General features: G+C 35.5%; 59 protein-coding genes, 1 pseudogene and 1 riboswitch (1 of these 61 running past the window's edge). Of the genes and pseudogenes, 23 read left to right on the top strand and 37 right to left on the bottom strand.

Going from position 1 to position 57,671, the window contains the following annotated elements; all coding sequences use genetic code 11:
• A protein-coding gene (locus ACQKOF_RS03830; protein ID WP_427553871.1) for a polysaccharide deacetylase family protein crosses the window boundary here: on the bottom strand, positions 1-202 show its 5' end (the start). The gene continues 536 nt to the left of window position 1, outside the view; 202 of the gene's 738 nt are visible here — the first part of the coding sequence; the start codon lies at positions 200-202; its stop codon lies off the left edge, out of view.
• A 302-nt stretch (positions 203-504) separates the two neighbouring features.
• Between ACQKOF_RS03830 and ACQKOF_RS03825 the strand changes: the two genes are divergently transcribed.
• The 3 genes from ACQKOF_RS03825 to ACQKOF_RS03815 all read left to right on the top strand — a co-directional run bounded on the left by ACQKOF_RS03825 (position 505) and on the right by ACQKOF_RS03815 (position 2,099).
• Positions 505-627: a hypothetical protein gene (locus tag ACQKOF_RS03825; protein WP_256469487.1), complete on the top strand. Its 123-nt coding sequence runs from the start codon at positions 505-507 to the stop codon at positions 625-627.
• A 217-nt stretch (positions 628-844) separates the two neighbouring features.
• Positions 845-1,147: a YunC family protein gene (locus tag ACQKOF_RS03820; RefSeq protein WP_049663111.1), complete on the top strand. Its 303-nt coding sequence runs from the start codon at positions 845-847 to the stop codon at positions 1,145-1,147.
• Positions 1,148-1,451: 304 nt separating this feature from the next.
• Positions 1,452-2,099, top strand: a complete 648-nt coding sequence (locus ACQKOF_RS03815) for an SIMPL domain-containing protein (protein ID WP_427553869.1) — start codon at positions 1,452-1,454, stop codon at positions 2,097-2,099.
• Positions 2,100-2,361: 262 nt separating this feature from the next.
• On the opposite strand, the gene ACQKOF_RS03810 is transcribed toward ACQKOF_RS03815, so the two are convergent.
• From ACQKOF_RS03810 to ACQKOF_RS03790, 5 genes are all read right to left on the bottom strand, one after another.
• Positions 2,362-3,024 carry a uridine kinase family protein gene (locus ACQKOF_RS03810; RefSeq protein WP_427553867.1) on the bottom strand — a complete coding sequence of 221 codons (663 nt, stop codon included), beginning with the start codon at positions 3,022-3,024 and terminating at the stop codon, positions 2,362-2,364.
• 68 nt (positions 3,025-3,092) lie between these two features.
• Positions 3,093-3,635, bottom strand: coding sequence for a histidine phosphatase family protein (locus ACQKOF_RS03805; RefSeq protein WP_427553865.1), 543 nt, complete (start codon positions 3,633-3,635; stop codon positions 3,093-3,095).
• A 96-nt stretch (positions 3,636-3,731) separates the two neighbouring features.
• On the bottom strand, positions 3,732-4,604 hold the full coding sequence (locus tag ACQKOF_RS03800) for a DUF4097 family beta strand repeat-containing protein (protein WP_427553863.1): 873 nt from the start codon (positions 4,602-4,604) through the stop codon (positions 3,732-3,734).
• Positions 4,605-4,626: 22 nt separating this feature from the next.
• Complete coding sequence (locus ACQKOF_RS03795; RefSeq protein ID WP_427553861.1) at positions 4,627-5,325, bottom strand: ABC transporter permease; 699 nt, start codon at positions 5,323-5,325, stop codon at positions 4,627-4,629.
• A complete protein-coding gene (locus ACQKOF_RS03790) occupies positions 5,318-6,241 on the bottom strand; it encodes an ABC transporter ATP-binding protein (protein WP_427553859.1) in 924 nt (307 codons plus the stop codon). The genes ACQKOF_RS03795 and ACQKOF_RS03790 overlap by 8 nt, the downstream gene beginning before the upstream one ends.
• 157 nt (positions 6,242-6,398) lie before the next feature.
• Between ACQKOF_RS03790 and ACQKOF_RS03785 the strand changes: the two genes are divergently transcribed.
• On the top strand, positions 6,399-7,124 hold the full coding sequence (locus tag ACQKOF_RS03785) for a response regulator transcription factor (protein ID WP_427553857.1): 726 nt from the start codon (positions 6,399-6,401) through the stop codon (positions 7,122-7,124).
• Positions 7,115-8,230, top strand: a complete 1,116-nt coding sequence (locus ACQKOF_RS03780) for a sensor histidine kinase (protein ID WP_427553855.1) — start codon at positions 7,115-7,117, stop codon at positions 8,228-8,230. Before ACQKOF_RS03785 ends, ACQKOF_RS03780 begins: the two co-directional genes overlap by 10 nt.
• A gap of 252 nt (positions 8,231-8,482) precedes the next feature.
• On the opposite strand, the gene ACQKOF_RS03775 is transcribed toward ACQKOF_RS03780, so the two are convergent.
• Positions 8,483-9,394: a DMT family transporter gene (locus tag ACQKOF_RS03775; RefSeq protein ID WP_427553853.1), complete on the bottom strand. Its 912-nt coding sequence runs from the start codon at positions 9,392-9,394 to the stop codon at positions 8,483-8,485.
• Positions 9,395-9,511: 117 nt separating this feature from the next.
• Here ACQKOF_RS03775 and ACQKOF_RS03770 point away from each other — a divergent pair, with 117 nt between their 5' ends.
• Positions 9,512-10,849, top strand: a complete 1,338-nt coding sequence (locus ACQKOF_RS03770; RefSeq protein WP_427553851.1) for a PLP-dependent aminotransferase family protein — start codon at positions 9,512-9,514, stop codon at positions 10,847-10,849.
• 80 nt (positions 10,850-10,929) lie between these two features.
• Positions 10,930-11,175 (top strand): group-specific protein, encoded by a 246-nt coding sequence (locus tag ACQKOF_RS03765; protein WP_427553849.1) that lies wholly within the window; start codon positions 10,930-10,932, stop codon positions 11,173-11,175.
• Positions 11,176-11,220: 45 nt separating this feature from the next.
• Here the strand turns inward: ACQKOF_RS03765 and ACQKOF_RS03760 are convergent, their stop codons facing one another.
• The 10 genes from ACQKOF_RS03760 to ACQKOF_RS03715 form a co-directional block, all read right to left on the bottom strand.
• The gene (locus tag ACQKOF_RS03760; RefSeq protein WP_082172635.1) at positions 11,221-11,379 is read right to left on the bottom strand and encodes a DUF1540 domain-containing protein; all 159 of its coding nucleotides are present in this window, start codon (positions 11,377-11,379) and stop codon (positions 11,221-11,223) included.
• A 171-nt stretch (positions 11,380-11,550) separates the two neighbouring features.
• Entirely contained in the window at positions 11,551-12,813 is a 1,263-nt protein-coding gene (locus tag ACQKOF_RS03755) for an erythromycin esterase family protein (RefSeq protein WP_427553847.1), read from the bottom strand.
• A gap of 203 nt (positions 12,814-13,016) precedes the next feature.
• A complete protein-coding gene (locus ACQKOF_RS03750) occupies positions 13,017-13,751 on the bottom strand; it encodes an ABC transporter permease (protein ID WP_427553845.1) in 735 nt (244 codons plus the stop codon).
• Positions 13,751-14,461 carry an ABC transporter permease gene (locus ACQKOF_RS03745; RefSeq protein WP_427553843.1) on the bottom strand — a complete coding sequence of 237 codons (711 nt, stop codon included), beginning with the start codon at positions 14,459-14,461 and terminating at the stop codon, positions 13,751-13,753. The genes ACQKOF_RS03750 and ACQKOF_RS03745 overlap by 1 nt, the downstream gene beginning before the upstream one ends.
• Positions 14,458-15,369 carry an ABC transporter ATP-binding protein gene (locus ACQKOF_RS03740; RefSeq protein ID WP_427553841.1) on the bottom strand — a complete coding sequence of 304 codons (912 nt, stop codon included), beginning with the start codon at positions 15,367-15,369 and terminating at the stop codon, positions 14,458-14,460. The genes ACQKOF_RS03745 and ACQKOF_RS03740 overlap by 4 nt, the downstream gene beginning before the upstream one ends.
• A 268-nt stretch (positions 15,370-15,637) precedes the next feature.
• Positions 15,638-16,990 carry a HAMP domain-containing sensor histidine kinase gene (locus ACQKOF_RS03735; protein ID WP_427553839.1) on the bottom strand — a complete coding sequence of 451 codons (1,353 nt, stop codon included), beginning with the start codon at positions 16,988-16,990 and terminating at the stop codon, positions 15,638-15,640.
• Positions 16,987-17,655: a response regulator transcription factor gene (locus ACQKOF_RS03730; protein WP_427553837.1), complete on the bottom strand. Its 669-nt coding sequence runs from the start codon at positions 17,653-17,655 to the stop codon at positions 16,987-16,989. Before ACQKOF_RS03730 ends, ACQKOF_RS03735 begins: the two co-directional genes overlap by 4 nt.
• 277 nt (positions 17,656-17,932) lie before the next feature.
• Entirely contained in the window at positions 17,933-18,379 is a 447-nt protein-coding gene (locus ACQKOF_RS03725; RefSeq protein ID WP_427553835.1) for a VOC family protein, read from the bottom strand.
• A gap of 94 nt (positions 18,380-18,473) precedes the next feature.
• Positions 18,474-18,758, bottom strand: a complete 285-nt coding sequence (locus tag ACQKOF_RS03720; RefSeq protein ID WP_427553833.1) for a GNAT family N-acetyltransferase — start codon at positions 18,756-18,758, stop codon at positions 18,474-18,476.
• Between the two features lie 425 nt (positions 18,759-19,183).
• Positions 19,184-19,459 (bottom strand): hypothetical protein, encoded by a 276-nt coding sequence (locus ACQKOF_RS03715; RefSeq protein ID WP_427553831.1) that lies wholly within the window; start codon positions 19,457-19,459, stop codon positions 19,184-19,186.
• Positions 19,460-19,686: 227 nt separating this feature from the next.
• On the opposite strand from ACQKOF_RS03715, the gene ACQKOF_RS03710 reads away from it, so the two are divergent.
• On the top strand, positions 19,687-20,532 hold the full coding sequence (locus tag ACQKOF_RS03710) for an aldo/keto reductase (RefSeq protein ID WP_427553829.1): 846 nt from the start codon (positions 19,687-19,689) through the stop codon (positions 20,530-20,532).
• An 83-nt stretch (positions 20,533-20,615) separates the two neighbouring features.
• Here the strand turns inward: ACQKOF_RS03710 and ACQKOF_RS03705 are convergent, their stop codons facing one another.
• Positions 20,616-20,999 (bottom strand): winged helix-turn-helix transcriptional regulator, encoded by a 384-nt coding sequence (locus tag ACQKOF_RS03705; protein ID WP_427553827.1) that lies wholly within the window; start codon positions 20,997-20,999, stop codon positions 20,616-20,618.
• Between the two features lie 110 nt (positions 21,000-21,109).
• Between ACQKOF_RS03705 and ACQKOF_RS03700 the strand changes: the two genes are divergently transcribed.
• A complete protein-coding gene (locus ACQKOF_RS03700; RefSeq protein WP_427553825.1) occupies positions 21,110-22,294 on the top strand; it encodes an MFS transporter in 1,185 nt (394 codons plus the stop codon).
• Between the two features lie 63 nt (positions 22,295-22,357).
• On the opposite strand, the gene ACQKOF_RS03695 is transcribed toward ACQKOF_RS03700, so the two are convergent.
• Positions 22,358-22,909 (bottom strand): SMI1/KNR4 family protein, encoded by a 552-nt coding sequence (locus tag ACQKOF_RS03695; protein ID WP_427553824.1) that lies wholly within the window; start codon positions 22,907-22,909, stop codon positions 22,358-22,360.
• Between the two features lie 156 nt (positions 22,910-23,065).
• On the opposite strand from ACQKOF_RS03695, the gene ACQKOF_RS03690 reads away from it, so the two are divergent.
• The 3 genes and pseudogenes from ACQKOF_RS03690 to ACQKOF_RS03680 all read left to right on the top strand — a co-directional run.
• The gene (locus ACQKOF_RS03690; protein WP_427553822.1) at positions 23,066-23,476 is read left to right on the top strand and encodes a hypothetical protein; all 411 of its coding nucleotides are present in this window, start codon (positions 23,066-23,068) and stop codon (positions 23,474-23,476) included.
• A 147-nt stretch (positions 23,477-23,623) separates the two neighbouring features.
• Positions 23,624-23,728: riboswitch (SAM riboswitch) on the top strand.
• 100 nt (positions 23,729-23,828) lie between these two features.
• Entirely contained in the window at positions 23,829-24,566 is a 738-nt protein-coding gene (locus tag ACQKOF_RS03685; RefSeq protein ID WP_427554154.1) for a cyclase family protein, read from the top strand.
• 166 nt (positions 24,567-24,732) lie between these two features.
• Positions 24,733-26,292, top strand: a pseudogene (locus ACQKOF_RS03680) (IS1182 family transposase); the annotation flags it as partial.
• A 119-nt stretch (positions 26,293-26,411) separates the two neighbouring features.
• On the opposite strand, the gene ACQKOF_RS03675 reads toward ACQKOF_RS03680, so the two are convergent.
• Together ACQKOF_RS03675 and ACQKOF_RS03670 are read right to left on the bottom strand one after the other, a co-directional pair.
• The gene (locus ACQKOF_RS03675; RefSeq protein ID WP_427553820.1) at positions 26,412-27,008 is read right to left on the bottom strand and encodes a DedA family protein; all 597 of its coding nucleotides are present in this window, start codon (positions 27,006-27,008) and stop codon (positions 26,412-26,414) included.
• Positions 27,009-27,203: 195 nt separating this feature from the next.
• Positions 27,204-27,977 carry a Cof-type HAD-IIB family hydrolase gene (locus tag ACQKOF_RS03670; protein WP_427553818.1) on the bottom strand — a complete coding sequence of 258 codons (774 nt, stop codon included), beginning with the start codon at positions 27,975-27,977 and terminating at the stop codon, positions 27,204-27,206.
• Between the two features lie 640 nt (positions 27,978-28,617).
• Here ACQKOF_RS03670 and ACQKOF_RS03665 point away from each other — a divergent pair.
• The 3 genes from ACQKOF_RS03665 (at position 28,618) to ACQKOF_RS03655 (ending at position 31,296) form a co-directional block, all read left to right on the top strand.
• Entirely contained in the window at positions 28,618-29,313 is a 696-nt protein-coding gene (locus ACQKOF_RS03665) for a DUF2225 domain-containing protein (protein WP_427553816.1), read from the top strand.
• Between the two features lie 23 nt (positions 29,314-29,336).
• Positions 29,337-29,690 carry a hypothetical protein gene (locus tag ACQKOF_RS03660; RefSeq protein ID WP_427553814.1) on the top strand — a complete coding sequence of 118 codons (354 nt, stop codon included), beginning with the start codon at positions 29,337-29,339 and terminating at the stop codon, positions 29,688-29,690.
• 181 nt (positions 29,691-29,871) lie between these two features.
• Positions 29,872-31,296: an erythromycin esterase family protein gene (locus ACQKOF_RS03655; protein WP_427553812.1), complete on the top strand. Its 1,425-nt coding sequence runs from the start codon at positions 29,872-29,874 to the stop codon at positions 31,294-31,296.
• Positions 31,297-31,348: 52 nt separating this feature from the next.
• Here the strand turns inward: ACQKOF_RS03655 and ACQKOF_RS03650 are convergent, their stop codons facing one another.
• Genes ACQKOF_RS03650 through ACQKOF_RS03640 form a run of 3 tightly spaced genes read right to left on the bottom strand, consistent with a single transcriptional unit; the run spans position 31,349 to position 34,558 of the window.
• Complete coding sequence (locus tag ACQKOF_RS03650; protein WP_427553810.1) at positions 31,349-32,524, bottom strand: DUF4272 domain-containing protein; 1,176 nt, start codon at positions 32,522-32,524, stop codon at positions 31,349-31,351.
• An 18-nt stretch (positions 32,525-32,542) separates the two neighbouring features.
• Positions 32,543-33,817 carry an SMI1/KNR4 family protein gene (locus tag ACQKOF_RS03645; protein ID WP_427553808.1) on the bottom strand — a complete coding sequence of 425 codons (1,275 nt, stop codon included), beginning with the start codon at positions 33,815-33,817 and terminating at the stop codon, positions 32,543-32,545.
• Positions 33,818-33,832: 15 nt separating this feature from the next.
• Entirely contained in the window at positions 33,833-34,558 is a 726-nt protein-coding gene (locus ACQKOF_RS03640) for a hypothetical protein (RefSeq protein WP_427553806.1), read from the bottom strand.
• A 273-nt stretch (positions 34,559-34,831) separates the two neighbouring features.
• On the opposite strand from ACQKOF_RS03640, the gene ACQKOF_RS03635 reads away from it, so the two are divergent.
• Both ACQKOF_RS03635 and ACQKOF_RS03630 read left to right on the top strand, forming a co-directional pair.
• On the top strand, positions 34,832-35,473 hold the full coding sequence (locus ACQKOF_RS03635; protein WP_427553804.1) for a TetR/AcrR family transcriptional regulator: 642 nt from the start codon (positions 34,832-34,834) through the stop codon (positions 35,471-35,473).
• Between the two features lie 126 nt (positions 35,474-35,599).
• Complete coding sequence (locus tag ACQKOF_RS03630; RefSeq protein WP_427553802.1) at positions 35,600-37,009, top strand: alpha/beta hydrolase family protein; 1,410 nt, start codon at positions 35,600-35,602, stop codon at positions 37,007-37,009.
• A 38-nt stretch (positions 37,010-37,047) separates the two neighbouring features.
• Here the strand turns inward: ACQKOF_RS03630 and ACQKOF_RS03625 are convergent, their stop codons facing one another.
• Positions 37,048-37,878, bottom strand: coding sequence for a MerR family transcriptional regulator (locus tag ACQKOF_RS03625; protein ID WP_427553800.1), 831 nt, complete (start codon positions 37,876-37,878; stop codon positions 37,048-37,050).
• A gap of 217 nt (positions 37,879-38,095) precedes the next feature.
• Here ACQKOF_RS03625 and ACQKOF_RS03620 point away from each other — a divergent pair, with 217 nt between their 5' ends.
• Both ACQKOF_RS03620 and ACQKOF_RS03615 read left to right on the top strand, forming a co-directional pair.
• The gene (locus ACQKOF_RS03620; protein ID WP_427553798.1) at positions 38,096-38,563 is read left to right on the top strand and encodes an N-acetyltransferase family protein; all 468 of its coding nucleotides are present in this window, start codon (positions 38,096-38,098) and stop codon (positions 38,561-38,563) included.
• Positions 38,550-39,905, top strand: coding sequence for an MATE family efflux transporter (locus ACQKOF_RS03615; RefSeq protein ID WP_427553796.1), 1,356 nt, complete (start codon positions 38,550-38,552; stop codon positions 39,903-39,905). Before ACQKOF_RS03620 ends, ACQKOF_RS03615 begins: the two co-directional genes overlap by 14 nt.
• Before the next feature lie 327 nt (positions 39,906-40,232).
• Here the strand turns inward: ACQKOF_RS03615 and ACQKOF_RS03610 are convergent, their stop codons facing one another.
• The 6 genes from ACQKOF_RS03610 to ACQKOF_RS03585 all read right to left on the bottom strand — a co-directional run bounded on the left by ACQKOF_RS03610 (position 40,233) and on the right by ACQKOF_RS03585 (position 47,138).
• Positions 40,233-41,450 carry an MDR family MFS transporter gene (locus ACQKOF_RS03610; protein WP_427553794.1) on the bottom strand — a complete coding sequence of 406 codons (1,218 nt, stop codon included), beginning with the start codon at positions 41,448-41,450 and terminating at the stop codon, positions 40,233-40,235.
• A gap of 24 nt (positions 41,451-41,474) precedes the next feature.
• Positions 41,475-42,143, bottom strand: a complete 669-nt coding sequence (locus tag ACQKOF_RS03605) for a GntR family transcriptional regulator (RefSeq protein ID WP_427553792.1) — start codon at positions 42,141-42,143, stop codon at positions 41,475-41,477.
• Positions 42,144-42,323: 180 nt separating this feature from the next.
• Positions 42,324-42,863: a GNAT family N-acetyltransferase gene (locus tag ACQKOF_RS03600; RefSeq protein ID WP_427553790.1), complete on the bottom strand. Its 540-nt coding sequence runs from the start codon at positions 42,861-42,863 to the stop codon at positions 42,324-42,326.
• A 124-nt stretch (positions 42,864-42,987) separates the two neighbouring features.
• Positions 42,988-43,251 carry a CD3324 family protein gene (locus ACQKOF_RS03595; RefSeq protein ID WP_427553788.1) on the bottom strand — a complete coding sequence of 88 codons (264 nt, stop codon included), beginning with the start codon at positions 43,249-43,251 and terminating at the stop codon, positions 42,988-42,990.
• 301 nt (positions 43,252-43,552) lie between these two features.
• Positions 43,553-44,596: an AI-2E family transporter gene (locus tag ACQKOF_RS03590; protein WP_427553786.1), complete on the bottom strand. Its 1,044-nt coding sequence runs from the start codon at positions 44,594-44,596 to the stop codon at positions 43,553-43,555.
• A gap of 1,141 nt (positions 44,597-45,737) precedes the next feature.
• The gene (locus ACQKOF_RS03585) at positions 45,738-47,138 is read right to left on the bottom strand and encodes an amino acid permease (protein ID WP_427553784.1); all 1,401 of its coding nucleotides are present in this window, start codon (positions 47,136-47,138) and stop codon (positions 45,738-45,740) included.
• 446 nt (positions 47,139-47,584) lie between these two features.
• On the opposite strand from ACQKOF_RS03585, the gene ACQKOF_RS03580 reads away from it, so the two are divergent.
• On the top strand, positions 47,585-48,541 hold the full coding sequence (locus tag ACQKOF_RS03580; protein ID WP_427553782.1) for a MerR family transcriptional regulator: 957 nt from the start codon (positions 47,585-47,587) through the stop codon (positions 48,539-48,541).
• Between the two features lie 46 nt (positions 48,542-48,587).
• Here ACQKOF_RS03580 and ACQKOF_RS03575 read toward each other — a convergent pair whose 3' ends face one another.
• Positions 48,588-50,021, bottom strand: a complete 1,434-nt coding sequence (locus ACQKOF_RS03575) for an alpha/beta hydrolase family protein (RefSeq protein ID WP_427553780.1) — start codon at positions 50,019-50,021, stop codon at positions 48,588-48,590.
• Between the two features lie 257 nt (positions 50,022-50,278).
• Here ACQKOF_RS03575 and ACQKOF_RS03570 point away from each other — a divergent pair, with 257 nt between their 5' ends.
• Both ACQKOF_RS03570 and ACQKOF_RS03565 read left to right on the top strand, forming a co-directional pair.
• Positions 50,279-51,031: an IclR family transcriptional regulator gene (locus ACQKOF_RS03570; RefSeq protein ID WP_427553778.1), complete on the top strand. Its 753-nt coding sequence runs from the start codon at positions 50,279-50,281 to the stop codon at positions 51,029-51,031.
• Between the two features lie 142 nt (positions 51,032-51,173).
• Positions 51,174-52,109, top strand: coding sequence for an aldo/keto reductase (locus ACQKOF_RS03565; RefSeq protein WP_427553776.1), 936 nt, complete (start codon positions 51,174-51,176; stop codon positions 52,107-52,109).
• Positions 52,110-52,164: 55 nt separating this feature from the next.
• Here ACQKOF_RS03565 and ACQKOF_RS03560 read toward each other — a convergent pair whose 3' ends face one another.
• The 3 genes from ACQKOF_RS03560 to ACQKOF_RS03550 form a co-directional block, all read right to left on the bottom strand.
• Positions 52,165-52,773, bottom strand: a complete 609-nt coding sequence (locus ACQKOF_RS03560; RefSeq protein ID WP_427553774.1) for a flavin reductase family protein — start codon at positions 52,771-52,773, stop codon at positions 52,165-52,167.
• A 14-nt stretch (positions 52,774-52,787) separates the two neighbouring features.
• Positions 52,788-53,726 (bottom strand): ring-cleaving dioxygenase, encoded by a 939-nt coding sequence (locus ACQKOF_RS03555; protein WP_427553772.1) that lies wholly within the window; start codon positions 53,724-53,726, stop codon positions 52,788-52,790.
• A 275-nt stretch (positions 53,727-54,001) separates the two neighbouring features.
• Positions 54,002-54,595 (bottom strand): NADPH-dependent FMN reductase, encoded by a 594-nt coding sequence (locus ACQKOF_RS03550; protein ID WP_427553770.1) that lies wholly within the window; start codon positions 54,593-54,595, stop codon positions 54,002-54,004.
• Between the two features lie 355 nt (positions 54,596-54,950).
• Between ACQKOF_RS03550 and ACQKOF_RS03545 the strand changes: the two genes are divergently transcribed.
• A complete protein-coding gene (locus ACQKOF_RS03545) occupies positions 54,951-56,426 on the top strand; it encodes a serine hydrolase domain-containing protein (RefSeq protein WP_427554152.1) in 1,476 nt (491 codons plus the stop codon).
• Between the two features lie 74 nt (positions 56,427-56,500).
• Here ACQKOF_RS03545 and ACQKOF_RS03540 read toward each other — a convergent pair whose 3' ends face one another.
• A complete protein-coding gene (locus ACQKOF_RS03540; RefSeq protein ID WP_427553768.1) occupies positions 56,501-57,064 on the bottom strand; it encodes a cupin domain-containing protein in 564 nt (187 codons plus the stop codon).
• Positions 57,065-57,217: 153 nt separating this feature from the next.
• A complete protein-coding gene (locus tag ACQKOF_RS03535; RefSeq protein WP_427553766.1) occupies positions 57,218-57,439 on the bottom strand; it encodes a helix-turn-helix domain-containing protein in 222 nt (73 codons plus the stop codon).
• Positions 57,440-57,671: the final 232 nt, after the last annotated feature.

The following is a 57,671-nucleotide window of genomic DNA, read 5'->3' as shown; positions in this document are numbered from 1 at the left end:
AAATAGCTGCCGTATATTTTGGATGAGGTCCATCGTCAAAGGTTAGAGCAATTATTTTGTCTTTTGTGTTAATGTCCCACACAACTTCCCCTGTCTCCTCATAATAAGGTCGACCTTTATCCGCATAAGTTGTTAGCTCTGTAAAAAATACCGATACGATTAAAAAACAAAGGGATAAAACCAATACATATTTACGTGTCATAAGCATCACCTCCCAAGTTCAAATTCACATAACTCCGTCAACTTACTATTTACGAATTACAATGAATTATACTTGTATAGGTTTGGCTGTTTTCTCTTCTTAACTATGTCAAAATCTATATGCATAAAAATTCAATAAATTTCCTATTATATTTTGAACAAAATGTGAAAACAATCACATAGTACTTTATTTTTCCACTGATTGATGTAAAATAAAAAACATAACTGATATATAACAACAAGATAAAAATTAATTATTTAGACAGTTGTTATAGCACAAAACAACAAAGGGGCTTTTTCATTATGTGGATAATTACAGTTTTTGAACAAAATACTTATCGTATGTTCGAGTATAAAACTAAAAACGAGGCAACGGTTGCATTAAAAAATTTCAAGCAAACAGCTATGCTTTCTTATACAAAATAATTTTAAAGGATCAACCTTATAAAACGGGTTGATTCTTTTATTTTGTTGGAAATTATTGTATCAATAAAATTTCAGCAATTATATCTGTACGAAAGCGTAGTGCTAACAAAGAATACATATATACCGTTCGTTTTAGGTAACAAATAATTTTTTGTGAAAATGTCGAACACCTTTTTATCTATCGCCATATGTATATAGAGAAAAGGAGTGATTTCGGATGGTGATAATTGAGCCTATTATGATTAAAGGCCATTTTTTCACTGCAGTAGTTGTTCAATTGCCAAAAACAACACTGCTGACAATTTCAAATGATACGGGCTACATTATGTGTGGGGCTTTAGATGTTGGTCTATTAAATGATCGTTTAGCAGACCGGAAGATTATTGCTGGCCGAGCAGTTGGTGTGAAAACAATTGATGAGCTATTGACGGCTCCATTAGAATCCGTGACATATGAAGCGCATCAACTTGGTATTACTGAAGGAATGTCTGGCGTAGAAGCGTTATTAAAAATGGTATAACAGATATTTTTGTGCATAAATAAAGCGTCAAGGCAATCAATTATGCCTCGGCATAATTGCGTCCGGAATCGGCTTTGTGCTTGCACAAAGAACTCCTTTCCGATTCCGTGACATCCGCCGGAGGCTTTAACTTCTTTCAGCGGATGTTTGGACACCCGACTTAAAATTGCATTCATCCCACCGCCTATAGAGGTGGGAGATTTCTGCTGAAAGAAGTTAAACTAGACGCTTTTTCTTCATTATAAAACTCATATTAAACGACTTTCATCTTGCATAGTATGAGCCTTTCGAAAGGTGGTATTCTATGTATTATACAAATGTCGGTCAGCAAACTTCTCACGTACCACGTGTTATAGTTGTGACTGGAACCGGAAAAGTAATGGCTAAAGCAGGCTATGTCCAGCTTCAAGTAGAGGTCAGTACACAAGGGAAAAATGTACAAGATGCACAGCAAGAAAATGCGATGATTATGAATCGTGTCATACAATCCATTTTAGCTCTTCATATCCCAAAAGAACATATCCAAACGGCAAGCTACAATATTGCACCTCATTCTGAATTTGAGAACAGTAAACAAGTTTTTAAAGGCTATGAAGTGACAAATGCCATTACCGTTAAAGTAACTGATACAAATCAGGTTGGTGCAGTCATTGATACAGCTGTGCAAAATGGTGCAAATCGCATTCCCTCTATACATTTTAACATTGAAAATACGGATGCATACTACCAGCAGGCACTCAGCCTAGCTCTTAAAAATGCCCAAATGAAAGCCAAAACAATTGCCGAGACGATGCATTTGCCTATCCAGCCCCAGCCAATCGAAATCATTGAGGAACATGAAATTGAACCAGCCCTGTATAGATCCATGACGACAGTTGATTCCACCATTTCTACACCTATTGAACAAAGTCTATTGACTATTAATGCGACTGTCCGAGTGAAGTTTCAATAATCAATTATGCCTCGGCATAATTGCGTCCGGAGGCTTTGGGCCAACAGATGTTTTATTGCGCGAAAGCGAAGCGTCAGCGGCAGATGTTTTTTGTGCGAAAGCGCAGTGCTAACGTAGCGGCAGCAACAAGATGTTGGTCACTCAGTCGTTGCCACAGGACGTGGCGTTTTTAGACTGAGTTCCTCTATTTCAGCGGATGTTTGGACACCCGCTGAAAGAAGTTAAATGAGCCTTCTGCCTCATACCATGAAGGCTCTTAAAGTTATTGAAGCTTGTAGTTAAATTCAAATGTATTTTTTTCTAGACATATTACTTCATCAAAGGTTTTAAAAATGATATCAAAATGCTGACTATACGAATGCATAAACAATTCATATTGAATTCTACGTTCTTCATGCGACTGCATTAAATAATTGATATCAGTTCCCCTTTCAAGTACATCACGGCCCGACCTTCTCTTTAATTCCGTCTCACCATCTGTATAAAAATAAATTTTTAAATCAAATAACTTAGGATTAATAAATGCTACACTCATTCCCTCAACTATGGTTACTTTAGTTTTTGAAGAAATTAACGCACTTTTCATATAATGCGTATCAATTGTCAATAAATCCAGACCTTCTCTAACCATCTGAATATCTCTTTCCAAAGAAGGTAAATGATGTGCCGCTGGATGGCAAGCGGTCATTTTAAAATGATGCTGTGCGTTTCGAAAAGTATAGTTGATAATTGTATGCTTGCGTATATCCGAACTAACAATATACGGGTCTGTATTAATATAATTCACTTCACTTTGGTTTAAACAGTTAATAAGCTTATTGGCAAACGTTGTTTTTCCTGCTGCACCATGTCCTGAAATACCAATGACGATTGGTTTATCTTCCTTGTTGGCCCAAGTAATGATCTCTTGCAATAACCTGTCCATCTCTCTCCCCCCACTACCGCTTCCTTTTATCACAAAATATATTTACACAAAATTCCATTTAATTTTAATCATTCCCATATACGTTCTAGAGTCACTTCATGATCCTTAATACTTAGCTGAAAAACATCTGGATTATTTAGACGTGTCCAAAATTGAAAGTCAACATCGCTATTATAATTTTTCAAAAGTAAGGTAATTATATTTCCATGACTAACGATAATTGTATGTTCGGACTCACTTTTGAAAGTTTCCTCAACGACGTTAACGATACGTTCCATCGCTTCGTTACTTGACTCTCCACTATCAAATTTCAAATCCAAATCAGTAAAAGTCGCTTGAAGCTTATTATACCAATCTGGTAAATCTCTAGTGCTTAAAATGCGTTCTGAAAGGCGTTCATCAATTTCAACATTTATATTTTCCCTCTTACTTAGCGGTTCTATAGTTTGAATTGCTCGTAAAAAGGGACTAGCAATAATTCGATCAATTTTTTTGTCAGTGAAAAACTCGGCTAAAACTTCAGCCTGGTGAAAGCCCTGTTCTGTTAAAGAAGCATCCAGCGACTGTCCCTTAGCTTCGCAATGTCTTATTACATAGATATGTTTAGCCATTTCTAACCTCCTAGAGGAAATATGGAGAACCGATATCATTGTTATTAACTACAATATCTGCATTTTGTTGTAGTTCATGTTCTTTGGTCTCTGCATTTATTTTACAGTTATTATTCCGCCTTTGCTAATTAATTCCAACTTGTTTGACGCATCACCAATCTTACCTTTCTTTAATTGATCCGTATGTTCTTCCTTCTGGTAACCTTCTAAATTAACGCTTATGTCAGATGATTCACTGTTCGCTATAAGCTCTAATGATTTTGGTGCCTCTTTGTATGATAGTGTAATATCTCCTGAAGTAGTTTCTACAAATAGTGCTTTTCCTTCGATGATTTCTTTCATTAAGACTTCACCGCTAGTCGAAGTAATTTTCGTTTTCGGACTGTTGACTCTAGTAATATAGCTATCACCGTTTGTAGCGGTTATTGTTAATTCATTTAGAGAACTGTCTACGATACTCAATTCACCATCTTTTGATGTAATTGTACCTTTATCAGCCGATAATCCTTTAATGATTTTAGCGCCAGAATCCGTTGAAATCAAAAGTTCTTCCGTTTCAATGTTGTTAATTTTGATATCACCATAACTATTTTTTAATGCAATCTTACTCACTGCATTTTTAGGGATAGAAATGTGAATAGTTTCTTTTTTTCCAAAGCTAAAGTTTTTCATAAGTCCTTCTCCATTGTCTTGTTGAAATACCTTTACTTTATTTCCGTCTTTCTTAATTTCAACAGGATTGCTTTGCTGCTTTTGTTGTTGCTTACCTTCAAATTCAATTGTTAGTTTATCAGATTCTGTATTTTCTAATGCTATATTCCAGGACTCTATGTTTAGTTCTAGTTCTTCAATTTGCTTAACATCAAAGGACTGCTCTTCATTGATACTCTTTTCTCCATTTATTTTAAGGGTGAAGAATATTCCTCCTACTGCAATAGCGAATATTAAGGCTATGATTGCTTTTTTCACTTTACATCCTCATTTCTCATTTTTAGGTTAAATCTATTTTGTCGACTTTATAATAGGACAGATAGCCGATAATAAGTCCTAATAGACACATTGTTATTGGGACAATGATAAATTGAAATAAACTAGCAGATGTACTCCCATTTGAAACCGTTGCATTAATCAAAAATCCAATTAAGACAGCTGACGTTATTGTCGAAGCTGTTGATTTTTTTCGCATACCAAAGTACAAAGGTATTAAACTTACCCCAGCCATCATAAAAGCATTGATAAAGGTAGAAGGTATTGTAGCTACTATCTCCTGTATCTCAACAGGTGTTTCAAACAAGTTCATCATTGGGTTAAAAAAATAAACAGCGATATTCATTATAAAGGTCGCAATGATAATGCTAAAGAAACAAAATCCGAAAACTAAAGACAGCTTAGCAAAAATAATTTTTTTCCTTTTTAATGGATACGTAAATAATAATTGAACCGTCTTATTTTTGTATTCGTCAATAACTAAACGAGATAGAATTACACTCGCAAAAATGATAAAAACAATGCGAATTAAAATATTTGTTAAAGACATAAAATCTGTATAATCTAGAAACATCTTTTCATCTCCAGAACCGACTGCCATAAGTGCAACTGCCGCAAAAATTCCAATAATACAAATGATTAAGCCTTTAAAATAGCTAGACATACTATTCTTTTTCCATTCAAGTCTTAATAGTTTAAGCAATTTGATTCCCTCCATTAATAAGATTTAAGAAATACTCTTCTAAATGCTGTTGCTGTTTTTCAATACCATTGACAGCAATGTTATTGAATATAAGTTCTTTATTAATTTGAGATTGGGAAATGTCATGTTCAAAAATCCGAATACAATGCTGATCGACAATTTCATATTTTTGAATTCCTAACTTGTTCTCTAGCACATGAATCGCTTTTTTCACATCGTCTATTTGTATCTCCAGATATTCCATGTTCTCTTTTCGAATATCGTCCATCCTTACCTCTTTCAATAATTCCCCATGATGAAGGATCCCAATTGTATCTGCTATTGATTCAATTTCTGACACGATATGACTGGATATTAATATAGTGATTCCAAGCTTCTCCTTTAGATATAGCAAGAGCTCTCGAATATCTTTAATACCGATTGGATCAAGACCATTAATGGGCTCATCTAAAATAAGAATTTCCGGTTTAGCAACAATAGCACGTGCGATACCTAATCTTTGCTTCATCCCTAGAGAAAATTCATGTATTTTTTTATGTTCAACACCATTAAGACCTACTATCTCTAATGCCTCTTCGGTAGCTCCTTTTTCATAAACCCCAATATACTCACAGTGAAGTTCTAAATTCTCCTTCGCTGTTAGCCTGTCGTAAAATTCCGGGTATTCGATAATACTGCCTATTTTGCTCAAGTATTGATAGGAAGTAGTAGAAATAGATTGATTCAATATTTTAATTTCACCTGAAGTTGGTTTTACTAAATTTAAAATCATCTTCATAATCGTTGTTTTTCCTGCCCCATTCGGACCTAGAAACCCATAAATCTCTCCCTTCTTAACGTTCATATTGACGTTCGAGACGGTTTCGACTCCTTTAAAGCTCTTACTTAATTGATGTATTTGAATAACGGTTTCCATGTTGTGTGCCCCTTACCATTTTGAATTCGTTACATTAAGCTTAATAAGTGAAAGTAAAATCAAAGTAAAATCGATGGAAAATGACAGTAATTTTTTCAAGAGAGTAAGGATATAAAGATCAGAAGCTGTTATGATGAAATTGAAATGAGGGATAAAAATGGAAACTGTTGAAAAAATCCTAATCGTAGATGATGAAATCGGTATATTAAAATTACTAGAAATTACCTTAAGAAAAGAAAACTTTATAAATATTGATACTTCTTCAACGGGCAAAGGTACACTACAGCTTGTAAAAGAAAATCATTACGATATTATTTTGCTCGATATAATGCTACCAGATATAAGCGGTTTTGAACTTTGCACAGAAATACGCAAGTATACAAATACACCCATTATTTTTGTCAGTGCTCGCTCTACTGATTTTGATAAATTAACGGGATTGGGTATTGGCGGAGATGATTATATTACAAAGCCTTTTAATCCTTTAGAGGTCGTTGCTCGAATAAAGGTTATCCTTCGACGTCAAAAAATGAATGAAAGTTCTCAGCAACAACAGAGTACAAAATTTGATTTCGGTTACTTTGCTCTTAATCCTGAATCTGCTACATTAACCGTTAACAATCAGCTCGTCGAATGTACAGCTAAAGAGCTAGAGCTACTGCACTTCTTTTGTAAAAATCCAAATCGTATTTTTACAACTTCACAGCTCTATGAATTCGTATGGGGAAATGATGTATATGGCGAGGAAAAAACCGTCACGATTCATATTTCAAAGCTGCGGAAAAAGCTCGGGGATGATACGCGTAAACCTAAAATAATTGTGAATTTAAGGGGCATTGGGTATAAATTCATTCCACCGAAAGAGGATTCTCTATGCGAATAAACACTCGATTTACGTTACACCTTGCACTGGGGATTATTCTGTGGATGCTTTTGAGTGGTATGTGTATTGTTATCGGACTCGAAGGTATTCTTCCACTCTTTAAAAAATCTGTTAGTGAAGCTTATCAGAGTCTACTAGTCGCATGGATTTTCGGATTCAGCACTATTGTTTGTATCGCTGTATTTGGTTGGTATTTCGGGGGTCCTCTTGGTTTTATAATGTCTTGGATCCATCAGCTATCACAGGAAAACTATACACAGCCTGTTGGACTATCTAAAATCTATACACGCAAAGGAAAGCTCCGTATGCGTTATATGCTATATCAAGAGGTACTTCAACACCTACAATCCTTATCAGGAAAATTAAAAGCTGCTGAAACAGAACGTGAAAAGGTTGAACAAGCAAAACAAGAATGGATTGCCGGTATATCACATGATTTAAAAACGCCATTAACGTATATTACAGGCTACTCTACACTACTATTAAACGATCAATACAATTGGTCTAAGGAGGAAGCTCGTTCCTTTATTGAAGAGATTGCTGATAAAGGCAAGCATATGGAGGAACTTATTCAAGATTTAAGTCTCGTCATTCAGTTTAATAATACAGACGGTCAGTTACCCTTACATAAAACCAATCAGGATATTGTGGATTTTACAAAAAGAATTGTTGCTAATCTAAGCAACAATCCACAGGCCCATGACTATATATTGCATTTTCAAACTGATACAACTGTTATAAACATTGACTTTGATACGAAATTCATGCAACGCATATTACAAAACATTCTTATGAATTCCATAATCCACAATCCACCTAACACAAATATTTATACACAGATTTTTGATAGGGTAGAGCATGTAGAAATTCACATTGTGGATAATGGTGTAGGTATGTCTCAACACATAATGGAGAATATATTCCAACAATATTATCGTGGAACTACTACAGAATCTTCTTCTGAAGGTACTGGACTGGGCATGGCGATCGTCTATAAACTCGTTCAAGCTCATAACGGCACTATCACAGTACAGAGTGAACCTTCTGATGGGACTACGTTTAGTATTACATTACCTAAAAATAGAAATCTACCTCTTAGAAGCTAACATCTAAGAGGTGATTTTTTTATACTAAAAACTCCAAATGACCAAACTTTTTCCCCTTGCCTAGTCGCTTTTGAAAGCCTGTTTATTTGACAACAAAAGCGCACAAAGAATAATAAATATTCCTATGAAAAGTAGCTTAAATCCGCATTCATCTCACCACCTATAGAGATGGGAGACTTCTGTACCTGTCGCTACGCTTTCGGTACAAAAGACATTTGCTGAAAGAAGTTAAAAGTAAAAGGATATATTTACTCATTGTGCTCCCCTCCTATGCCCAAAATAATTGGTTCCTATCACGCCAATAATAATGACTAGCCCACCAATCAAATGATAGAAATGAAATATTTCCTGTAAAAAAATTACACCCGAAAGTATTGTAATAAGCGTAGCAAAATTACTAAAAACACTCATTTTGGAAGCTTCCAATATCGACAAAGTATAATTTGACAAGAAAGAAGTAACGAGGGATGATAGAATGCCTAAATATAAAATGGCCATAACAAAATCAACATGTACAAACGGTCTAAAAAATTGAAGAAGCGTACCATTTATTAAGTGATTTCCAATTGCTACTCCATTAAAAATGACAAAACCACATAATGTCATCACATATGTTAATGTCAGTAATGAATATTGTTTTGTAAGCTTTCTTGCTAAAACGTTATATAGCGAAGCCGCGCAAGCTGACAGTAATATAAATCCACTACCGATTAAATTTCCTGAGCTAGCACTTCCATTGTTCATAAAAAGCATATAGATAACACCAAATACTGATAAACTAATGAAAATAAGTTGTTCACGTGTAGCTTTTTCCTTTAAAAGTACACTTGCAAGCACTAATGTAAAAATAGGAATTGTCGCTTGAATAATGCCAGCCTCTGTCGAGGAAATTCTTGCGAGCCCAAGCACCTGAAAAGTAAAAAATGCTATCGGATATAATAGGGCCAAAGGTAGAATTTTGGCTATATCTCGTTTATTAATTTTTAACTTATTTTGTGTAATGACTATACAAAAGACAATACCAATAAGTGCGATAGTAAATCGATGTGCAAGTGTATCAATAGGGCTTGCCACTGTCAATGTAACTTTAACAAACATAAATGAAAGCCCAATGACAAAAGCATAAATAATTGCTGCCAAATACGCCTTTCTTTTTACTGTCATATGATGTGTACTCCTTCTCTTCATTCCGGCCGGTAAAGCTATAGTAATAAAAAGTAAAGACTCGCACGATATAAAAAATACACATCTGTACCGATACAGATGCGTAGGAGGATGTATATGCTTAAATATGAATTTATCTATTCCAAACTATTGAACCAAATACAAACAGGTGCCCTACAGTCTGGTGCAAAGCTCCCCTCTATTCGTAATTTATCACAAGAATTTTCTTGTAGTAAAAGCACCATTTTGACCGCCTTAAGGAAACTGGAAGATCAGCATCTTATCTATGCTCTATCCAAAAGTGGTTACTATGTTGTTGACAATCAACTCCCAGATAAGCCACAAGAGTACAATTGTATAGATTTTGCGACATCATCACCTAGTTGGCATGCATTCCCCTACAAGGATTTTCAGCATTGTATTAATAAAGCTATTGAGACATATCAAGCAGACTTATTTCGATATGGCACAGCAAAAGGATTACCCTCGCTAATTATAGAAGCAAAAAAATTGTTAGAATCGTATCAAATATTCACAAAGGAAGATAATATCTTTATCACTTCTGGTGTACAGCAGTCTCTCTTCTTGTTAAGTGTTATGCCATTTCCTAATAATCGGACAACAATTCTAGTAGAACAACCTAGCTACCATCTATACATGGATTATTTAAAAACATATCAAATACCAGTAATGGGCATTAAAAGAACATTAAAAGGCATAGATTTAGAAGAGTTAGAAATTATTTTTAAGAAGCATGACATTAAGTTTTTTTATACAATGCCACGCCTGCACAATCCTCTAGGTACTTCCTTTAGTAAAAAAGAGAAGGATGGTATTCGAAAGCTTGCCTATAAATATAATGTTTATATCGTTGAAGATGATTATTTAGCGGATTTCGATCAAAATACAAAAAATGATCCAATATTTACAGATGATACTGAGGAGCATGTTATATATTTAAAAAGCTTCTCTAAAATTATGTTTCCAGGCTTACGTATTGGACTTGCTATATTACCAAATGCATTCATTGATAGTTTTCAGAAACATAAAAATACCACAGATATTGATAGTTCCATGATTTCACAAGCTGCGCTAGAGCTATATTTAAAAAGTGGTATGTTTGAACGCTACCAAAAGAAAGTGGGCGAATCCTATACAATACGTGCCAATATACTTCAACAATCCATTAAAACTTATTTGCCAAAATATCCAGCATCTACAGAAAGTTGCATGCATAGTCATATCGTATTGCCAAGGGAGGTCAATACAAATATGCTTATAAAGCATTTAGCACAGCAGGACATTTATTTAGATACAATTGATCGTAATTATTTAAATGGTTTTTACCGAGAACGAATTATAAAACTAAATGTTTCGAATGTTGCTGACCAAAAAATTGATGTCGGTATAAAGGGAATTGCTCACGCCCTTAGCAATCCTAATAACTACTTTTAAATAGGACAGGATTCATTCATGAAAATTTGGTGCTAGACATATAGTTAGACATCATCATTTGGTTCAATAAGGAGGATTATATGCATTCGGAAAAAATGAGACTAAGAAAGATTCAACATTTTGCTCATGAAATTACTGATAAAATGAATAAAGGTGAAGAACTTACTCACTTAGAAACATTGATTCCTGTTATTGATAATTTATCTCGTGCCATTGGCGATTTAACAGATTCCTATGGAAAGTATTCATTAGATTATGTAGAGGAAAAAGTGAAAAATGCTCATGCGCTTTTATTTAGCAAGGTAAAAGTCGATGTCTATTTATAAAGATATGGGAAATGGGTAACCATTAATTGGTTACCCTCAAAAAATTTAATGTGTTTCAGGATTAAAAGTTTTGCAATCTGTTTCTTCACTATTAGATGCCTGTTGTCCCTTTTGACTTACAACATAGATTTTTTCTGCACCACATCTGTTTCCAGAGTTCCAAAATGTACAGTTATTGACTTCACAAAGAATTTCTTGTGCCATTGTTTCCACACCTCCTCTTTTTTTATCATTAACAAAATTGAAGTATTCAATACAGAAGGTGTAATGAAACAGAAGTATATGGATGTTTACTGGCTTCTGGTAAAGAAACTCATCCATAATTCCAAAAAATGCTATTACCTACATGAAGGTAATAGCATTTTTTTTCGCGCATTATTCAATAACTTTTGTCGGTGTTGCATCTTGAACAATTATCATGCCATCATATGCCTCAGGAGGTGTCATTTTAATTGTATAAAGCATCTGTGTGAACTTGTACCAAAAGCTAAAATCATCTCCGATATTGCCCATTCTTTGTTCTTTTGCTACGATGTCAGCTAACTTCTGAGATTCATTAGCCTTTTTAAAGTCAACATAGAAAATATTGTCCTTGACCTCACTAAATGCGTCTACTAAAACATTATGATGCTCAATCGTATAATTTTTTCTTTCTCCAGACCCATTTTGTGCCTGAAACGTATTGTTAACAAAGTCAGTCCCAATAGCAAAGTATGCATCCTTATACACTTCGTCTAAATATTGGCCCATAGATTTATATCCTGCTACATTTGCAGAAGTTTTCTCTATATGCCCATTATGAGCAGACATTAGTACTTTATCATGACCTTGAGACGCCTCAAAATCAACAATCCATTGTAAGTTGTTCGCTAAATATTCATCACGAAGACTCATATAATTACTATCATTTAAAAATAATTGCGTCCGCTGCTTCATGATTTGTGCATATTGAGTAGCAAATATATAAGCTTCTTTCGAGGATTGCTTTTCATAAGAATCTTTATTTATTTGCAAATCCTTTATGATTGCATCTATATTTTTATCAAGCTCCTCTAGCTGACTAGTTGATAAATCTCTCATTGTGTTATTCGTCACATCTTTTAGCTGTGCCTTATATTTCTTAGCACCCTCGCTATTGACCACTTCGTAATAATCTAGTAACCCTTTTTTACTATAATCATAGCGTTGCATATCGTTACCGTAAAAATAAATTTTATCTTTCTCATCGGCAGTCATATTATAATCATGCATCCATTGTACAAACTCAATCATTTGCTCCGTTTTGTAGATACCATAATCCAAAGCTTTTACCGCTTCCTCAGCTGTGCCAGTACCATTTAAAATAAACTGATTAATTTGCTGAGCGCCACCAAAATCTCCTTCTAATACAAAAACACGAACATTTTCATTTTTAATTAGAGCCTGAAATACATCCTTCTTTAATGTTTGGAATTCAACGTTCCCATGTGTTGCTTCTCCTAAACCTATTACTTTCACATCATTTGGAATATCAATATCTTCAACCGCAGATGTATATTTTGAAGCATCCTTAATGGCTTCTCCCTTGCCGCATCCCGCTAGAGATAACAAAAGAAATAATGCTGAAATTAATAAAAAGCTCTTTTTAACAAATACCATTTATAAAAATCTCCTTAATCTATAAAAAAGTTATCCCGCGTTAACGGGCAGTCATTTATCTGTACCGAAAGCGAAGCGTCAGGTACAAGTCTCTCACCTCACATTTTGGGAAGGGATGAAAGATTAACTGCCCATTATCGCACGATTGCTAAAGACTAATAATCAGTGGGGATGAAATAAATTCCCACTGATTAAAGTTCACTTTATACAGTTTTTCGTTGGAAATATAAATATCCTCCAAGGAAAAACAGTAAGAACCCTCCTCCTACAACTGTTAATAATTGATCCCAAGGCACGAAGAATACATCACCTGTATTGCCACCTATATTCATCATCAAGAAGGGCTGCCCCCATGGATAGTAAGGTCCAAAACGTGCAGAATTGACTGCTAATATAGACGGTAAAGTGAAAATAACGTTTACTGCAAATGGAGCAGCAAAACTTTTAAACATAATGGACATCCAAAGCTGCAACGCGACTAATGGCATTGTCGCTAACCATCCGCCAAGAATACTTTTCCACACAATTTCCATTGGGAAAGGATCTGAGTAGCCTTTCATAAGACCTACTACATATATAGAACATAAATATAGTATCTGCATTGCCATCACAAGAAGCATAATTAATACATACTTTGCAACAAACACTTTCCCTCTTGTCACAGGTAGTGCTAAAAGTTGTTTCCAGCCACCAGATTGATGTTCATATCTACAAATAAGACTCGCAAATACTCCTGAAATTAAAGGTAGGAATAATAATGCATACAATAAATTCATAGAAATTAATGAGCTATACCATTCATTAATTTCAGAATCTACCATATCACTAAAATTCGATGTTAACCCGATAAAAAGCCCGACTATGGGCCCTGCTAAAATTATTGGCACCATTTTAGATTTTCGTAATTTAAACCATTCAGCGCTCAGTATAGACCCCATTACTTTACATCCCTTCTAGCGAAATCTATCATTCCGATAATATACAGTAAAATACCAATGCCTACTCCAAGCATGACATTAATAACGGGCTCATCCCATTGATTCATTAACGATGGCCATTTCCAAATCATCCAATCAGGCAACACATATGAGGAATAGGCAAAAATCACGCCGAAAATACCTACTGTAATTGGTATCCCCTGATTATGACAAACGCTTGCAATCCAAAGCTGAAGTGCCAATATTGGCAACGAAGCTAAATATGGATAATAAGCAAATTTAGCAAGTTCCGCATACGGTATGCTATCGCCTAAATCTAAAAAGACTCCATAAGTTAGTGTCAATAGCATTAAAATCGTAGAAGACAAGAACAGTAAAATTGCTAGAACAGTGAATTTTGATAAATACACTGTTAATTTAGACACAGGTAGTGCAATTAATTGCTTCCAAGCGTTCGTTTCATTTTCAATGCTCGCCATAAATGAAGTTAAAATAGCAATCCCTAAAACTATAGCAAGTGGTGTAAATGAATGAACGTTTAATAAATAGTAACCCCAATGGTCCTCGCTTTGCTCTAACAAATAGTCCTTCCTTACACCGTAATTCACCATTTGTAGGGCAACAACGCCTATTGGTCCTAAAGCTGTTAAAAACCATAATCCTTTGCGTTTAATTTTCAAAAAGTCAGAAGTTAACAGTTTTCCTATCATAGCGCTTGCTCTCCTGTTGTCATTTGAAGGAAAATCTCCTCTAATGATCGTTTCTCTTCCTCTACTCGGTAAACCGAAATACCTTCTTGTACAAGGATTTGTACAATATGTGCCACTTTTTCATCTGAGCATTCATCAAATAAAATGAGGCCATTCTTATGTTCTGCCTTAATGCCATTTGCTACTAGTGAGCGCCAACCCTTTTCGCCATCGTTCACTTTAATTACTACCTTTGACTGGGCAAATCTACGCATTGCTTCAATTGAATCTTGGAAAATCATTTTCCCCTTTGTCACAATGCCCACTTGTGTAGCCATTTGATCAATTTCAGATAATAGATGGCTTGAAATAATAATCGTCATTCCATACTCTGAAGGAAGTCGTTTAATTAAATTTCGAATTTCGATAATACCTGATGGATCAAGACCATTCGTTGGCTCATCTAAAATCAGTAATTCAGGATTATGTAACAAAGATGCAGCAATACCTAAACGTTGCTTCATCCCAAGAGAAAAGCCTTTTACTTTTTTATCTGCAGCATCCTTCAATCGAACAATTTCTAGAACTTCATCGATGCGTGATTTCGGAACACCTAAAATTTTTCTTAACGCTTCTAAATTTTCATAGGCCGTTAAATGTGGATAATAGGAAGGGTTCTCTACTAATGAACCAACCTTTGCTAAAATATTAATTCGTTCTTTCGTTAAATCTTTTTGGAAGATTTTAATTGTCCCAGAAGATGGCTTCATTAGTCCAAGAAGCATACGAATCGTCGTCGTTTTTCCCGCTCCATTAGGTCCTAAAAATCCATATATTTCACCTTTACGTATTTTTAAATTTATATTTGATACAGCTTGCTCTTTACCAAAACTCTTTGATAAATTTTCTGTTTGTACGATATATTCCATTGTCCTCACCTCTGTAATTATCATAAGAAATGAAGGTTAAAAACAGGTAAGGTTCAAGTTTAAATTTTGTTTAAAAAAGATACTTTATCGTAACGTGGGTTGATTTCCGTTCCGGCTGGGTGCTTTCTTGGGGGCGTCCAATGAACCGCTAATCCCCAAGGAGTCTGCATGAATTAGGAATCAAAAAACAGCATGCCATAAGCTTTTCTGGCATACTGTTTGGACAATTGCTGAAATGAAACATCCATAACATGCTTCACGAATTATTCTATTTATAATGTTTAATTTTAATCTTTGTGCCGGATTCGCTTGACTCAATATCCCAGTCTAAATTCATGCCCTTCACCATAATATCAACAATAGATAAGCCAATACCGGCACCTTTGGCATTGGATTCATTTTTCATTCCGTTTCCGTGATCCTTTATGATAAATGCATCATAATGTTCCGTTGATTCGGTTTCTACGCCAATATATTTCCCACTATTCGCATGGCGTAAAATATTTTGAAATAAATTATCGAATATACGTCCAAGCCAAATCGGATCAATTTGCCATTCATTTTTTTCAAATGGATGTATCTCAATATCGATTTCAAAGCCTTCCTTTTCAAACACTGGATACCAAGTAGTCATTTGCTCACGCACAAAACGAATAACGTTGATATCTTTCGCCTCAAATTTATATTTACTAGCCGTCAGCAATGTATAAGACATTAAATTTTCTATTAAAGCATCAATATTAACAATCGACGTTTCCATTGCCTTAATCGCTTGCTTTCCATCCTCTGATAATACCTCTTTACTAACTGAATATGATTGTGCTCGTATTTTCGTTAATGGTGTTCGTAAGTCATGTGATAAATTAGCAATCAATTCACGTCTTAGCTGTTCTTCCTTCTGCTCACGATTCTTACTCTCCCTAAGCTCGCACACCATGCGATTAAAGCTTTGTTCAAGCTGGCCAATTTCATCCTTCTTCTTGACCTTCGTTTCAATAGGTAAGCCGTCTACATCACGTATTTCCATCGCTTCTTGAAGGTATAATAGTCGTTTTCTAATCCCTCTGAAAAATAAAAAAGATATAGCAATGAAAAATAAAACAATCGCAATAGCGCCAACAATTAAAAGGTCCCCATATTGATCATAAACATTTCTAAGGGGTGGATTAAATACTTCTCTAGGAATCTCAAAAACGATAAATCCATTCGATTCGTCCTGTCCTAAAAAAGCTATAACTGTAAACGGATCTTCCCCATAATGCTCTTTTATAAATTTTGTCGTAAATGCTGGCGTCCATTTTAATGGTAGGTCCTCCTTTACGTCCACCTTAGTCAGTAATGTACCATCCTCACGTATCCAGAACATCGATGATTTAGGGTATTGATCCTTCCAATCTTCGAAATGTTGAGCAATTGTTTCCTCTGTGAAGTTTTTTATACTCTTAGCTTCAGCAAGCCATTTTTCCTCTACTTCGCTTTCCCTGAGGACTCCACTTGAAAAATCAGTTTTTCCTATTCCAAACATAAAAAGGGCAATAGCAAAGTATGATAGTTGAACAATAGAAATGGCTAAAAAAATAATCAGCATATACTTTGCTAATAATGATCGAAAAAATTTCATAGCTTCACCCTATATCCAATGCCACGAATGGTTTCAATAATTGTCGGCTTGGCTGGATTTATTTCTATCTTTTCTCTTAAGTATCGAATATGCACCATCAATGTTTTATCGCCTTCTATGTAACTTTCACCCCAGATACCTTCATAAAGCTGTTCCTTCGTTAAAATTTGATTTAAGTGGCGAATAAAATACTGTAACAGATAGAACTGCTTACCAGTTAATTGAATTTCTTCATCCGTCTGCTTATTGATAATCCGCATATCTCTCGTATAAATTTTTAAATGCTGAAGATCTAGTACATCATCATTCTTCTGATATCTTCTTAGTAAAACCTCAACACGAGCTATAAGTTCATCTGGGTGGAATGGCTTTGTCAAATAATCATCCGCGAAGTTAAGCCCCTCTATTTTATCCTCTACAGCAGTTCGTGCTGACAGCATTAAAATCGGGATTTCTTTATTTTCTCGCTTAATTCTTTTGCCAATTGAAAAGCCATCTAAGCCTGGCAGCATCACATCCAATATAGCGATATCCTTAGAGACTATATGCTGATCGACCTCTTCACCAGATTCAAGCCATATAACCTCATATCCTCTTTCTGTTAAATCCTTTGTCACCCATTGACCAATCTCTTTTTCGTCTTCTATGTACAATATGCGATACAATGGTAATCCTCCCAATCTACGCTAGATTTTAGAAATAAATGTTATTCTGTATTATACGATTTCATAGATTTGTACTCAATCGTTGTCTGTAAAGTGAGAGATTCATTTAATAAATCACATCTAATGCTAGGGGTATGTCGATAAAATTAAAAAGTTAGGCGATAAATTTTAAAAGTTGGGCGATAAATTTTTAATTTTATCGATAAATCAACAATATTTCTCGATAAAATAAGCTAACAAAAAAACGTATTTGGATTCCCCAAATACGTCTATCTTTTTAATTATTAGTAATAATCAACATATCATTATCATCAAACTTCCACATGTCCCCATAAGCAACTTCCCAATAGTAGCCGTTTGGGTCTTGGAAATAGCCACTATAACCACCCCAGAATACAGTTTCTGGCTCCTTGACGATTTTCGCTCCTGCCTTTTTAGCTAAATCAAATACTTGATCAACTTCTTCTTTAGACTTTCCGTTATAAGCAAGTGTAATACCGTTAAAGCCATTGCCGATTGCTGGTGGATTTGCTTCATTAATATCTTTTACTAAACGGTCAAGCGGAAACAGTGAGATTTTTGTCCCTCCATTATTAAAGAAAATAACATCCGGATTTGCTTCCTCACCATAAACAATTACTTCAAACCCCAGACCCTCTCGATAAAAACTAAGAGACTCGACCATATCTTTTACACCCAACGTAATTAGATTTAAACGATTCATCTATCCATCTCCTTTATAAAAGCATCAATTACTTATTCTATCCCAAGCAGCGAATACCCTTCCACCTTCTAGAAACCGTTTATTTTACTTCTGTCTATATACTTTTTGTATAAGCCATTCTTAATCCACAGCGCTCCATATTATTTTGGCTGATGGATGCAAATTTCGCGTGACCTATCATTAAACTACAATTTTGTTGAAGAGCTTCGTTAATACGAAACTGTATTAACGCTTGGTGAATCCCTTGATTACGGGCTTTTGTCATTACAGCAGATGCGGCTAAAATGGCTGTTCCATCATTTATATACAAGGAGCCAATACCAACGTCCTCACCTTCAAGAGAAGCGATATAAAACGACCAACCTGGCTTGTCATACAAAACTTTATCTTCATTCAGTAGAAAAACTCCCACCTCTGAAGGTGGTGAAATGAGTGCGGTTGCGGTTCCTTTTCAGTGGGTGTTCAAACACCTACTGAATGAAGATAAAGCCTCCGGCGGATGTCACGGATTTTGAAAGGAATGAATTGTGCGAGCACAATTCAAAATCCGGACGCAATTACGCCAAGGCGAAATTGATTATTCGCTGTGACACTTTCTGCTAAAAATGCTGGCATACCAAAACCTTCAACATAGATATTTCCGTAACGATCAAATTCGGCTTCATCGATTTGTCTTATTTTAATAAAAGAATTCTTTGTTTTCCCTGCTATCTCTCCATTTAGCTCACAATATAATGTTGCATGAAAGTCACTCTGAAAAAAACCAACGCTATGTAACTTTTGTAGCGAAGTAGCATTTGCATATTAAGGGGCTAAATCAAAACGAGCTGGTATTTCTCTTGTTCTATAAAAGCTAAGGATTTTATCTATCGTATTCTCCGAAATAAAACTATCGCCCTTTACCACATTGTAAGAGGGACCGGGAATGTTTTTAACGGTGAAACCATAGGCACCATCAAATTGACCAACCTCAACTCCCATTGCATTGTTCTGAACTTCCTTAATTGCATTCAGCCTCGACTCAAACATCTTGATTTCCGTCATTTCAAAGTGATCTGCCAAGTTTTTCGTTATTACCATGCATTATTCACCTACCCCACAAGATTTACTTTTCTACCACTAATTGTAACCTATACAGAGGACCGAACCACGTAAACTAATAAAATTTCTTCTTGTGAACCATTGATATCTCACAAAAGTAACCTCCACGTTTCTATGAAACTAAAAAGTGCGTACTTTTTTTTGCAATGGCATGGAAGCATAATAAAAAAGCAACAAAGAACAGATGAAAATTGGAGGACAGAAAAATGATTAATCATTTACAAGATAAAATTACATTAAATAACGGCTTACAAATGCCTGGTATGGGTCTAGGCGTATTTCAAGTACCGAATGATGTTACAGCAGAAATGGTGAAAAATGCGATCGAGGTTGGTTACCGTAGTATCGATACTGCTGCTATTTATGGTAATGAAGCAGGGGTTGGTGAAGGTATTAGTCAGGCACTAGCAACTACTGGTTTAAAACGTGAGGATTTATTTATTACATCAAAAGTATGGAACGATGGCTTGAGCTATGAAGAGACAATTGCAGCATACGAAGACAGCTTAGAAAAATTAGGGCTAGATTATTTAGACCTATATCTCATTCATTGGCCAGGTAAAAATAAATTTGCAGAAGCTTGGAGAGCACTCGAAGATTTATACGAGCAAGGGAAAATTAAAGCTATTGGGGTATGTAACTTCCAAGTTTCGCACTTACAGGATCTTCTTAAAATAGCTCGTATCACACCAGCTATTAACCAAGTGGAATTACATCCACGATTACAACAAACTGAGGTACGTTCATTCTGCGAAGAGCACAATATACAAATGGAAGCTTGGGCACCATTAATGCAAGGTGGACTTCTTGAAAATGAAACTATTTCAAAAATAGCTGAAAAATACGGGAAATCAAATCCTCAAGTTATCTTACGCTGGGATATTCAAAATGGTATCGTCACAATTCCAAAATCTGTGCGCAAAGAACGTATGATTCAAAACGCTGATATTTTTGATTTCACACTAACTGATGAAGAGATGGCGATCATTAACGCCATGAACCTAGATCAACGTGTTGGACCAAACCCAGATGAGTTTGATTTTGTCATGTAAACGATAGTTATGTAAACGTGAAAGAGACTGTCTTATTTTCTTAGTATAGAAAACTTTTTTAGATAGTCTCTTTCCAATCTATTTTAAGATGTATGCATCATCGCGATATCTTCATCACGTTGCATTAACAGTACATCTTCACCTTTATCTTGCATCACTTCGATATGTTTTTCACCCCAAGTGCAAAGGATGTTCAGCACAGGGTCCATCTCTTGACCATAAGGTGTTAGCGAATATTCAACTTTTGGCGGTACTTGATTGAAAACCTTGCGATTAATTAATCCAGACTGCTCTAATTCACGCAATTGGCTTGTTAGCATTTTTTGCGAAATGCCTGGAATCAATCGGCGAAATTCATTCGTACGAATCTTACCATGGTGGGTTAGATGACAAAGAACGACCGGTTTCCATTTACCCCCAATTACTTCAAGAGTGGCTTCGACACCAATATTATAAACTTTTTTCATTGTAAACCCCCTGTAATATTCAAAAGTAACTAAAAGTACCCTACGTAACTTTCTGGCATGTATGAATATTACTATACACTATACAAAAAATCAAAGGAGATATTAATAGAATGAAAAATACAAAAGTGCCGAATGCAAAACTAACATTACTCGCACTTGCGATCAGTGCTTTTGGTATTGGCTCTACAGAATTTATAAGCGTCGGACTTCTTCCATTAATTACAGAAGATTTCGGTATAACGTTAAGTACTGCGGGTTTAACCGTATCCATATATGCACTAGGTGTAACTATTGGTGCACCGCTTTTAACAGCCTTAACATCGCGCCTTAGTCGTAAAAATGTATTGCTGCTCGTCATGGTGCTTTTTATTATCGGGAATTTACTTGCAGCTCTAGCACCCTCATTCTCATTACTACTTGCCGGCCGTGTTATTTCAGCATTAGCACATGGCGTGTTTATGTCTATTGCCTCTGTTATCGCTGCAGATGTTGTGGCACCTAATAAACGAGCAAGTGCAATAGCTATTATGTTCACAGGGTTAACAGTAGCAACTGTGACAGGTGTCCCATTAGGAACTTTTATTGGACAAGTTACTGACTGGCGAATGTCGTTCATTTTTATTGTCGTTATTGGTATTATTGGATTAATTAGTAATGCTCTGCTTGTGCCTAGTCAATTATCGAAAGGCAATCCAATATCTATTCGCGATATCGGGAAAGTATTAGGGAATATACGAATGCTATTAATTCTCTTTATTACAGCAATCGGATATGGTGGCGTGTTTGTAGTGTACACATATGTTTCCCCTATATTAGAGCAATATATGGGCTATTCACCTCAAGCAATTGTCATTATATTAGTTGTATTTGGTATTTGTGTTGCTATCGGTAATACATTAGGTGGTCATTTTGCAAATAATAACCCTTTACGTTCTATCTTTATTATCTTTATTGGCTTAGCATTAGCACTACTCGGCATCGGCTTCTTTTTAGAATCATCGTTTATTGGATTAATGATGGTCTTTATGATGGGGCTATTTATGTTTATGAATGTACCGGGATTACAGCTTTATACCGTTCAACTTTCAGAAAAATATATACCATCAGCTATCTCAATGGCTTCAGCATTAAATATTTCGGCCTTTAACATTGGTATTTTTCTAGGTTCATACATCGGGGGATTCATCATTCGCCACCAATCATTAGCGCATACACCTGTATACGGATTCTTCATGGTGATGCTTGCCGCTGCTACTACGTTCCTATGGTTAATCTTCGATAGAAACAAACAATAGGTACGTTGCTTATAAGTAAAAAAATGCGAGGAAGGTGCTGTCTAAAATGCCCCTTCCTTTTTGCTATTTATTAGACTCAAGGAAAGTATCATCAAAATATGCCTTGAAATTTGGATACAGATAGTCTAATGACGATTGAATATCGGCATCATCATCAAATAAAATTTCATGTTCAATTTCATATATTGCACAATTTTCTTCATCAGCATTATTATTTAAATCAATACAAATTATTTTTCCATACTCTGTATCCCATGTAAATGGAAGATATCCTAAACTACATAATGATGGATTAAACATATCCCTTACGTTATTTAAAGGTTCTTCAATACTTTGGTCAGGTATTACACCAAAATAATGATGATACGTTGAAATAAAAGCTTTATACCATTCGGGAAAATTAAGTCCGAACTCTTTTTCTAACGTTTGAATATCTTCCTCTGTTACAGTGGAAGGAATCATTCTCCACATAGACCACTCTGCATCGATATCAGCTACTTTCATTTCTTCAGGTACGTCAGGGCACATCCACCTACAAAATCCTTCTTCAGACACCTGATTATAACGTTCATAGTAAACTTCAAAACCATTTTTTATGTATGCACGAATATCCATCTTAATAACTCCTTTTGAAAAAGAATAAATTGGTCAAGATTTAAGCCATTGAACTGAGCCCCTTTTACTCAGGCTTTTCAAAGCAGTAACCATTAACACCGAAAGTCTTTGTTGTACATAATATAGAGTATCAGCTATAGGATAGGAGGAATTTAGTTGTATTACAATCCTTATCCGTATTTTGTCTATCCTAATTATTATCCAGCATGGGCAATGGCAAATCAACCAACTACTCAACTACCTTCTAGACATCTAGCAATGCCAACAAACCCAACAAATAGAAGTCCATTTCCACCCGTCAATACAAATAGATTGAAGACTTCTGCGAAACGGATCAAGGCTATTATGCAGCAAGCACAATTACTTACAGATAAAATTGATGAATCCGAGCAATTTGCACATGATCTTATGAACGCAGCACAACAATCAAATAAAACAGAAGTTGAAAAATTAATTGCGTTAACAGGTATTACTTTAAAATTCGAAACGAACTATACACCAGATGGATTTCATATAACATTTACTGATAAGAGCTGTTGTAAGCTAACATTAATTTTGAATTGGTGAAGAGTTGGCCCTTTAAAGAGGGCCCTCTTTTTTTGCCTTTAGCATCTTTATGAATTTTAACCATGTATCCCTATTGAACTTGTAAACTATAAATAAATATGCTAAAGTGTTTGTAAACATTATTTCTGAAAATTCTTATATCGCATTTTCTTATCAAGAGAGACGGAGGGATTGGCCCTATGAAGTCTCAGCAACCAGCCTATAGGTATGGTGCTAATTCCAATTGGCGAAATTTAGCCTTGAAGATGAGAAGACTTACTTTAGTTGTTTTGCACAAGAGTCCTCTTTCTACAAGGAGGGCTCTTTTTTATTGTTGCATCCAAAAATAATTAAAAGAAAGCAGGAAGATATTATGGCAAACGAACTTTTACAAGCAATTCAACTATTGAAATCGAAAGAATGGGTGGATTTAACACATACATTTGGTCCTAATTCGCCCCACTTCTTTATGTTTGATGATGCAAAATTTGAAACATTATTTTCCCATGATGATGGCTTCTTTGCGCAGCAATTCACTTTCCCTGGGCAATACGGAACACATATCGATCCACCTATCCATTTTGTGCGAGATACGCGCTATTTAGAAGAATTGGAGCTAAAAGAACTAGTCCTACCACTAATCGTTATCGATAAATCTAAGGAAGCCGAAATTAATAACGACTTCACATTAAGTGTTCAAGATATTCTTGATTTTGAGGCTGAATATGGGGAAATCGAAGCAGGTACCTTCGTTGCGTTGCGTACGGATTGGAGTAAACGTTGGCCAGATAAAGAGGCTTTCAGTAACAAGGATGCGGATGGTAATAATCATATTCCTGGTTGGGGATTAGAAGCATTACAATTTTTATTCAACGAACGAAAAGTAAGTGCTATTGGCCACGAAACTTTTGATACAGATTCAGCAGCTGATTTTCGTAAAAATGGTAAGCTAGATGGCGAATATTTTGTGCTTGAGCAAGATACTTACCAAATTGAGCTTATGACAAATTTGGATAAGCTACCTCCAAAAGGCGCTGCTATATTCAATATTGTGCCAAAGCCTGAGAAAGCCTCTGGATTCCCTGTGCGTTCATTTGCAATATTGCCTTAATATAGCAAAAGGGGCTGGGACAAAACCCATCTCTAAACTAAAAAGCCGGTGAAATTTTACGATCAGTAAAATTTCACCGGCTTTAAATTTTTTTCATAAAAAAATAAGGACCACTTCTGATAAAATTAGGTCACCACAACAAAATTATACAGAAAGAAGGATCCTTATGTTTAAAGATTATAACATGAATCAATTAGTTTTGCCTTTAGATTTAGAAGTGAAGTTACAAAAGAATGATATTGCCTTCCATGTCCACCATTTAGTCGAAAGTATCCCGCCCGAAGCGTTTAAACTATTCCTTCGAAATGAGGGCTGTCCTGCCTACCATCCACGCATGATGCTTAAAATTATCTTATGTGCCTACACGCAATCTGTCTTCTCAGGGCGCAAAATTGAAGCGCTTTTAAAAGATAGTCTTCGGATGATGTGGCTAGCTCAAGGGTATGAACCAACCTACCGCACAATCAACCGATTCCGTGTCCATCCAGAGGTGAAAGAGTTGATTCGTCAATGCTTCGTTCAATTCCGCTGCCAGCTGGTACAGGAAGAATTAATTGATCAAGAAGCTATTTTTATTGATGGAACAAAGATTGAAGCGAATGCGAACAAATTTACATTCGTGTGGAAAAAGTCGATTGAGAAATATCATAACGGACTAATTGAAAAGTCAAACCAGCTATACGATGAGCTGCTTGAAAAAGAAATCATGCCAGAAATTGAACGGGAAAATGAAAAGGAATTAGCATTGGAAGACCTCGCTCAAATGGTCGAAAAAGTAGATGAAGTGATTTCTGAATATGATCGAAAAATTGAGGACTCATCGGATGTAGCAGAGCGAAAGGCTTTAAGAACGGAACGGAAATTCCCAAAGCTAGCTCGCAAACAATTAATCGACTATATTGAACGCAAACTAAAATATCAAAGAGACTTCGAAATCTTTAACGAACGAAATAGTTATTCGAAAACAGACCCGGATGCGACATTTATGCGTATGAAAGATGACTATATGAAAAATGGTCAATTGAAGGCAGGTTATAACATACAAGTGGCTACAGAAGGTCAGTATGCGTTTGCCTACAGTATTTTTCCGAACCCAACGGATACACGTACATTAATCCCATTTTTAGATGAAATCGAACAACATTATTTTAAGTTACCAAAACACATCGTCGCAGATGCCGGATATGGCAGTGAACAAAATTATGATGATATCCTTTCCAATCGTAAGCGAGAAGCCTTAATCACGTACAACATGTATTTAAAAGAACAGAAGAAAAAGTATAAGCAAAACGAATTCAATACAGCGAACTGGGATTATGATGAAGAAAATGATCGATACACTTGCCCAAACCAACAACAGCTTGTATTTAAATATCGTACCACGAAAACGGATAAGTATGATTTCACGCGTGAGTTTAAGGTATACGAATGTGAAGACTGTTCCGGATGCCCCCTCCGTTCATTATGTACAAAAGCAAAAGAAGGAAATAATCGTAAGTTAATGGTGAATGAGAAGTGGGAACAACAAAAAGAATATGTGAGAGCAAAGCTTTCAGAAGAAAAAACGAGTACCATTTATCGTCAACGCAAAATTGACGTGGAACCAGTTTTTGGATTCTTGAAGGCTAATTTGCGTTTCACTCGATTTTCTGTACGAGGAAAATCGAAGGTTGAAAACGAGATGGGCCTCGCATTAATGGCCGTGAATTTAAGAAAATTCACAGCCATTAGCTAAGAGCTATATGGAGACAACATAAAAAATAGAGAAATCCGAATTTGAATTCATTCAAATTCGGATTTCTCACTAATTGAAGCTAGTTTTGTCCCAGCCTCTTTCTTAATCATTTATTTCGGGAAATTCCTTTTTTTGAAAACCACATAAACGATCAACATAATTATTATGAACAATACTATAAGATAAATGCTGTAGCGGGATAAATATAACCCAACATAATGCCATTTCTCTCCAAGTACCTTCCCTAAAGTAATAAAAGTAAATGTCCATATAGTTGCTCCCGTATAAGCAAAGAAAGCAAATTTTTTATAAGGATAATTATTGATAGCCGCAATATATGCAGTAAGATGACGTACACCAGGAATAAAATACCCTATTAATAATAATATTGGTCCAATTTTTTCAAATAACTTTTTAGTAAAATCAATTTTCTGTTCAGTAATATGGACTTTCGAACCGTATTTTCGTAATAAAGGTAACCCAAATTTATAGCCTATATAGTAGCTCAGGGTAATTCCCCCCGCTGCACCTATCATAGCGCTGATTAATGCTGGAATATGTGCAAGAGTTTCTTGATATACACTATACCCTACATATGTCAAAAATATTTCATCAGGAAGTGGCAGCCCGACAATTCCTCCTACTAGGATAAGAATGATGCCAAAATATCCATAATGTTCAATAAGAGATTGCACGTGATGCGCCATAAATCCATCCCACCTAAAGTGTAATAATTTTTAATAGTTAGCTTTATAATAACTCAAAGGAGACAACATTATGAGTATTGAATTTAATACAGTTTTCTCCATGTAATTATCAATGTTGTATTGTAAAAATGCGTTTCATAATCAAAGTTTTTTCTTAGTGACTAGATGATTCCTACTATTAGTTTAAGCCTACTATTAAATTATTTGTAGCTCACGTAGAGCAAAATCAATACCATCCTCAACTGATTTCTTCGTTACATAGTCAGCGACTTTTTTTAATGCTTCGCTACCATTACCCATTGCAATGCCAAAGCCAACCTGCTCCAGCATGTCGATATCATTATCTCCATCACCAAAAGCAAGCGCTTTCTCAGGACTCAAGTCGAAATAATCTAGTACAGCATGGACAGCAATAGATTTGGAAACATCCTGTTGTAAAACATTTGTAATGTAAGGATGCCACCTTTTAAATAATAAATGAGGAAATTTTGAAGTATACTTTTTCTCTATATCCTCATCACCATATAAACACATTAAATAAACCTCTTGAGCTAAAATATCCTCATTAATAACAGGAAACTCTTGCAAAGATAATGTTTCTTGCATAGCTTTTAAAGTCTTTTCTTCTTGGACGTTATTCATTGACAATTGTTCTGTAAAAAAAGATAAACTTTGCTTATTTTCATCAGCAAAAGCCTTAACTATCTGGACAATTTCTTCTGCAACAGGTATTTTATGTATGACTTGATCTTGGTGCTTAACATATGCACCATTAGCTGTAATAAACGTCTCTATTCCTACATTTCTTAAATCCTGGCACATCGATAAAGGTCTTCCTGTAGCAGCAACAATATGAATTCCTTTACTCTTTAATTGTTGAATAGCGTTCCTTGTACTTTCTTCAATGCAACCATCTTCATAGTTTACAAGCGTTCCATCCACGTCAAAGAATACAATTTTATAATCCATCGTTCTCTCCTCCTTATCGTTTTACATAATTTCATTAGGTATATCTATTAGAGAAACATCACCAAGTAATGGTTTTTATTCCCATTCCAGCTAGGCGCTTTCCTGGGGGCGTCCAGCCTCTACTCCAATCAACACATACAATTCAAAGTGTCGTCCACAACTTTTGGTGATGAATCTAATTTGAAGACAGCTAATTTCCGCTACGGGTAAGCGTTGAGTGATTCCTCTTTATCGGTCAATAATAACCCTGTTTTTTCCCAATCAATACACTTGTAATTTTACATTAAGAAACATCTTTACACCAAGATTACAAATAGGTATTACCACCTATATAAACAATTTTATAATAAAAAAATAAAGAGCTATTTAATTTAACATTTGTACGTAATTTGACAAACTAAAATAAATGTATAACTTACTCCAACTACACCGATAAATACTATTACGGGTTCATATCGAAATTTCAAATAACTAAGAAAGTAATGAACATTTTTATTTTAATAATCCTAAAGGAGTATACCAAAGAACATAGAATTGTTAATATAAAGGTAACTAAATTAAACATATTGAACGATACTATCCATCATATAAATAGAACAAAAGAAACAATAATAGTCTGGATGTAAAGGAGTTGATTCTTATGGCATTTAACATTTACTACTATGAAAGTAGTGTGGATTGTAAGTTTTGCAAAAAGCATTTTACTACATATAAAGTACGCCCTAATCGATATAAAGTTATCGAAGAACAAACAGACTTCATGCCAGTTTACGAAGGTTTAAACCCGTTATTGTATGAAGTTGCCGTTTGTCCACATTGTGGCTATGCTTACCACAAATCTATGACAAGAACATATGGACCTTTCATGCTTCTTATTGATGAGCTATACATAAAAGAGCTTAAAAACCCAATGGATATGTGCAAGGAACGTACAATCGATGATGCCATTGTAAGCTTTAAATTAGCTTATCTTGTATCAAGAGCATCCATGGAAGAATCACTTCTTATGGCCAATTTTGCATTAAAAATAGCCTGGCTATATCGCTTAAAAAATGATAGTGAATCGGAAATGCGCTACCTCTTGGCTGCAAGGGACTTTTACAGCAAATCTTTTGCATCCAATCAAGAGGGCGGAGAGAGAATTCAATTTTTACATGCAGAATTAAGCCTTCGACTCGGAGATATTGCTGAGGCAAAAAAAGGATTCTCTCGACTAATAGCAGATCGAAATGTTTCCAATAAATATCGAAAACTAGCACGAAATCGCTGGGAAAACTATAAATATGACGAGCAACCTAACAACGCAAATGAAAATATAGAAGAAGTCATCAATTGAAGTAAACGAGGAGAATAATCAACATGCAGCTATTTACTAAAAGGATTGATGTGAGAGAAGAAGATATTTTTTCAGAACTACATCATTTTTTACTGAGAAAAAATAATCGCTATTTAACGAATGATGAGGTAGTTGCATTAACTGGGGTTTCAACTGAGCTACTCTATAAATGGGTAAAAGCAGGAAAATTAAAAAAATCGATTTTCCCTAATTTAGGCGCACCTTGTGAACGCTGTGGACAAGTTACTCAGGCAAAAATCTGTGTCAGCTGCTCATCAACCATCGTTAATACATTAAAACAAGAGGAAAAGGATCGTGCATGGTTCAATCAAATACAGCGGAATAATCCAAGAGCTAGCACGTATCACTATAAATAAAACAATTAACATCTCTACAGTGTACTTACGCTTTGGAGATGTTTTTTTACCTGCCCTCGCTCGAATAATCCAAAATAATGACATTCGACCAAATTTAAACAAAATTTAAACAAAGTCCCCTTTTACTTTAAACTTTACTATCTATAATTGGTCTTAACATATAGCGAAGGACTGATAGAAAGTGATAAAAGGTAAGAAACGTAAGGTTTTATTATCATTAAGTATTGCACTAACAAATTTTGTAGCGTTCAACGGAGTTTCAAATGCATCCGCTGCAGTTCCAGCGGTAGAAGAACGCGTAGCTTTAGATAACAAATTAGAAGTGAAGCAAACTCGCACATCCAATGAAACTCTTCAAGATTGGAAAAAGTGGACAAACGACCACGCTTACAGCTTAACATCCATTCAACCTGAAGCAGTTGGTCAACAAAACATCCCATCTACTAAATTTGAAGATTTAGAGATGCTAAAGCCTTTATTGCATGATAAGCGCATCGTTTTTTTAGGGGAAAGTTCACATGGCGCAGCAGAATTTAGTCTAGCGAAAACACGTTTAATTCAATTTTTACACCAAGAAATGGGCTACAATGTCCTAGCTTTCGAAAGCGGGATGGGGAATGCCATGAATGCTCAAGGACAAATTGATAAACAAACAGCGAAACAAACGATGAAGGATGCTATTTTTGGTGTATGGTGGACAAAAGAAACACTGCCGTTATTTGAGTATGCTAAAAAAATACAGAATACCGATAAACCTTTAAAATTAGCAGGCTTTGATATTCAACAGCAAGGTGCATTCACAAACGGGGACTGGCTACAAAATAGTAAGCTTGCAAAACAGTTCAGTGAAGTAGAGGAGCAACTTGTTGACTGGAGCTTCGGTACAGATCTAAAAGGCTACCAAAAGGCGAAACCAAGCATTATCGAAGTGTATAAACAAGTAAAATCACAAGTACAGCTAAAAGAAAAAGAGTTAAAAGCGGCTTATCCGAGCGAGCCTCATATTGTAAAGCTTATGGAACGTACTTTAGCTGACCGTATCCGTTTAGCAGACGAATATGTAGAACTATCAATTCAATCAAATATTGATTTAGAACAAAATAAATATGATTCATTTTTAAAGACAATGGAATGGCGTGACCAATCAATGATGGAAAACCTTCTTTGGTTAGCAGAGGAGATTTATCCAACTGAAAAATTTATCGTCTGGGCGCATAATGACCATATTCGTAAAGTACAATCCGAAGTAATGGGTTCTCCTTATCCGGTAAAATTGATGGGTGAACGTCTACCAGATAGCTACAAGAAATATAGTTATATACTTGGTCTTTACATGACTAGTGGCGAAACAGCAAACAATATGGGTGAACCTATGGCCGTTTTACCGACAGTAAAAGGATCAATCGAGGATATTCTTTCATCGTCAAATAAACCATACACATTTATCGACATGCGAAACCGTCAAAATGAGAGAGGAAACTCATGGATGTTTGAGCCACGTTTATCGTATAGCTGGGGAATGATTCAGGAAAGTCTTGTTCCACGAGATCAATATGATGGCCTTCTGCTGATTGATAAAGTAAGCAAACCTAATTATATTAAATAATAATATAAAAATAGCAAACTAGCTTTTCTAGTTTGCTATTCTTCATGTATATTTAAGTATCCATCGACATGTTATCCCATTCTTCACTTCGATGCCCTATCATCCAGAACAATCCTCTGCGTCTTTCCATGACGATGCTTTCATTCATCCCTGCAGGAGCTGCTTGGTCTTTTATACGACTATCTACGCAAGCCCAATGGTATCTGTAAATTTTGTCGGCCTCATCTAAGATCTCTTCCTGACTACGCATAGTAGTTTGTAAATAAAACTGTTCAAACGATTCGTAGTTAGAAACCACTTGAATTGCATACTCGCAATCGCACACTTCATCAGGAAAATCGAGCTTCTCAACAAATCCAAGTGCCCAAATAAGTGTCCAATAAGCCTCATATTGCCAAGAAATATTAATAGCTTCTTTCCCATTTGGTTCTGACGTATGTAAAAAGTCTCTTTCATTGCTAGTTAGATAATTATCCACATCATATTTACGCAACATATTGACGAAAAACTCTCTCGATTCATCTACATTTTCGCCTTGTGCTACATCACAGGCGAATTGGATAACTATTAACAAGGCTACAGCCCTTCTAGCGATGTCCTCTTGCGTTTTAAACTGACAAGCCTCAATTGGTGAGAGCTGAGGAAGTGAAGTTGTATATGGAATAGCTCTTTCCTTTAAATATACTATCGTGTTATTTTTTCTTTGCTCGCCTTCTTCTGATGTCACCTCTTGTCCCATTACCTTGCGTGTACATGCATGAGGTCTGAAATTTGATGGTCCTGATAGCCCGTCATGATAAACAATAACGATCCCTTCATCATCTAATAAAGTGCCATTCGGTAAAAAGCCAATCCCCCCTATACTTGATAGCAAGTTCGTAAATAACTGCAGCTGATCTTCATTTATCTCTTTTTCCGATTCAATCGCAATCACTGTATTTAAAACAGATATTTGAGTCAAAACTAATTCTTTTAAGTTGTCATCTTCAAAAGGAATGTTATCGTAATAACCCATCATCCCAGGAATATTATTAGCGAAGTAATCTGGATTCGAATCTTCAGACATGACTCTAATTATTAATTTATATTTTTTAAACAGTGCCTTGGATTTTATTACATACTCATTGTCATTTTTATCGATTGCAAAGCCCTTTACAAAAACATCTGAAATTTTTACTTCAATATCATCAATGTTGTTCTTAGATGCAAATATAGTGAAATAGTTCATTCTTCTCTCCCCTTTTATTCACCAACTATCTAAGCCTGCAAGAGCTTGGCTAAACAGCTGTTTATTTTTCCGTAGTATTTCGTTTTCCTTCCAAAAAGCAAGTAATTGTCTCCAATTGTCTTTATCTACACATGTTGTTGGCGCAATTTCATGCTGCATCATTTGCCATACCGACCGTATCACTATAAGCCTTTCTACTTCACTGCCGCTCAACCATTCAAATAACGTCTCTGCACTTGGCTGTGATTCTGCTAAAAGCGTAGCCCATCCATCTATAGGAAATGAAACATACGGCTTCATCCAAGCTATAGTTTTCGGATTATGAAAATGACGTAGTCGGTGAAAAGCTGTATATGGATCAATCGTCTTTTTCTCAATATCTTGAAGAACAAGAGATAAACCTTCTTCTACTGGTAGACAATTTGCTGTTAAATAATCTCGAACCCGGCTAGGAATATCATTTTTGTCACTCCAAAGCGTCCTTACCCAATCACTTGCCTTCACCGCACAAACCTTTGCTAGCACTTCACTCCATGCTTCTTTATTTGCTGGTGGCAGTGATTGTTCAATTTTATTTCGAAGTGCATAATACACCGTACTAGGATCAAACTGTGCAAATGCTTCTGGAACTCTATCTTTCACTCCATGCATCGATACATATATTAATAAGGATTCTAAGTTAGACATTGCTTGCTTCAGAGTTAGTGTGAAATATTGTTCTAGCCAATTCAACCATATTTCAGAGCTAGTCAGGCTCAAATCCAAACCATCCTCACTACAAAACTGTCGATGCTGGCCACAATCTGCACCTATACAACCTAAAGCTGTGGCTCGTTCAGTATAGATTTTAAAACTCCCAACAAGTAGGTCAAACTCATCTTCCTCATGACTCCAATACCAAACGGAACCATCCTCAATCCTAATAAGAAGTGCATCACCGTTTCCAGCTGTATGAAACTGTAAGTATAGTTGTTCATCTAGATTTTCACCGTTTCCGCCGAAATCAGGGAATTCAAGCTCTTCCAAGCTCCAGCCAAAATCACCTGAAGGTGTATATTCTAGTTCAATAGGAAGTAGGGCCTCGTCTGGCAAAGACCAATACATTCCCACTTGTCGCGAACAAAGTAATAATAAATTACGGAACTCAAAAGGAATACGAACGCCAAGTCGCTCCTCTACTATTAGTAGCTCGTTCTCTGTAGCTACTGGCTTTATCTCAAGCGGATGCACCCTGGCCCCTTGCTGTTCAAGCTGTTTTAATAATTGCGTCCATCGTTCAGCCCATGTTTGCATGACTATTCCTCCATGTTAAGAAAAGTACTCTAATAAATATACCGTCTGCTCTTTGGGTTTTAGCAGTATAAATACTGTTCCGCCACCAATGATCGACATAAAGCGATAACGCTCAGTTGCCCCACGAATCAAGCTCTCATCAATACCATAGTCATGCGTGACGTTCCATTTTAGATTCATGAAAAACTCCTCGCTCATCTCTTGCGCTTCTTCTTTACTAATTAACACCTCCGTATCATCGTGGCCCCAGCTTTCTGTTAGCTCTGTAATATGCCTAAATTCTCCGGTGCATTCATAATGATATCTAGTAAATTCATAGCTATAAAATGCTTCAGCATAATAATCCACATCGAAATTTTTAGCTAATTGATTCAAACCATCTTGGATTCCCATTTTGTATTTATTGACAGTTATTTTATTTTCCAGGTAGTAATTTTTGTTTTTTGCAAAATCAGTTTGCAGAAAAGCATATACGTCCGGCATATTCCCATCCCCAAACACACGAAGATCTCCAAGAAAATCGTATTTTCCGTCTATGTAACGAAATCCCCAAAAGTTATTCTCTGCATTTAAATACTCTTCCTCGCAAAATAATCCATCAGTTCCTAAAAGGTGAAGGACATATTCAGTTCCTTCAACTACATCAGTAAAAGACAGCAATGGTCTAAAATAACAAGCTAAACGTACATCTACAAATACATCATTTGCTTTCGGATAAAGCGTTACCTTTTTTGGATCCATTTTTTCACCTCTCCATTTTACTGAAACGAATGATTCCTTCATTTTTTCTTCACTATTGTATCGTCAGGAAATCATTTACTTATTAGGACTAGATTTTAATTCGCTTTAAAACACTAGGATTTTACTTCCATTAAAGCTCAACATACATGCAAAATTACTTACCTTTACTAGTTCTTTTCTAATTGTTTTGAGTGAAATAGTATGTTGTTGACAATTAAGACGGCTCCCTCTATTATATAAATACATTCGAATGTATCTATAAGGAGATATTTTATGGCCAGAAATAAATATCCAGAAGTTACGAGAAAAAGAATTATTGAATCAGCTGTTAAATTATTCACTGTAAATGGTTGGGACAATGTAACAATTCAAGAGATTGTAGATGATGTGGGAGATATCACTCGAGGAGCTTTCTATCATCATTTTAAAACACGTGCTGATGTTATTGATGCCATTACAAAAGAAATGCTGATGGCAAATAATTATTTTAATGAAATATCCGATTTAGAAAACTTAAATGCTTTAGAACGTTTAAGGCAAGGAATTTCTTTTTCAATTTCTCAAAGTGTCAAAGAAGAAAACCTATCCACGATCCCTTTAAAAATGAATTCTGCTGAGTTTGTTTATAGTCGCATCACAGAAGGAATACAGGTTGTTGCGCCAGGCATTCAAAAAATTATTGAAGAAGGCAATCAAGACGGCTCGCTACAAATTGCTTTTCCGAAGCAAGCAGCTGAAACCTTTACAATGCTTTTTGACATTTGGATGAATCCAGAAATATTTCGTGTAAGCCGAGCTGAGTTTATTCAAAAAATCGAACATATTAGTTTACTGTTCGAAGGGATTGGAATGCCACTTGTAAATAATGAATTGAAGGGCGTATTTTTAGCTTTATTTGATAAAGTTCACGAATAGTAGACTACTTTATGTAGTTTATTATTTTAGTCTCTTACATACATTTGTATGTATGTATAGATTACTTGCAATTTTACATCATTGAACAATTACATACATTCGCATGTATGTTAAAGGAGATATAATATGAAAACCTTAGAAGTTATATTTACGATTGTTTTATTATTATCAAGCATTTTACTGACATTTAGACAGCGTGGGATAACTAAAATTAATATATTTATGTTAGTTGTCAACTATATATTATTATTAGCTACAATTATTTCAATTAGTGCTAACTGGCGTATGATCCCTGCTTATATTGTTTCATTACTATTGACACTGCAGGTTTTTGTAAAGCCTAAAAGCACAATTGTTTCAAAAAAGTTAAGTATGAAAATTTTAAAACTTGTAGGTATTGCTGCAGTAGCATTTGGAATGTTCACCTTACCAAAGCTTTTTCCAATCATATCTTTTCCTGAACCTACAGGAGAATATTCGGTAGGAACCCAGGCATTTCACCTCATCGATAAGAATCGTAAAGAATTTGTCGTACCTAATCATCAGGTAAATCGAGAATTAATGATACAGGTTTATTATCCTGCTGAAAAAGGGACTGGACAGCCCTCTCCTTACTTTGAACAGATAGAGGCCTTAACACAACAATTAGCAACCACACAAGGTTTTCCATATATCGCTACAACACATTTAGGATTGACGGAAACTCATTCTTATGAAGATGCGACGCCGATTAAGTCAAAAGAAAAATTCCCGCTTCTATTATTTGCACATGGAATGAGTTTATATAGTCGCCAAAACACCTTCCAACTAGAGGAGCTAGCAAGCCATGGCTATGTAGTGGTCGCTCTTAACTTTACAGGTGATGCGGCAACAACTGTATTCCCAGATGGAGATCGTGTGGATTTCACACCGATTGAAAATACAATTACCTTCCTGAGTGATCGTATCAAGCTTTGGGAACAGGATACATCATTTGTTTTAGATGAGGTCATTAAAGGTGATTTTGATAAGAATTTTAAAGCAATTGCAGCGTTAATAGATGATGACAATATTGGTATGCTAGGCCACTCTTTTGGTGGTGCGACTTCTGCACAAATGCTTGTAAAGGATGATCGCATTAAAGCGGCAATTGATATGGATGGTGGTTTATATGGTGACGCTATGCCAACAAATGGTCCAGAAAAGCCGTTTATGTTGTTGAATGCGGAGGCATCCATTAATTTTATGAAAGAAGCATATAGCCAACAACCAGGTAATCGAGATGAGTTGTTTGTAGAATCCTATTTAAGAAATAAAACGATTGAAAAGCCTGGTGTTTACACAGCTATTATTCCTAAAACAAATCATGGTAGTTTTACAGATTTAGCAGCAGTTTCACCAATTATTAATGAATCTGGCGCAGATGTGAATGCTATTTTTATGCTGATTAATGAATTGTCACTAGGCTTTTTTAATAAAAATTTAAAAGGAATCCATGACAATAAATTAGAAGAAATTCAGAAGGAACATCCTGAAATAAACTTAACGTTGCACTAAAGCATATTGTGTAGCAGGGTTGTTGATAAGTTAACTTATCAACAACCTTTTTTAATTTCTATCATAATTTTCGTTACATAATCCTCTTCACGATTTTTAATAACGGCGTCATAAATATATTCCTCATATACGTACTCCCCTAGTTCAAAACCGTTCACCTGCATAACCTTAAATAATCGCTCGTAAGTTTCACCAAGTATAGTAGAATCTCCTACATGGTATCCAACAATAAAATCTCCTTCAATCGCCTCGAAATATGGATGACCTTCTCGTGGGTGTGGCTGCTCTATATACAAATAACTATAATTATCATAGTTTCCGGCTAATACTTGCTCTCTTCTTGTAATTCCTCCAATGGGATAACCTGTGTCTAATTGAGAGCGATCTAATTCATCTATAAAGTCTGAAACAGCCTTCGTAAACTGCTCTTCCGTCGAATTCTCGATATTTTTACTTAAATACAACGTTGCCTCTGGCAGATGTTCAATCGTAATGCTATCAAAATCAAGATGTAAGGCTTCTTTTGTTAAATCGATTTTTACATCAATAATGCTTTCAATCATCTCTAGTTCTCGACGTTTTTTCGCTACAATTTTCTTTTGCTGATACATTAAGTCTAAGAAATTTTCAGGTGATTTTTCTGCCATATATTTTTGAATATCCTTTAAAGACATACCAACCTCCTTTAATAGCTCTATCACACTAAAAAATTCATATTGTGCAATGGAATAATAACGGTAGTCTTTACTATCCTTCATAATTGGGGATAATAAACCAATTTGATCGTAGTAAATTAGTGTTTGTTTATTAACCTTACAAATTTTAGCGAACTCACCAGTTGTAAAATATTTTACATTTTTATTAAACATTTTTAAGTTTCCCTCCTTGACTATATAGTTACTATATACATTAAATTGTAGCTATTCACAAGCAAATATGCCTCGGCATACTTGCGTCCGGAATCAGCTTTGTGCTTAGGTCATATCGCATGGATGCGATGATTTTAAGCAAACATCCTTTTAGAACTCCTTTCCGATTTCCGTGACATCCGCTGAAAGAAATTAAAAATAGAAAGGTTTTGACATTATGTTCACGGAAATTCGTGACATTACAGCTTTAAACAAAGAAGAAATATTGGCATTACGTATTGCAGATAATCAGCAGAATTTTATTGAAAGTACAAAACAATGCTTAGCGGAGGCAGCAACAGATAAACGCTTTATTCCTGTTGGATTGTATAGGGCAGATATTGCAGTCGGCTTCGCTATGTATGGTGTGTTCCCGCATAAGGACAATACACAACGTGTTTGGTTAGATCGCTATTTCATTGATGAGCGTTATCAGCACAAAGGATTAGGAAAATACTTTTTACAGCAGCTTATTCATTATTTAGTAGCTAAATACAGCTGTCAAAATATATATTTAAGCGTTTATGACAACAATATAATAGCTATTGAGCTATATAAGAAATTTGGATTCGTCTTTAACGGTGAGCTAGATGACAAAGGCGAAAAGGTGATGGTAAAGGAGGTACATGCTCATGACCACCATTAATCCAATTGAAACAAAACCACTAAAGCCCTTGTTTTTATCATACTTATTTCCGGCTATGATTGGTATGTTGCTGATGTCCGTCAATATTTTAGTAGATGGTATTTTCGTTAGTCACGGGGTTGGACCAACCGCTTTAGCAGGAATAAATATCGCCGTACCGATTTTCTCGATTTTACTATCTATTTCCCTTTGGATTGGTATGGGTGGGGCAACATTATTTTCAATTTCTCTCGGTGAGGGCAATAAAAAACGAGCGCACCAGCTCTTTACATTAGCATTTACAACAATGATCGTTGTCGTTATGGCATTGATTCTAATACTTTTAGTAAATTTAAAGGAAATCTCCTATATATTTGGGGCAAGTGATGCTACCTTTCCTTATGTTCAAGAGTACCTACTTGTTATTTTGATTTTCGGTGTGTTCTATACAATCGAAAACTTACTAAGCATTTTTATTCGAAATGATGGCAATCCAAAGCTTGCGATGCTAGGCTTAATCACTACATCTGTGCTAAACATTATTTTAAACTACATCTTTATTTTCGTGCTCCATTACGGCGTAACTGGCTGTGCCATAGCTACAGCACTCTCCACAATAATCGGTATGTCGGTGCTTTGCCTACATTTCTTCCGAAAGCAATCCGAATTAAAGTTTGTGCGTAAATTTTTCAGCCTATCTGATTTAAAGAAAATATTTGCTATTGGGCTACCAAGCTTTATCGTTGAAGCCTCCGTCGCTGTTATGGTTATTTTATATAATGTAACATTTTTACACTATTTGGGCTCAGATGGAGTGACCGCCTACGCGATGGTTAACTATATTCATACCGTACTATTAACAGTATTCCTTGGGATCGGTATGGCCCTACAGCCCCTAGTTAGTTATCACCACGGTGCGAGATTAATAGAGCGCTTAACAGCGTTATTGAAAATCGGTATTGCCACTGCATTTATTATGGGTTTAATTACTGTCATAATTGCTACGTTATTCCCTTCTCAGCTAATAGCATTGTTCGGTGACAGTACGTTTGAAATTCGCAATATGGCAACACAAGGCTTTGTACACTTTGCCATTGGGTATGTATTCCTTGGAGTAAACATGGTATTTGCGGAATTCTTCCAATCCATTGAAAAAATACGTCTTGCAACAACTATTATGTTATTTCGTAGTATTATATTATTTATCCCTGCTCTCGTACTATTGCCTAAATTCCTTGGCCCACAAGCTATTTGGTGGACATTCCCCGTCGCAGAAGGCATTACTGCATTGTTAATTTTTATATTTATGAAGAAAAAAACACATACAATTTTCTCAAAAGCAAGTTCCTTAAAGGCGCTATAAATGAAGCTAACCCCCTTTCAATCGAAAGGGAGTTAGCTGTTTAATTTCAATCTTTCCCCAGCCCAACCGTCTTTATCTCAATTAAGCTTTACTTGATAGTCGGGATGACCTTTTTTACACCTTTAGGGTATTTTTTATTTAATTCTATACAGTTTTTAAATACCTCTTTCCTTGTACATCGCATTATATGGCGTGAACGAAAATACTAATGTTGCTGTTAATAAAGTTGAAAGTAGCTTTTTCACTATACGCCCCCTTATGGATAGTATTACATAATTTTGAAGACAAATTCTAAAGGACCTTGAATGAGTCCCTTTTATTATTCATTTAAATATTTGATGACAGCCATTCTTTTTTACTAAAATTCCTCTTTCCTAAATAAAAGAAATAGCTACCTAATAGGGATATGAAGGCCATAAATAAAAACATAGTTGTTCCTCCATACACTGACAGCAAGATACCGCCAAACCATGGACCTACAAAATTTCCAAACTCACCTAAGCTTTGAGCTCCATAGTAAGTACCCCTTAAATTTGGTGGTGTAATTTCATCGACCTGAGAATATTCAGCTGGAATGACAAGTATCTCACCTAGAGTAAATACTAGCATGGAGATGATGAACGCTATCCAACTAGTTGAAAATGCAAACCCTATCTCTCCCAAAGAAAATAACACACACCCAAATGTTATTCTTTGTATAAATGTAAAACGCTCTGACCATCTAGTTAACGGAATTTGAAGTATTAGTACAATAAAACCGTTAATACTCATCAATGCTGCAAATAATTTTATCCCATCTATAATATTTGCCTGTAAATATTGAGAAAGTGTCACTGACATTTGACCATGCACAGTAGTTAATAATGTTCCACCTATAATAAATAATAGTAAAGGTACATCACTACGCAGTGTATTCCATAATAGTGTCATATTGATGCTTTCTTCGGATACAGGTGAATCGTCATGATCTTTAACAGCTCTAAGCATAAAATATAAAACAGCTGCATAGATAACATACACAGAAGAAGTTAATACAAATGCTATCGTACTACCACCTATACCTAAAAATGCACCTAACATAGGCCCTACAGCAAACCCAATGTTCAATGCTAAATAACGATTAGCAAACATTTTATATCTTTTACTATCTGGTGTTAAATCGGCCATTAATGCCTTTGAAACGGTGCCAAAGAAAGCTTGAGCCAGTCCCCTAAGAATACTAAAAAACATTAAACCAATAATATTTGTAGTAGTAATAAAACCAAAAAAAGCAATGCTTAACCCTATTAAAGATAGTAGCATTAATTTCTTTCTACCAATAAAATCTGAAAGGACTCCCCCAATTAGTCCACAAAAAGTTCCTGCTAAAGGACCTATACCAATAATAAATCCTATAGTCGCAAAATCTAAGTTTGCTGACTGACTTAAAAAAATAGCTAGAAAAGGCATACTCATTGAACTTGTTAAGGTAATTAGTATAGTGCCAAAAATTAATGTATGTACAATCGGATGATATTCCTTTATATAAGTCTGAATTCTACTCATTGCACAACCTCTTTGTTTTTTAAATTAATCAACCAAATGATTTTGAATTCTAGAGAAACTTAGTCTCCAGTTTTTTTCAATTTCATCAAGTACTAAAGATAAATCTTTTTGTTTGATCGCCTCTATAATCCGCTCATGCTCTTCACAAGAAAAATGAACATCCTCTACTAAATCAAAATAATATAGCTCAACACGTTTGAGTTTTTGTTTAACATTTACAAGTATTCGCTTCAATTCCTTATTTGGAGAAATATCAATAAAAACCAAGTGGAACTCATTATCACACTCCACCGCATTCAATTGATTTCCTTCTGTAATTGCTTTTTTAAGCTCTAGATTAATAGTCTCCATCATTTGAAGGTGCTCGTCCTCAATATTTTCAAACGCCTGTTTCATAGCTAATTGCTCAAGAGTCCAGCCAATAGAATAGAGATGTAATACTTCATTGGAATCAATTGGAGAAACCGTAGTGGAACGATTAGGCTTGGTCTGTACAAACCCTTCATCCTCTAACCGTAATAACGCTTCTCTAATAGGTGTTCGACTAACGCCTAATTGCTCCGCTAATTCTTTATCTCGTAATTGTTGATTAGGCTGTAAAGTCCCATCAACAATCCAATCCCTTATTATCATATATGCTTCCTCACGTACAAATGTCCGCTTGAGTTTTTTCTTAGAATCTAATTGTGCCACTATTCATTACCTCCATGAAAAATATATACAACACTAACTGATATGTAATATATCACATATCAGTCATATTTTCTTTAATTTTTTTACAGAAAAGAGTAGCAACCTATTTATTGTAATCTAGCAGATAAAAACAAAAAATCCAGCACTAACAAATCAGTGCTGGCAATTTATCTATATTTTCTAATGGCTCTTTTTTAATTCCATATATTCATCACGTAAAATACTCATAATTATTTCATCAGAATACTTACCATTCATATAAAAGGATTGTCTTAAAGTTCCTTCCTTTTTGAAGCCACCTTTTTCGTACGATTTGATTCCTCGAATATTATGAGAGTAAACTTGTAACTCTAAGCGATTAAGCTGAAGCTCCTCAAACGTAAATTTTTGAACAAGCTGAACTGCCTCTGCCCCATATCCCTTGCCACAATCTTCTATACTATGTAAAGCTATGCGAAATATTGCTTTTTTATTGTCTGAGTCTATTTCCATAATGGTTAAATCACCGATAATTTGGCTATTTTCTACTAAACAAATAGCAAAATCATGGCGTGTGGAATCTTCGCTAAATCGAATCAAAGCCTCTCTAATCTGATCCTTCGTTAAAATGTTACGTGTACCTGTCATATACATAATTTCTTCATCTTGAAAGCACTTGTAGATACTATCAACATCTTTTTCTGTAATTGGTCTTAAAAATACACTTTGCCCTGCAATCATAAAAAACACCTCCCTTTAACTATATTGAACAAGATTTCTAGTAGAAAGAATATGCCTAGTTTAATTAAGAAATGTACTAGACATATGAAAAGCACTAACATATCCACTGCTAGTGCTTTAAAAATTACTTCGTATATACAATTTTTTTAATCGTTTCTACCGCTAAATGATACTCCGTAGATAATTGTTCAATTGAAGCTTCATTCGTAAACGCTTCTTTTATAGACTTATTCCTGTCCTCAATATATTTCTTTGTGCCTGAACGAGCACCCCACTCTAAATAAGTGTTTTCTATTTTAGGAATATAAATCGTTTCACCTTGAACATATTTTTGGATTTCTAATAAAAGCTCTTTTGGTAAGATAACTGAAGCCTTCTTATAAGCCATGTATGCCAACCCCTCATTTTTATTTTGAAATTAATAAAATAAGGTAGCAAAGCTAATTTTATAAGAAATACTTCAAGGCAAATATTGAAATTCACCCCATGCAAAGTATTGCCATATCAAAATTAGGCTTTGCATGGGCTGCTTTCGTATCTAGCAACTTAATAAAATTACTCACTTCTCTCCCCCCTAACTTGTCAACATATTCATAGTTCATCTTAGCATATGTAAATATTTTCTATAAACAAAAACAAAAAGGAATCATACATACTTGATTCCTTTTTGAACGAAAACTTTATTCAATTTATTTATCCTCTTGTATCTCCATTGCCTGTTGCAGTTCATCCTCTGAGGACGTAACTCCTAGAATATCGAGAAGGAACATGAATAATGGAATACCAATAATTAATCCCCATACACCAAGAAAATGCTCTGAGAAGAGAATGACGATGAATGTATAGAAAATTGGAAGATTTGTCTTGGCAGACATCAGCTTTGGATTTAAGAAGTATGCCTCCACAGCATGTAGTACCATAACAATAACCAAGATATAGACAATGTACATTGGACCACCGATACTATATGCAATTATAGTTAGAGGAATCAAGGACATGATGACCCCTGCAACTGGCACCAATCCCAGTATAAAGAGCATAATCCCCAGTGCAATTAAATGCGGGAAGCCCATAATGTATAAAGCAATAACAGATAAAACACAGTTGATAGAGGCAATAATGAACTGCGCCTCAATAACTTTACCGAAAGAACGAATGAATATCTTTGAGAAATAATGTAATTCATCGTAGAGATGGCTCATTTTGCTATCTTTAAATTTTGCTGTAAATTCCGTAATACGTTTCTTCTCAAGTAAAATAAACAAGCTCAAAATCAGTGCAATGAATATATGCAAAATGATTTTACCAATATTCGTAAGATTTTTTAGCGTAAGGTCTACACCCTGCTCTAAATATTTACCCAGTTCAATCTTATCAAAGGTTGGAGCTAAATACCTTGCAATCTCGTTATCATTTGGGTTGAGACTAAAGCTAGCAATAAGATCAAAGAGCTGTGTAATTTGTTGGGTTACGATAGGCAAATACTTGTAGATAATTGCAACAATACCTGCAACAAGTAAAAGATAAAGGGTAACTGTCACAGCTTTCTCACCCAACTTTACGTACTTTCTAATCTCTTTTGTTGTCTTCGTGGTAAGTTGATTCATTAAGTACGTAATAATGAACGTGAGAAGAATAAGATTGATCATACTTCGCATCAAATATAGTGCAATAGCGATCCCGACTAGAATTATAAAACGTTTAAATCCATTACTACGAAAGAAATTACTCATGTATTCACTCCTTCTACAAAACGGCTTTGCTGCCTTTACTGCCTGAGTTTCACTATCAAATGAACATAAGCAATTAATAAATTGATGTAAAACATGACGTATCATTCTTATGTAAATACCCCCCTTTATTGGACCATTATTCCCATCTTCACTTAGAAAAAGACTTAAAATGCATGCCGCTTTATAAGTCTCATAAGAAATAAATAAATCCAAGGAGCGAAAAGAACTGTATGTTTTATCAAATTAGAAATTAATGATAATACTTTTGTACTTTATTGAAAGCTGTATCAGCGTTATAAGCCCTAGTTCTATGATTCTATTATAACCCGTCGAACACCATCATAGCCAATGTAAGTTCTTTTATGATGGTATTAAAATTATAATTTTTTCTTTTGTTTCGGCTCTTCACCAAAATATTTACATGACTTCCGAGGGGACGCTTATCACGGGCTTTGAGCTCCCTATATGCTATTTGTTTTCTTTCCCAAAATACTATTTTAATCAAGAACAGATTTTAGTATTGTTCCTTAGTTTCAGTATGATATTCTTATCAAAATTTTAAACTAAAATAATAGAAAAGATGTATTATGTGAATTTCCAAGAACCGCGAAGGACATTCATAAGCAGTTGCTCCTTATGTACATAAAATTGAAGAAGCAGGACCAAAGAGCATCTGGACAAAGCGAACGGAGAAAGACGGGACTGTACCTGAAGAGCCATTAGTTCAAATGAAGTAAACGTTGAAAATATCCGGAAGAATCTTGAGAGTGCACATACGGAACTTCAAGATTTAATTTATTTGGTTGGGGAAATTAATACGGTACAAAGAAAGCAAATAATAAACGACTTTCTTGGCGATCACCTTCCATGTGTAAAATTGATGACTGGGCATGTAAGGGAATTTAAACTTATCATATGTTGAGATTAACAAGAATGTGCGTCTAGATCTGTATTAATTTAAGAAAAGAGGCTGGGACATAACTAAATGGTTCCTTCATAAAGCCAAATAATCTATAAATTAACAAAACACGATAAATAGAAAAACCGAACTATTCCGAAACACTTCATGAGCGTTTCATTGGATAGTTCGGTATTTTTGTTGGCTTGGCTGAAACACTTTTGTCCCAGCCTCTTATCTCATTTATTGATTTTCATTTTTAGAGCTTATTTTAGCATGCTTGTATCCATAGCCTATATAAATTACTAAACCTAGCGCTAACCAAATCAAAAAGCGCACTATAGTAAATAGTGGCAGACTAAAAATTAATACAATACATCCTCCAACACCTACAGTTGCTACAAGCCATAGCGCAGGTACTTTGAATACACGTGGTTGATCTGGTCGTGTATAGCGAAGAACAACAACACTAACTGTTGTTAAAGCAAAAGCAGTTAGACCGCCGATGTTAGCAAATTCCGCTAATTCTCCGATTGATAAAAATCCTGATAAGAGAATCCCTGTTCCAACCACAATTAAAGTTGATAATACAGGTACTCCTGTTTTTTTATTTGTTTGTGCAATACGTTCTGGTAGAAGCCCATCACGGCTCATTGCAAACAGCACGCGCGTCGCACTAGTTGTATTTGCAATCATCGTAGCAAGCAATCCAAAAATAACTGATACTGCGATGATAGCACCTCCCCACTGAATACCAACAGATTGTAGTGCATACACTGTAGGATCTGGAACATCCAATTCAGGGAATGGTACGATACCTGTTAATACTAGTGCAACAAATGCATAAATAAGTGTTAATACACTCAAACCACCAATTAAAGCTTTTGGTATTGTTTTTTGTGGATTTTTCACTTCTTCCAGAACAGTTGTTACACCATCAAATCCAGTAAAGGCAAAGAACACTAATGCCGCTCCCGCCATTACACCTGTCCAGCCAAACGGTGTAAATGGTGTCCAGTTTACAGGGTTAACGTGAAAAGCCCCGATAGCAAGGAATAAGACAATCGCGCCGACTTTTGCCATTGTAAATAACATATTTGATCGACCCACATTTTTAATCCCGCTCAGTGCAATCCAAGCTACAATAAGCCAACCAGCTACAGCAGGTAGATTTACAACCCCACCATGGGCAATATCTTTTGTTAAAATTTCTGGCAAGTGAATACCGACAGATTGTAAAAATGAATCGACGTAGCCACTCCAACCAACAGCAACTGTACTAGAAATAACGATAAATTCCAATAGTAAATCCCAACCGATGATCCAAGCAATAACTTCACCTAACGCAATATAAGAATAGGTGTACGCGCTCCCTGCGACGGGCGCCATCGCCGCGAATTCGACATAGGCTAATCCAACTGCAATTGTTACAAGACCCCCAATTAAGAAAGAAACAACGACACCAGGACCTGCATGTAGAGCAGCTGTAGTTCCTGGCAGTACAAAAATTCCAGCTCCTATTGTAGCCCCTAGCACATACAGCAATAATTGTAACGACCCTAGTTCACGCTTTAGTTTAAAACGTTCGACTTCAGTTATTTTATTGGCTTGCTCGATCGACTTCCTTCGTAAAAAATTCGCCATAATAACCACTCCATTTTCAAAAAAAGATATAAATTTCATTTTTATGTATTTTTATCAATAATAAGTATATTATCTGCATTTCCGAATTGAGTCAACAATTAGATTATTGCAACAATTTACCTTTTTACTAGAAAACGAGTTAATAGTTCACTTACGTTACGTTGCTGAATGAAGTAGCTAAACTTCACAGTTGTGCAAGTCCAATTCCTCAATCAGTGCCATAATCAGCATTACTTGCCTGATAAGTCCTTTCTCTCGATCTCTCCTAATGCAATAGTTGTTATTGATTCCTGCAATTTATGTCATTTTATGTAATTCAACCTTTTAAGGATTAATCTATTTCCCGTTTATCGTAAAATAAGAGAAATAAATTCTTTACTAGCATAATGACTTTTGTTTATTTATCATTGTTAGATATAAGTGATCCAATCAGGAGGTGTAATCATTTGGAAGAAAAAAAATATTCAATAGGTGAAACAGCTAAAATGATAGGATCCACGATAAAGACAGTCCGTTACTATGACGAAATTGGATTGCTGAAACCTACAAGTTATACTGAGGGTGGACATCGATTGTACACAGCTGAAGATATATGGCGCCTTGAAATGATTACAAACCTGCGTTATCTGGATTTCGGAATTGATGAAATAAGCAAAATGATATCTGAAGAAATATCAGTTGATAAAACACTTGATTGGCAGATCGAATCGATGGAAACACAGGTTACTACGCTTATGGATATGATATCGATTCTTCGTCAAGCAAAGGAACATGACGGGGATTCATTGCAGTATATTCATAACTTAGTAAACGCACGAACAATAAATGCCGAACATAAAAAACAATTTATCGATAAAAAATTGAAGGAATCCCAATTATTAATTGGCATTCCTAAAGAGTGGAGAGATTCATTTTTTCATTATTTTGATAAATATATTATTAATCAAGTGAAAGGCTCCGCCAAACAAACAGCTGCTTGGCATGAATTACAGGAGCTCATAAATGATCCTCAGTTTATAAAAGACTTGAAAAATACTGAATTTCTGTACTTTAATATTGTTCATCAGTCAAAATATAATGCTACAACATTGGTCAGAAAGCTTGAGAACATCCATGATCGATTGAATAAGGCGCTGAAGCAAAAATTGCCTGCCAACAGTCCGATTGTACAGACCATTATCGACGACACTGCTAGGCTGTATGCGAACTCACAGCAATTGGACAATAAAGAAGATCACTTCCGCTACTTTGCAGAATATATTCTAATAACCAAAACCAAACGACTCGAACGATGCGAAACGTTATGTGCTATTCTAAGCCCACAATACTACCAACTCTCAAAAGCCAATCAATTACTATTTCAAGGAATAGAATGGCGGCTTGAACATATGGAAGAATCATAAAATGAATAGTTGAGGGCTAAACACCCTCAACTATTCGTTTTGGTTGTCAACCTTTCAGTAACGTAAACTCTGGATGTTCACCTATATTTTGCTCCAATAGTTTGAATGGCTGTTGCTTCAAATAATGATCGAAGAAATCCAATGAATAATCGGTAATTAATCGGTAAGCCTTTTGGATGTCGACCCCTTCCATCCGTTCATAAAGCGGTGAAAACAGGTATAAATCGGAGAAGCCCATATGCTTCATATCTTTAATTTTCATCCAATAGTTCCCTCCCACAGTTACATACTCGTACCGTGGCAAAGTTTCCTTTACAAACTCGATGAGCTCCTTACTATCCGTTTCCTTCGCCTCTCTGATTGTGTCATCGGCACTCATCATCATAAACGGCTTCTTCAGCCCATCCACAGGAACTCGGAGTTTTCCATATAAAACACCGTCCATATTAAGAGCTGCTTTTATTCTTGAATCTGTCATTAGCATTTGGGTGCTTGTTGCTCCACCAAAGGAATGACCAAACATACCTACATTCTCCATATCCATTCGACCTGTAAAACGGTTTTCAGGATCATTCTGGACCAGCTGCTCTACTTGATCCAGCACAAATTTAGCATCTTCTACCCAACCTTCATTTGCTTTATCTAAATATGCAATTGATTCAGTTTTTTGCGGCACGTAATTTGCTACACGACCATCAGAAAAGACTGAAGTCGTGCTACTGTAAGTATGATCCATACCTACCACGATATAGCCTTGACTGACTAATTGCTCAATTTGAAAAGTGTTCTGATTTTTATGTCCACTAAAACCATGAGAGAACAGGAGCACCGGATAGGTTGTTTCCTGATTAGAAATCTCAGCGTTCTCAATAGCATGTGTTTTGACATAACCAAAATTTGTGAATAAAAACTTCGGTAAATTCAGGATTTTACTATACCCCTCTGCAAAAACATCAGAATCGGAAATATAAGGAGCCGTATTACCTTTAGCAGTCGTATCAGCAGGATACCAGATTTGTACCATTAATTCGCGTTTGTCATCAGGCTCCGGTGTAAGAGTCTCTTCCCTTTGAGTATCCACCCAATCGTAGGTGACTGTTCCAATTTTGTACGGACCCACTGGCTTTTCAAAAGTAAATACCGGAAGCACCATAGGCAGACTAACTGCTACAGCAGAATAAAGTACAGCTAATGTTGAATTAAGAACAACGCGTGATCGGGGCATATTTGATTGTTGTTCTTTTTGATCTTTTGGGTTAAAAAAGTGCCTTATCACAACAACAACGATAAAAAATAATGTCATTAAATAGGTCGGTATCATTTGCCAACGCATACCTTCTATGATCCCATGGACAAGCAGAAATAGAATAGACATACCACCACCTATCAGCACCCCTTGCCGTGACTTGTTTCTACCAAAGACTAACCAACCTAGTAAAACAATATTAAAGATGATATAAAACAATTCAATAGACCTCATAATGAAAACCTCCTTGTTTTTTTGATCTTGCTGATTCAAATCAAAGTGTATTACCTCCAGTAAGAGGAGAATCAACACTTAATACAAAAAAACACTGACATTTTTTATAATTGTCCACCATTTTACAAATTTGAGGTCGTTTATTATTAAAATAAAAATTGAGAAGTTATAAAAAATTATCTTTATAATATTAATAAAGAACTATGAATATTTCACAGGTACAGGTTAAGTTATTTTAGAAGTTAGGAGAGGGCAAAATGGATCCCTATGAAGTATCGACATTAAAAAAGGGCCTTTTGATTTTGGATGTATTACGTCAAAGGCATTCTCTTACATTAACTGAAATTATGGAAGAATTATCAATGAATAAGACATCCGTTTTTCGCATGCTTTATACGCTAGAAAAAATGAATTATGTTATTAAATATAATAAGTATTATCAATTAAATCCACATATCTTTAGGGATGAGCACTTATATTGGCACAAAGATATCCAATGGACGTCTCTTGTGGCGCCATATCAATTAGCCCGCCAAGAAGAAATAACTACTTATATTGGTATTTTGGAAGATTGTGAGATGGTGATAAAAAATGTGATTAGGGAGCCTTTTGAACAGCCTGCTTATCATGCAATCGATACTCGGACACCTATGCATTCAAGCGCACTCGGAAAAGTAGTATTAGCTCATCTGTCACCTAAAAAACAACGTGAAATATTAAATAGTATTGAACTTAACACATTTACAACAAAAACCTTCTATGATTATGGTCTATTGATTCCTCATTTACAGGTCATTAAAGCACAAGGATATGCTGTTGATAATGAAGAAACGAAAGTAGGTAAATGTTGTATTGCAGTTCCGATTTATGTGAATGAAGAAGTCATCGGTGCAATTGCTTTGCACGGTTCGACGAATCAAATTAAGAAAACTGCCATACGGTCATTTGTAAAAAAATTAGAAGAGATAAGCCAGCAATTAACGGAGGAAATTCATTATCTTTTAGCATAATTAAGGTCTTAGGGAATTTTTCATTCGTTCATTATTTGCAATTAAAAAGCATTTGTTTCTATATATGAAACTTTAACGATGTATGTTTGTAAAATATTTTTTTTACTCTATTCTGATTACAGAACAACGAGGAGGTAGGAATATGAAATTTCATACATTAAAAAAACCAAATATCAAAATTTCCGAAATTGGTCTTGGGACAAATGCTGTAGGTGGCCATAACTTATATGAAAACTTGAATGAACAAGACGGGAAGGAGCTAGTCACAGCTGCACTTGACCTAGGGATAACTTTTTTTGATACAGCAGATATATATGGAAAAGGGCGTTCAGAAGAACTTGTTGGCGAAGTATTAAAAAAACACTCAAGGGAAGATTTCGTTTTAGCGACAAAGGGAGGTAGACATTGGTTTGAGGATGGTTCAGTAAAAACAAATAATCATCCGCAATATTTACGAAGTGCACTTGAAAATAGCTTGAACCGACTACAAATGGATTATGTTGACCTCTACTATTTACACTTCCCAGATAATGAGACCCCTCTTGCGGAGTCGATTGGGGAATTATCACGCTTAAAAGAAGAAGGAAAACTCGGAGCAATAGGCATTTCAAACGTAACATTAGATCAGCTTATAGAAGCTAATGTGCACAATGATATTTCAGTGTTACAATCTCCATACAATATGTTAAATCGTTCAGCAGAACAAGATTTATTGCCATACTGTGTAAAAAATGATATTTCATTTATTCCATACGGTCCACTTGCATATGGCCTTCTTGGTGGAAAATATACAAAAGACTTTAAGTTAAGTACTGGAGACTGGCGAATTTCGGATCCTTTATTCCAAGGCGAATTATTTGAACAAACATTAGTAAAAGTAGATGCATTAAAAGAAATTGCAGTGGAAAAGCAAACGACATTACCAAATCTAGCGCTTGCTTGGTTATTAGCTCAAGATGGTGTTGATGCAGTTATCCCAGGCGGAAAACATAAAAACCAAGTGGCTACCAATGTGAAAGCAAGCAATGTCCTATTAACAAACGAAGATTTAGTGAATATAGAGAGAATTTTTTTATAAGTTTAGAACAAAAAATGCGAAAATGCTGTTATAGCAACATTTTCGCATTTTATTTTTAATCGGGGCGTTCTATCTCAAATATATCTCCAATTTTTGCGTAATTTGAGCCAGCTAATCTGCTAACTGCTTTTAGTTTTCTTGGATCAATTCGCCCTTCATTATAAATGGTCTCATCTATATGATATTGTACGACTTCACCAATAAACAAATCACCTGTCTGTTCGTCACCATTCATTAAAGGAATCGGCTGTACTAAACGGCATTCCATTCGAACCTTCGCCTCTTGAATACCTGGTACAGATATCAGTTGGCTATCGATTAATGTAAATTGTGCTCGATCAATTTCACTTTCAGTTACAGGTAAGGAAGCGGCTGTTTCATTCACCTGCTTAACATTATCCTCATCTACAATATGCACAACAAATTGCTGCTGATGATGAATATGGCGAGCGGTATCTTTTAAGCGCCCATTTGGTCTTTGAACGGCTAGAGAAATCATCGGCGGATTGGAAGACACGATGTTAAAAAAACTAAAAGGTGCGCCATTGATGACCCCTTGCTCTGACTTCGTCGTAACAAAGGCAATAGGTCTCGGAATAATACTGCCAATCAATAACTTATAATTCTCGCGTTCTGTATTTTTCTTAGGATCAAATGAAATCAAACGTCACATCTCCTTTAATCAAGCGCACGCACTTTGATTGGAATTAATGTTCTTTCCAATTGTTCACGATGCTGTTCGTATTGAGATGGTAACATTAGTTGGCTACCCATTGTCTCAGGTGTCTCATCATGAGCGAATCCAGGTGGATCTGTCGCAATTTCAAATAAAATCTCACCGGGTTCACGGAAATAAATCGCATTAAAATAATTACGATCTTTCACTTCGGTTACATGTTGTCCATGATTCATTACATACTCTTGCCATTCTAGGTGATCCACATTATCCTGTGCTCTCCAGGCAATATGATGAACTGTTCCAACGCCCATTTGACCGCGCATACTAGGAACAACTTTTAAATCTACTGTATTGCCAATATCTGCGCTGGATTTGTAACGAGTATACTCGCCTTCTGTTGCTACTTTTTCAAGCCCCATGACTTCAGTTAAGACCTTTGCTGTCTCTTCTGGGTGACTTGAATACAGTGTTGCACCGCCAAATCCTTTAATTGCAACCTCAGGAGTTACTTCACCAAATGTCCATTCATTCAATTCGCCTTCTGCACGTGCAACTAATTCAATATGAAGTCCGTGTGGATCATCAAATTGTACTACTTGTTCACCAAAGCGTTCAACTTTTTGGAATGGAATAGTGAATTTTGCAAGACGATTAATCCAAAATGGTAGTGCTCCTTCTGGTACAACATAAGTAGTTACACCAACTTGCCCATCACCAATACGACCTTGATAAGCATTTGCCCATGGAAAGAATGTAATAATTGTACCAGGTTTACCACCTTTGTTACCAAAGTAAAGATGATATGTGCCAGGATCATCGAAGTTTACTGTTTGTTTAACTAAACGCAAGCCTAATACACCAGCATAAAAATCAATATTTTCTTGTGGATGCCCTACAATGGCTGTGATATGGTGAATACCCACAGTATGTTTTTTCATGTTAACAAGCCCTTTCATGATAAATGTATTTCTCACCTATACTTTATTCAATAACGTGCTACCTCAATCTATCAATTATGCCTCGGCATAATTGCGTCCGGAATCGGCTTTTTGCTTGCATAAAGAACTCCTTTCCGATTCCGTGACATCTGCCGGAGGCTTTAGGCCAACATGATGTTGGTCACTCAGTCGTTGCCACAGGATGTGGCGTTCTTAGACTGAGTTCCTCTATTTCAGTGGGTGTTTGGACACCCGCTGAAATAAGTTAAACAGGATTAACGAATTGTATATAAAGCTTTTGACCATGGAATTAACTGGTCTAACATTTGGTTAACAGAATCTGTTTGCACCGCTTTTGGTTTAAAATCAGTACCATTTTCAAAGTCTGTGAATAGTGACAATGCTGGATGTACACGGACATCTGCAATTAAAAGCTCACCCATAATCCCACGTAAATGTTCAGCTGCACGTGCACCACCTACAGAACCATACGATACAATACCCGCAGCTTTGTTATTCCATTCTTCACGTAAATAATCTAGTGCATTTTTTAGAGCGCCTGTAATAGAGTGATTGTACTCTTGTACGATAAATACAAATCCATCTTGTTTTGCAACAATTTCTGACCAACCTTGAGCGCCTGAAGCATCTTGCCCTGGTTCACCTAGTAAAGGTAATTTATAATCAGCAATATCAATAATTGTATAATTAGCATCTCCTCGTTGATCTGCGATTTCTTTTACCCATTGTGCTACTTGTGGACTTACACGCCCTTCACGTGTTGATCCGATAATAATCCCGATATTTAGTTCTGCCATTGTTTTTTCCTCCTCTTTTTTTGAAACAAATAATTTATTTAAAAAACCCAATATGATTACCTCCTTGTGATGTAAAAAATTTAACTTTTTACACGGATTAAAAGGTTCGAATTCATTTATCTTGAATTTAGTTATCTTGAATTCGAGATAATAATAACACGATGTTTTAATTTACGTCAACAAGTTTGTTTAATCCTCCCGAAAGTTTTTGATTAAGTAGTGAAAAAGGAAAGTCATCATATGAAAATATCCGTATGCTGCTTTTAAAGACAACGTTCTTTCGAATAGTATACACAACAAATATCATATACTATGAAGAAGTGTATATTTTTGTTAAATTTACTTCTTGGATTAAAGGTCATGATTATGAAAGAAAAATTTTCGGAGGAAATAGGTGAAAACAACAATGAAAAAAATCTCCCTATATAAAACTATATTAGTATGTTTATTATTAATTCCGTTCTATCTATTTCAACCAGTCTCACAAATCTCCACAGAAGCCGCGGAACAAGACGTTAAGAGTACTATAGATAAATATGTTGAAAACTTTTTAGAAGAGCAGCGAATTCCAGGGGCATCTATTGCTATTGTTCATAAAAATGATATCTTTTATTCCAAATCGTGGGGCGTAACGGGAGAATCCGAAGAAAAGGTAACTGCTGAAACTCCATTTGTAGTCGGCTCTATTAGTAAATCACTAACGGGCTTAGCCATCATGAGATTGGTAGATGCAGGCATTATGCAATTAGATGATCCAGTTCAAAAGTATATGCCCTGGTTTACCTTGAAAGATAAACAAGCCGCTTCTCAAATAACGATTAAACATTTACTTACGCAAACAAGTGGGATAAGCACTTATTCTGGCTTATCTATATCGGACAAGGAATCTAATGATTTGAGTGCTATAAAGGAAAATGTAGAAAGTTTATCGAATATTAAGCTGACTGCTGCTCCTGGAGAAAAGCATCAGTATAGCAATGCTAACTTTTCTATTCTTGGCGCTCTCATCGAAGAAGTGACCAATCAAACATTTTCTGAATATATGGAGGAACAAGTTTTTTCTCCATTAGGGATGAAAAATGCAGCCGCTAATAGTAGCATGGCCTATGAAAAAGGATACTTATCTGGCTATCAATCATGGCTTGGTCACCCTGTAAAGAGCGCAGTCACCTATGATAATGGAGGGGCACCGTATGGATATATTACTGCAAGTGCATCAGATATGGTGCAGTACATTAAACTTCTTAGTCATCATGAACATAACAATTTTTTAAGTAAAAATGCGCTGAACCTTTATATATCGCCGTTTGTTCAAACTAGTAAATATCGATATTATGGCCTTGGTGTACGAATCTCATATCCAGAATCTAAAGAAGAAATGATATGGCATTCTGGTTCAAATCCTGACGCACGCTCAGAAGTATTTTATCTACCAGAAACCGATTGGGGCGGTGTGATTCTCACTAACAAAAGTCATATATTAGAGGAAAAGTCACTCCTTTACTTGAAAGAAGGGATTATCAACATTTTAAATGGGAAAGAGCCCGTTGACGCACCTAAATATAAGCCAACATTGCAAGTAATAACAATTGCTATTTTATGTTTACTTTTTGTGATGTTTATTTATCTACTTATAAAAGTTAAAGCAAAAAACGTGAACAAAAGGGACGTATCGGGTATATTCGGTTTTATACTTTTAGTGTTGGCCATGAGCTCAATTCCATTATTAAGCTATAGTACAGGAACACCTTGGCACACTATTAGATATTTTGCTCCTGATATTGCATTTTTGACCATAACACTGGTTACTCTTTTAACATTGAATGGCTTATTATCTATATATATTTCATTTAAACGACGACAAAAAAGACAACTTCTCTAAGTAGGAGTTGTCTTTTTTAGTTATGGTTGTATTTTCGGGAAAATGCTTCAACTTTTCAAAATATCTAAAATCTATTATTGATTGCCCTGACCGTAGCCTGCTTCCGTGGCCTCAGCGTCTGCTTTAGTGACATGTACTGTACCGAATGGGTGGTTTGGAGGAGCGTATATCGAATAAAGCTTTAGTGGTATACTCCCTGTATTTGTGACGTTATGCCATGTTCCAGCAGGCACTACTACGGCATAATTTTCATAGACCTTTCTTTCATAGGTTAAATTATTTTTGCTTGGGCCCATTTGAGCAAATCCCTCACCCTGTTCAATATATAAAAATTGATCCACATTTGGGTGTACTTCCAAACCGATATTATCACCAACATTTATACTCATTAAAGTAATTTGAAAGTTCTTTCCCGTCCAAAGAGCAGTACGATACGTAGCATTTTGCTTAGTCGCATTTTCAAGATTGATGACAAATGGCTGAGCTCCATAATCTTTTAATGCAATACTTTCACCGCTGGAAAAACGAGGAGGTTCAGCTCTGTTTGCATACCCTCCCTGATAAGGAAGTGTCCAATAAACAAGCTGATCTCCATAGTTATACATAGGCATGTTTCCGTAATAAGGAATATAGTACATTTTCTCAATCCCCTCACACATTCTAAGAATATCCTATGCAACTTGTTCAAGAAATGTACGTATACACATTTTCATCCTATACTACAACTTACAAAATCTGAAAAAACCTCAGTAAAATACTGAAGTCATTTAAGAAAAAACCATATAATTTTTTTACTCAAAGGTATCCTCATCCTCAGCATACTCTAAAATATCCCCTGGCTGACAATGCAATACTTTACAAATTCCATTTAACGTGGAAAAACGTATTGCCTTTACCTTCCCCGTTTTTAAATTCGATAAATTGACAATCGATATATCTACTGCTTCTGCAAGCTCACTTAATTGCATTTTTCTATCAGCTAATACACGATCCAATCTTACGATAATCGCCAATTTCTTCACTTCCTATACTGTTGCATCATACTCTTCTTGTAAAAAAGAGCCATATCTAAATGTCCTACCAATTGTCCAAACAATAAAACTACATAGCAGTATGCTCCAATTTATATGACGGATTGTAATATTAAGTACAACACCCAGAAGTCAATATAAAGGAAGCCCATAACGACCTCGTGTAGAATGTAGTTACCACACCAAATTCAAACGGAGGAATCGTTATGAGCTA

This window comes from Lysinibacillus sp. NPDC093190 (genome assembly GCF_050280425.1).
In the GTDB taxonomy this organism is placed as follows: domain Bacteria; phylum Bacillota; class Bacilli; order Bacillales_A; family Planococcaceae; genus Lysinibacillus.
This window is presented reverse-complemented; position numbering and strand designations above follow the sequence as displayed.

Excerpts from the sequence above, each read along its gene's own strand:
- ACQKOF_RS03825 (WP_256469487.1), top strand. The coding sequence starts at position 505 with ATGTGGATAATTACAGTTTTTGAACAAAATACTTATCGTATGTTCGAG.
- ACQKOF_RS03820 (WP_049663111.1), top strand. The coding sequence starts at position 845 with ATGGTGATAATTGAGCCTATTATGATTAAAGGCCATTTTTTCACTGCA.
- ACQKOF_RS03815 (WP_427553869.1), top strand. The coding sequence starts at position 1,452 with ATGTATTATACAAATGTCGGTCAGCAAACTTCTCACGTACCACGTGTT.
- ACQKOF_RS03810 (WP_427553867.1), bottom strand. The coding sequence starts at position 3,024 with ATGGACAGGTTATTGCAAGAGATCATTACTTGGGCCAACAAGGAAGAT.
- ACQKOF_RS03805 (WP_427553865.1), bottom strand. The coding sequence starts at position 3,635 with ATGGCTAAACATATCTATGTAATAAGACATTGCGAAGCTAAGGGACAG.
- ACQKOF_RS03790 (WP_427553859.1), bottom strand. The coding sequence starts at position 6,241 with ATGGAAACCGTTATTCAAATACATCAATTAAGTAAGAGCTTTAAAGGA.
- ACQKOF_RS03785 (WP_427553857.1), top strand. The coding sequence starts at position 6,399 with ATGGAAACTGTTGAAAAAATCCTAATCGTAGATGATGAAATCGGTATA.
- ACQKOF_RS03780 (WP_427553855.1), top strand. The coding sequence starts at position 7,115 with ATGCGAATAAACACTCGATTTACGTTACACCTTGCACTGGGGATTATT.
- ACQKOF_RS03775 (WP_427553853.1), bottom strand. The coding sequence starts at position 9,394 with ATGACAGTAAAAAGAAAGGCGTATTTGGCAGCAATTATTTATGCTTTT.
- ACQKOF_RS03770 (WP_427553851.1), top strand. The coding sequence starts at position 9,512 with ATGCTTAAATATGAATTTATCTATTCCAAACTATTGAACCAAATACAA.
- ACQKOF_RS03765 (WP_427553849.1), top strand. The coding sequence starts at position 10,930 with ATGCATTCGGAAAAAATGAGACTAAGAAAGATTCAACATTTTGCTCAT.
- ACQKOF_RS03760 (WP_082172635.1), bottom strand. The coding sequence starts at position 11,379 with ATGGCACAAGAAATTCTTTGTGAAGTCAATAACTGTACATTTTGGAAC.
- ACQKOF_RS03755 (WP_427553847.1), bottom strand. The coding sequence starts at position 12,813 with ATGGTATTTGTTAAAAAGAGCTTTTTATTAATTTCAGCATTATTTCTT.
- ACQKOF_RS03750 (WP_427553845.1), bottom strand. The coding sequence starts at position 13,751 with ATGGGGTCTATACTGAGCGCTGAATGGTTTAAATTACGAAAATCTAAA.
- ACQKOF_RS03745 (WP_427553843.1), bottom strand. The coding sequence starts at position 14,461 with ATGATAGGAAAACTGTTAACTTCTGACTTTTTGAAAATTAAACGCAAA.
- ACQKOF_RS03740 (WP_427553841.1), bottom strand. The coding sequence starts at position 15,369 with ATGGAATATATCGTACAAACAGAAAATTTATCAAAGAGTTTTGGTAAA.
- ACQKOF_RS03735 (WP_427553839.1), bottom strand. The coding sequence starts at position 16,990 with ATGAAATTTTTTCGATCATTATTAGCAAAGTATATGCTGATTATTTTT.
- ACQKOF_RS03725 (WP_427553835.1), bottom strand. The coding sequence starts at position 18,379 with ATGAATCGTTTAAATCTAATTACGTTGGGTGTAAAAGATATGGTCGAG.
- ACQKOF_RS03715 (WP_427553831.1), bottom strand. The coding sequence starts at position 19,459 with ATGGTAATAACGAAAAACTTGGCAGATCACTTTGAAATGACGGAAATC.
- ACQKOF_RS03710 (WP_427553829.1), top strand. The coding sequence starts at position 19,687 with ATGATTAATCATTTACAAGATAAAATTACATTAAATAACGGCTTACAA.
- ACQKOF_RS03705 (WP_427553827.1), bottom strand. The coding sequence starts at position 20,999 with ATGAAAAAAGTTTATAATATTGGTGTCGAAGCCACTCTTGAAGTAATT.
- ACQKOF_RS03700 (WP_427553825.1), top strand. The coding sequence starts at position 21,110 with ATGAAAAATACAAAAGTGCCGAATGCAAAACTAACATTACTCGCACTT.
- ACQKOF_RS03695 (WP_427553824.1), bottom strand. The coding sequence starts at position 22,909 with ATGGATATTCGTGCATACATAAAAAATGGTTTTGAAGTTTACTATGAA.
- ACQKOF_RS03685 (WP_427554154.1), top strand. The coding sequence starts at position 23,829 with ATGGCAAACGAACTTTTACAAGCAATTCAACTATTGAAATCGAAAGAA.
- ACQKOF_RS03675 (WP_427553820.1), bottom strand. The coding sequence starts at position 27,008 with ATGGCGCATCACGTGCAATCTCTTATTGAACATTATGGATATTTTGGC.
- ACQKOF_RS03670 (WP_427553818.1), bottom strand. The coding sequence starts at position 27,977 with ATGGATTATAAAATTGTATTCTTTGACGTGGATGGAACGCTTGTAAAC.
- ACQKOF_RS03665 (WP_427553816.1), top strand. The coding sequence starts at position 28,618 with ATGGCATTTAACATTTACTACTATGAAAGTAGTGTGGATTGTAAGTTT.
- ACQKOF_RS03660 (WP_427553814.1), top strand. The coding sequence starts at position 29,337 with ATGCAGCTATTTACTAAAAGGATTGATGTGAGAGAAGAAGATATTTTT.
- ACQKOF_RS03650 (WP_427553810.1), bottom strand. The coding sequence starts at position 32,524 with ATGAACTATTTCACTATATTTGCATCTAAGAACAACATTGATGATATT.
- ACQKOF_RS03645 (WP_427553808.1), bottom strand. The coding sequence starts at position 33,817 with ATGCAAACATGGGCTGAACGATGGACGCAATTATTAAAACAGCTTGAA.
- ACQKOF_RS03640 (WP_427553806.1), bottom strand. The coding sequence starts at position 34,558 with ATGGATCCAAAAAAGGTAACGCTTTATCCGAAAGCAAATGATGTATTT.
- ACQKOF_RS03635 (WP_427553804.1), top strand. The coding sequence starts at position 34,832 with ATGGCCAGAAATAAATATCCAGAAGTTACGAGAAAAAGAATTATTGAA.
- ACQKOF_RS03630 (WP_427553802.1), top strand. The coding sequence starts at position 35,600 with ATGAAAACCTTAGAAGTTATATTTACGATTGTTTTATTATTATCAAGC.
- ACQKOF_RS03625 (WP_427553800.1), bottom strand. The coding sequence starts at position 37,878 with ATGTTTAATAAAAATGTAAAATATTTTACAACTGGTGAGTTCGCTAAA.
- ACQKOF_RS03620 (WP_427553798.1), top strand. The coding sequence starts at position 38,096 with ATGTTCACGGAAATTCGTGACATTACAGCTTTAAACAAAGAAGAAATA.
- ACQKOF_RS03615 (WP_427553796.1), top strand. The coding sequence starts at position 38,550 with ATGACCACCATTAATCCAATTGAAACAAAACCACTAAAGCCCTTGTTT.
- ACQKOF_RS03610 (WP_427553794.1), bottom strand. The coding sequence starts at position 41,450 with ATGAGTAGAATTCAGACTTATATAAAGGAATATCATCCGATTGTACAT.
- ACQKOF_RS03600 (WP_427553790.1), bottom strand. The coding sequence starts at position 42,863 with ATGATTGCAGGGCAAAGTGTATTTTTAAGACCAATTACAGAAAAAGAT.
- ACQKOF_RS03595 (WP_427553788.1), bottom strand. The coding sequence starts at position 43,251 with ATGGCTTATAAGAAGGCTTCAGTTATCTTACCAAAAGAGCTTTTATTA.
- ACQKOF_RS03590 (WP_427553786.1), bottom strand. The coding sequence starts at position 44,596 with ATGAGTAATTTCTTTCGTAGTAATGGATTTAAACGTTTTATAATTCTA.
- ACQKOF_RS03585 (WP_427553784.1), bottom strand. The coding sequence starts at position 47,138 with ATGGCGAATTTTTTACGAAGGAAGTCGATCGAGCAAGCCAATAAAATA.
- ACQKOF_RS03575 (WP_427553780.1), bottom strand. The coding sequence starts at position 50,021 with ATGAGGTCTATTGAATTGTTTTATATCATCTTTAATATTGTTTTACTA.
- ACQKOF_RS03570 (WP_427553778.1), top strand. The coding sequence starts at position 50,279 with ATGGATCCCTATGAAGTATCGACATTAAAAAAGGGCCTTTTGATTTTG.
- ACQKOF_RS03565 (WP_427553776.1), top strand. The coding sequence starts at position 51,174 with ATGAAATTTCATACATTAAAAAAACCAAATATCAAAATTTCCGAAATT.
- ACQKOF_RS03555 (WP_427553772.1), bottom strand. The coding sequence starts at position 53,726 with ATGAAAAAACATACTGTGGGTATTCACCATATCACAGCCATTGTAGGG.
- ACQKOF_RS03545 (WP_427554152.1), top strand. The coding sequence starts at position 54,951 with ATGAAAAAAATCTCCCTATATAAAACTATATTAGTATGTTTATTATTA.
- ACQKOF_RS03540 (WP_427553768.1), bottom strand. The coding sequence starts at position 57,064 with ATGTACTATATTCCTTATTACGGAAACATGCCTATGTATAACTATGGA.